The 51386-nt window shown below is 61.6% G+C and carries 54 protein-coding genes, 2 tRNA genes and 2 pseudogenes; 27 read left to right on the forward strand and 31 right to left on the reverse strand.

Features of this window, described 5'->3' with window-relative positions; all coding sequences use genetic code 11:
* Nucleotides 1-504: 504 nt before the first annotated feature.
* Nucleotides 505-948, forward strand: coding sequence for a hypothetical protein (locus IC232_RS23120; RefSeq protein ID WP_190847313.1), 444 nt, complete (start codon nucleotides 505-507; stop codon nucleotides 946-948).
* Between the two features lie 13 nt (nucleotides 949-961).
* On the opposite strand, the gene IC232_RS23125 is transcribed toward IC232_RS23120, so the two are convergent.
* Entirely contained in the window at nucleotides 962-1156 is a 195-nt protein-coding gene (locus IC232_RS23125) for a hypothetical protein (RefSeq protein WP_190847314.1), read from the reverse strand.
* A 310-nt stretch (nucleotides 1157-1466) separates the two neighbouring features.
* Here IC232_RS23125 and IC232_RS23130 point away from each other — a divergent pair, with 310 nt between their 5' ends.
* Complete coding sequence (locus tag IC232_RS23130; RefSeq protein WP_190847315.1) at nucleotides 1467-2105, forward strand: hypothetical protein; 639 nt, start codon at nucleotides 1467-1469, stop codon at nucleotides 2103-2105.
* A gap of 202 nt (nucleotides 2106-2307) precedes the next feature.
* Here the strand turns inward: IC232_RS23130 and IC232_RS23135 are convergent, their stop codons facing one another.
* The gene (locus IC232_RS23135; protein WP_190847316.1) at nucleotides 2308-3627 is read right to left on the reverse strand and encodes an MFS transporter; all 1320 of its coding nucleotides are present in this window, start codon (nucleotides 3625-3627) and stop codon (nucleotides 2308-2310) included.
* Nucleotides 3628-4202: 575 nt separating this feature from the next.
* On the opposite strand from IC232_RS23135, the gene IC232_RS23140 reads away from it, so the two are divergent.
* Complete coding sequence (locus tag IC232_RS23140; protein ID WP_190847317.1) at nucleotides 4203-5477, forward strand: porin; 1275 nt, start codon at nucleotides 4203-4205, stop codon at nucleotides 5475-5477.
* Nucleotides 5478-5928: 451 nt separating this feature from the next.
* Complete coding sequence (locus tag IC232_RS23145) at nucleotides 5929-6075, forward strand: hypothetical protein (protein ID WP_190847318.1); 147 nt, start codon at nucleotides 5929-5931, stop codon at nucleotides 6073-6075.
* Here IC232_RS23145 and IC232_RS23150 read toward each other — a convergent pair.
* The 5 genes from IC232_RS23150 to IC232_RS33125 form a co-directional block, all read right to left on the reverse strand.
* Complete coding sequence (locus tag IC232_RS23150) at nucleotides 6072-7064, reverse strand: IS481 family transposase (RefSeq protein ID WP_190847319.1); 993 nt, start codon at nucleotides 7062-7064, stop codon at nucleotides 6072-6074. The two genes, IC232_RS23145 and IC232_RS23150, sit on opposite strands and share 4 nt — an antisense overlap.
* Before the next feature lie 54 nt (nucleotides 7065-7118).
* Entirely contained in the window at nucleotides 7119-7472 is a 354-nt protein-coding gene (locus IC232_RS23155; protein ID WP_190847320.1) for a hypothetical protein, read from the reverse strand.
* A gap of 45 nt (nucleotides 7473-7517) precedes the next feature.
* Complete coding sequence (locus IC232_RS23160; protein ID WP_190847321.1) at nucleotides 7518-7976, reverse strand: hypothetical protein; 459 nt, start codon at nucleotides 7974-7976, stop codon at nucleotides 7518-7520.
* A 63-nt stretch (nucleotides 7977-8039) separates the two neighbouring features.
* Entirely contained in the window at nucleotides 8040-8480 is a 441-nt protein-coding gene (locus IC232_RS23165) for a hypothetical protein (protein ID WP_190847322.1), read from the reverse strand.
* 248 nt (nucleotides 8481-8728) lie between these two features.
* Entirely contained in the window at nucleotides 8729-8893 is a 165-nt protein-coding gene (locus IC232_RS33125; RefSeq protein WP_312895225.1) for a hypothetical protein, read from the reverse strand.
* A 699-nt stretch (nucleotides 8894-9592) separates the two neighbouring features.
* Between IC232_RS33125 and IC232_RS23175 the strand changes: the two genes are divergently transcribed.
* Both IC232_RS23175 and IC232_RS23180 read left to right on the forward strand, forming a co-directional pair.
* A complete protein-coding gene (locus IC232_RS23175; protein WP_246812357.1) occupies nucleotides 9593-9883 on the forward strand; it encodes a hypothetical protein in 291 nt (96 codons plus the stop codon).
* 10 nt (nucleotides 9884-9893) lie between these two features.
* Nucleotides 9894-10328: a potassium channel family protein gene (locus tag IC232_RS23180; protein ID WP_190847324.1), complete on the forward strand. Its 435-nt coding sequence runs from the start codon at nucleotides 9894-9896 to the stop codon at nucleotides 10326-10328.
* Between the two features lie 261 nt (nucleotides 10329-10589).
* On the opposite strand, the gene IC232_RS23185 is transcribed toward IC232_RS23180, so the two are convergent.
* Entirely contained in the window at nucleotides 10590-11582 is a 993-nt protein-coding gene (locus IC232_RS23185; protein WP_190847319.1) for an IS481 family transposase, read from the reverse strand.
* A gap of 748 nt (nucleotides 11583-12330) precedes the next feature.
* Here IC232_RS23185 and IC232_RS23190 point away from each other — a divergent pair.
* The gene (locus IC232_RS23190; protein WP_190847325.1) at nucleotides 12331-12621 is read left to right on the forward strand and encodes a hypothetical protein; all 291 of its coding nucleotides are present in this window, start codon (nucleotides 12331-12333) and stop codon (nucleotides 12619-12621) included.
* Between the two features lie 106 nt (nucleotides 12622-12727).
* Here IC232_RS23190 and IC232_RS23195 read toward each other — a convergent pair whose 3' ends face one another.
* Entirely contained in the window at nucleotides 12728-13549 is an 822-nt protein-coding gene (locus IC232_RS23195; protein ID WP_190847356.1) for a lytic murein transglycosylase, read from the reverse strand.
* A gap of 73 nt (nucleotides 13550-13622) precedes the next feature.
* On the opposite strand from IC232_RS23195, the gene IC232_RS33130 reads away from it, so the two are divergent.
* Together IC232_RS33130 and IC232_RS23205 are read left to right on the forward strand one after the other, a co-directional pair.
* Nucleotides 13623-14099 carry an AraC family transcriptional regulator gene (locus IC232_RS33130; protein ID WP_312895226.1) on the forward strand — a complete coding sequence of 159 codons (477 nt, stop codon included), beginning with the start codon at nucleotides 13623-13625 and terminating at the stop codon, nucleotides 14097-14099.
* Between the two features lie 404 nt (nucleotides 14100-14503).
* Nucleotides 14504-15607, forward strand: coding sequence for an alpha/beta hydrolase (locus IC232_RS23205; protein ID WP_190847327.1), 1104 nt, complete (start codon nucleotides 14504-14506; stop codon nucleotides 15605-15607).
* Nucleotides 15608-15715: 108 nt separating this feature from the next.
* Here IC232_RS23205 and ccoS read toward each other — a convergent pair whose 3' ends face one another.
* From ccoS to ccoN, 8 genes are read right to left on the reverse strand one after another with little or no spacing between them, the layout of a single operon-like run.
* Complete coding sequence (ccoS, locus tag IC232_RS23210; protein ID WP_190847328.1) at nucleotides 15716-15871, reverse strand: cbb3-type cytochrome oxidase assembly protein CcoS; 156 nt, start codon at nucleotides 15869-15871, stop codon at nucleotides 15716-15718.
* A 25-nt stretch (nucleotides 15872-15896) separates the two neighbouring features.
* Nucleotides 15897-18125, reverse strand: a complete 2229-nt coding sequence (locus tag IC232_RS23215) for a heavy metal translocating P-type ATPase (protein ID WP_190847329.1) — start codon at nucleotides 18123-18125, stop codon at nucleotides 15897-15899.
* A gap of 31 nt (nucleotides 18126-18156) precedes the next feature.
* On the reverse strand, nucleotides 18157-18963 hold the full coding sequence (locus IC232_RS23220; protein WP_190847330.1) for a DUF2189 domain-containing protein: 807 nt from the start codon (nucleotides 18961-18963) through the stop codon (nucleotides 18157-18159).
* Between the two features lie 36 nt (nucleotides 18964-18999).
* Entirely contained in the window at nucleotides 19000-19200 is a 201-nt protein-coding gene (locus tag IC232_RS23225; protein WP_190847331.1) for a hypothetical protein, read from the reverse strand.
* Complete coding sequence (ccoP, locus tag IC232_RS23230) at nucleotides 19197-20078, reverse strand: cytochrome-c oxidase, cbb3-type subunit III (protein WP_190847332.1); 882 nt, start codon at nucleotides 20076-20078, stop codon at nucleotides 19197-19199. Before ccoP ends, IC232_RS23225 begins: the two co-directional genes overlap by 4 nt.
* On the reverse strand, nucleotides 20069-20239 hold the full coding sequence (locus tag IC232_RS23235; RefSeq protein ID WP_190847333.1) for a cbb3-type cytochrome c oxidase subunit 3: 171 nt from the start codon (nucleotides 20237-20239) through the stop codon (nucleotides 20069-20071). Before IC232_RS23235 ends, ccoP begins: the two co-directional genes overlap by 10 nt.
* A 25-nt stretch (nucleotides 20240-20264) precedes the next feature.
* Nucleotides 20265-21017: a cytochrome-c oxidase, cbb3-type subunit II gene (ccoO, locus tag IC232_RS23240; RefSeq protein ID WP_190847334.1), complete on the reverse strand. Its 753-nt coding sequence runs from the start codon at nucleotides 21015-21017 to the stop codon at nucleotides 20265-20267.
* A 6-nt stretch (nucleotides 21018-21023) separates the two neighbouring features.
* Nucleotides 21024-22679, reverse strand: coding sequence for a cytochrome-c oxidase, cbb3-type subunit I (gene ccoN, locus IC232_RS23245; RefSeq protein WP_190847335.1), 1656 nt, complete (start codon nucleotides 22677-22679; stop codon nucleotides 21024-21026).
* Between the two features lie 620 nt (nucleotides 22680-23299).
* Here ccoN and IC232_RS23250 point away from each other — a divergent pair.
* From IC232_RS23250 to IC232_RS23260, 3 genes are all read left to right on the forward strand, one after another.
* Nucleotides 23300-23590 (forward strand): hypothetical protein, encoded by a 291-nt coding sequence (locus IC232_RS23250; protein WP_190847336.1) that lies wholly within the window; start codon nucleotides 23300-23302, stop codon nucleotides 23588-23590.
* Nucleotides 23591-23793: 203 nt separating this feature from the next.
* On the forward strand, nucleotides 23794-24093 hold the full coding sequence (locus tag IC232_RS23255) for a GlsB/YeaQ/YmgE family stress response membrane protein (protein WP_190847337.1): 300 nt from the start codon (nucleotides 23794-23796) through the stop codon (nucleotides 24091-24093).
* 17 nt (nucleotides 24094-24110) lie between these two features.
* Nucleotides 24111-26072, forward strand: a complete 1962-nt coding sequence (locus tag IC232_RS23260; protein ID WP_246812358.1) for an adenylate/guanylate cyclase domain-containing protein — start codon at nucleotides 24111-24113, stop codon at nucleotides 26070-26072.
* A gap of 285 nt (nucleotides 26073-26357) precedes the next feature.
* On the opposite strand, the gene IC232_RS23265 is transcribed toward IC232_RS23260, so the two are convergent.
* Both IC232_RS23265 and hemA read right to left on the reverse strand, forming a co-directional pair.
* Nucleotides 26358-26432 (reverse strand) — tRNA-Thr (locus tag IC232_RS23265).
* A gap of 64 nt (nucleotides 26433-26496) precedes the next feature.
* Nucleotides 26497-27723, reverse strand: coding sequence for a 5-aminolevulinate synthase (gene hemA, locus IC232_RS23270; RefSeq protein WP_190847358.1), 1227 nt, complete (start codon nucleotides 27721-27723; stop codon nucleotides 26497-26499).
* Nucleotides 27724-27876: 153 nt separating this feature from the next.
* Between hemA and IC232_RS23275 the strand changes: the two genes are divergently transcribed.
* The 6 genes from IC232_RS23275 (at nucleotide 27877) to IC232_RS23300 (ending at nucleotide 32263) form a co-directional block, all read left to right on the forward strand.
* Complete coding sequence (locus tag IC232_RS23275) at nucleotides 27877-28044, forward strand: hypothetical protein (RefSeq protein ID WP_190847338.1); 168 nt, start codon at nucleotides 27877-27879, stop codon at nucleotides 28042-28044.
* 61 nt (nucleotides 28045-28105) lie between these two features.
* Complete coding sequence (gene murA / locus IC232_RS23280) at nucleotides 28106-29395, forward strand: UDP-N-acetylglucosamine 1-carboxyvinyltransferase (RefSeq protein ID WP_190847339.1); 1290 nt, start codon at nucleotides 28106-28108, stop codon at nucleotides 29393-29395.
* Between the two features lie 131 nt (nucleotides 29396-29526).
* Nucleotides 29527-29967 (forward strand): DUF2948 family protein, encoded by a 441-nt coding sequence (locus IC232_RS23285; protein ID WP_190847340.1) that lies wholly within the window; start codon nucleotides 29527-29529, stop codon nucleotides 29965-29967.
* A 1-nt stretch (nucleotide 29968) separates the two neighbouring features.
* Nucleotides 29969-31261 carry a histidinol dehydrogenase gene (hisD, locus tag IC232_RS23290; RefSeq protein WP_190847341.1) on the forward strand — a complete coding sequence of 431 codons (1293 nt, stop codon included), beginning with the start codon at nucleotides 29969-29971 and terminating at the stop codon, nucleotides 31259-31261.
* Between the two features lie 18 nt (nucleotides 31262-31279).
* A complete protein-coding gene (locus IC232_RS23295) occupies nucleotides 31280-31765 on the forward strand; it encodes a UPF0262 family protein (protein ID WP_190847342.1) in 486 nt (161 codons plus the stop codon).
* Between the two features lie 3 nt (nucleotides 31766-31768).
* The gene (locus IC232_RS23300) at nucleotides 31769-32263 is read left to right on the forward strand and encodes a low molecular weight phosphatase family protein (RefSeq protein ID WP_281413419.1); all 495 of its coding nucleotides are present in this window, start codon (nucleotides 31769-31771) and stop codon (nucleotides 32261-32263) included.
* On the opposite strand, the gene IC232_RS23305 is transcribed toward IC232_RS23300, so the two are convergent.
* The 3 genes from IC232_RS23305 to IC232_RS23315 are packed head-to-tail and all read right to left on the reverse strand — an operon-like array spanning nucleotide 32228 to nucleotide 33988.
* Nucleotides 32228-32551, reverse strand: a complete 324-nt coding sequence (locus tag IC232_RS23305; protein ID WP_190847343.1) for an AzlD family protein — start codon at nucleotides 32549-32551, stop codon at nucleotides 32228-32230. The genes IC232_RS23300 and IC232_RS23305 overlap by 36 nt on opposite strands.
* The gene (locus IC232_RS23310; RefSeq protein WP_246812359.1) at nucleotides 32548-33258 is read right to left on the reverse strand and encodes an AzlC family ABC transporter permease; all 711 of its coding nucleotides are present in this window, start codon (nucleotides 33256-33258) and stop codon (nucleotides 32548-32550) included. Before IC232_RS23310 ends, IC232_RS23305 begins: the two co-directional genes overlap by 4 nt.
* A gap of 58 nt (nucleotides 33259-33316) precedes the next feature.
* Nucleotides 33317-33988: a TerC family protein gene (locus IC232_RS23315; protein WP_190847344.1), complete on the reverse strand. Its 672-nt coding sequence runs from the start codon at nucleotides 33986-33988 to the stop codon at nucleotides 33317-33319.
* 433 nt (nucleotides 33989-34421) lie between these two features.
* Between IC232_RS23315 and IC232_RS23320 the strand changes: the two genes are divergently transcribed.
* The 5 genes from IC232_RS23320 (at nucleotide 34422) to IC232_RS23340 (ending at nucleotide 38527) form a co-directional block, all read left to right on the forward strand.
* Nucleotides 34422-35090, forward strand: coding sequence for a tripartite tricarboxylate transporter TctB family protein (locus tag IC232_RS23320; RefSeq protein ID WP_190847345.1), 669 nt, complete (start codon nucleotides 34422-34424; stop codon nucleotides 35088-35090).
* Nucleotides 35090-36592, forward strand: a complete 1503-nt coding sequence (locus IC232_RS23325) for a tripartite tricarboxylate transporter permease (protein ID WP_190847346.1) — start codon at nucleotides 35090-35092, stop codon at nucleotides 36590-36592. Before IC232_RS23320 ends, IC232_RS23325 begins: the two co-directional genes overlap by 1 nt.
* A gap of 62 nt (nucleotides 36593-36654) precedes the next feature.
* Nucleotides 36655-37629: a tripartite tricarboxylate transporter substrate-binding protein gene (locus IC232_RS23330; protein ID WP_190847347.1), complete on the forward strand. Its 975-nt coding sequence runs from the start codon at nucleotides 36655-36657 to the stop codon at nucleotides 37627-37629.
* Nucleotides 37630-37751: 122 nt separating this feature from the next.
* A tRNA-His gene (locus IC232_RS23335) sits at nucleotides 37752-37828 on the forward strand.
* 303 nt (nucleotides 37829-38131) lie between these two features.
* Nucleotides 38132-38527: a hypothetical protein gene (locus IC232_RS23340; protein ID WP_246812360.1), complete on the forward strand. Its 396-nt coding sequence runs from the start codon at nucleotides 38132-38134 to the stop codon at nucleotides 38525-38527.
* A gap of 163 nt (nucleotides 38528-38690) precedes the next feature.
* On the opposite strand, the gene IC232_RS23345 is transcribed toward IC232_RS23340, so the two are convergent.
* Together IC232_RS23345 and IC232_RS32115 are read right to left on the reverse strand one after the other, a co-directional pair.
* Nucleotides 38691-39383: a thermonuclease family protein gene (locus IC232_RS23345; protein WP_190847348.1), complete on the reverse strand. Its 693-nt coding sequence runs from the start codon at nucleotides 39381-39383 to the stop codon at nucleotides 38691-38693.
* Between the two features lie 14 nt (nucleotides 39384-39397).
* Entirely contained in the window at nucleotides 39398-39727 is a 330-nt protein-coding gene (locus tag IC232_RS32115) for an excalibur calcium-binding domain-containing protein (protein WP_210335470.1), read from the reverse strand.
* A 206-nt stretch (nucleotides 39728-39933) separates the two neighbouring features.
* Between IC232_RS32115 and IC232_RS23355 the strand changes: the two genes are divergently transcribed.
* A complete protein-coding gene (locus tag IC232_RS23355) occupies nucleotides 39934-40194 on the forward strand; it encodes a DUF1294 domain-containing protein (RefSeq protein WP_190847363.1) in 261 nt (86 codons plus the stop codon).
* A gap of 146 nt (nucleotides 40195-40340) precedes the next feature.
* Here IC232_RS23355 and IC232_RS23360 read toward each other — a convergent pair whose 3' ends face one another.
* The 5 genes and pseudogenes from IC232_RS23360 to IC232_RS23380 form a co-directional block, all read right to left on the reverse strand.
* The gene (locus tag IC232_RS23360) at nucleotides 40341-40724 is read right to left on the reverse strand and encodes a hypothetical protein (RefSeq protein WP_190847349.1); all 384 of its coding nucleotides are present in this window, start codon (nucleotides 40722-40724) and stop codon (nucleotides 40341-40343) included.
* Between the two features lie 195 nt (nucleotides 40725-40919).
* A pseudogene (locus tag IC232_RS33355) lies at nucleotides 40920-41030 on the reverse strand (HNH endonuclease); the annotation flags it as partial.
* Between the two features lie 48 nt (nucleotides 41031-41078).
* Entirely contained in the window at nucleotides 41079-41732 is a 654-nt protein-coding gene (locus IC232_RS23370) for a hypothetical protein (RefSeq protein ID WP_190847350.1), read from the reverse strand.
* A gap of 19 nt (nucleotides 41733-41751) precedes the next feature.
* Nucleotides 41752-43647 carry a hypothetical protein gene (locus IC232_RS23375; RefSeq protein ID WP_190847351.1) on the reverse strand — a complete coding sequence of 632 codons (1896 nt, stop codon included), beginning with the start codon at nucleotides 43645-43647 and terminating at the stop codon, nucleotides 41752-41754.
* Nucleotides 43648-44133: 486 nt separating this feature from the next.
* Nucleotides 44134-44715, reverse strand: a complete 582-nt coding sequence (locus IC232_RS23380) for a hypothetical protein (protein WP_190847352.1) — start codon at nucleotides 44713-44715, stop codon at nucleotides 44134-44136.
* A gap of 1452 nt (nucleotides 44716-46167) precedes the next feature.
* On the opposite strand from IC232_RS23380, the gene IC232_RS23385 reads away from it, so the two are divergent.
* The 3 genes from IC232_RS23385 (at nucleotide 46168) to IC232_RS23395 (ending at nucleotide 49745) form a co-directional block, all read left to right on the forward strand.
* Complete coding sequence (locus tag IC232_RS23385; RefSeq protein WP_190847353.1) at nucleotides 46168-46536, forward strand: hypothetical protein; 369 nt, start codon at nucleotides 46168-46170, stop codon at nucleotides 46534-46536.
* Between the two features lie 1042 nt (nucleotides 46537-47578).
* On the forward strand, nucleotides 47579-47797 hold the full coding sequence (locus tag IC232_RS23390; protein WP_246812361.1) for a hypothetical protein: 219 nt from the start codon (nucleotides 47579-47581) through the stop codon (nucleotides 47795-47797).
* Nucleotides 47798-48863: 1066 nt separating this feature from the next.
* On the forward strand, nucleotides 48864-49745 hold the full coding sequence (locus tag IC232_RS23395; RefSeq protein ID WP_190847354.1) for a hypothetical protein: 882 nt from the start codon (nucleotides 48864-48866) through the stop codon (nucleotides 49743-49745).
* Between the two features lie 109 nt (nucleotides 49746-49854).
* On the opposite strand, the gene IC232_RS23400 is transcribed toward IC232_RS23395, so the two are convergent.
* Both IC232_RS23400 and IC232_RS33360 read right to left on the reverse strand, forming a co-directional pair.
* Nucleotides 49855-50433 (reverse strand): hypothetical protein, encoded by a 579-nt coding sequence (locus IC232_RS23400; protein ID WP_190847355.1) that lies wholly within the window; start codon nucleotides 50431-50433, stop codon nucleotides 49855-49857.
* A 771-nt stretch (nucleotides 50434-51204) separates the two neighbouring features.
* A pseudogene (locus IC232_RS33360) lies at nucleotides 51205-51279 on the reverse strand (hypothetical protein); the annotation flags it as partial.
* Between the last annotated feature and the right edge of the window lie 107 nt (nucleotides 51280-51386).

The following is a 51386-nucleotide window of genomic DNA, read 5'->3' on the forward strand; positions in this document are numbered from 1 at the left end:
ATTTGTTTGAGCCGCGAGAATGTTGGAACTTCCTCAGGGCAGCCGGATATGCGTCCGTTTAACCGTCCGATGCTCTAATTCCGTGGACGGAGGGAGCCGAACCAGAGGGTGACGGTCTCCTGTTGGGACGCTTGTCCCAGGACTATCAGTCACCATTGAGGCTGTCGCATCCCGGGTTTGCGGCGGCTCAGGCGTTCTGGCTGTGTCTGAGGCCGTCGTCGGAATGCGAAACCGGATCGCACGAGGTCATCCGGGACGGAGCAGTGCTGCACTCCGGCGGTCCAAGCGGCACGACCCATGGGTCCGCATGGCTCCTCCGTCCCGGAATGCCAAGCCAATGTCCTCAAGTGTCAAGCGCCCTGAGGATCCTCGGCCTAAGGTTTGCGGGATTCGGGAGGCTCGCCCGGCCGCGTATCTAAGGACGGGCCTTCCACCGTAGGCCGGGCGCTCGACGGGTTCCGGGTTCGCCTCTGCGCTTGAGAACGTGAGACGAGGGAGGGATATATGTTCACAGTCCATGATGCTCTTCGTTCCGGCCTGGTTGCCCTCGTGGTGATGTTCGCGCCGGGGCTGGCGGCACCAGGGTGGGCCGCCACCGGAACGGTCTACGTCGAGATCGCCAAGGCGGGGTTCATCGTTGGCGTCGGCGGCGGCAGGGGCACGCTCGTTTTTCAGGGACGGCGGTATCCGTTGAGTGTTGGCGGCTTGAGCTTCGGCGCGACGATCGGGGTATCGAAGGCTGACTTGGTCGGGCGCGCCTACAACCTGCGCCGGGCCAACGACATTGCCGGCACCTACACGGCCGTTGGCATGGGAGCCGCCGCCGGCGGGGGCGTTTCGAGCATTCGTCTGCAGAATGCGAGAGGTGTGGTTCTCGAGCTGCGCGGCCGCACCATTGGGCTGGAGCTGAATGCCAATGTGAGCGGCATCGAGGTCGGTCTGCGGTGAGCCGCGGGCTGCCTCAGCGGCCTGATACCGCCTCCCTGACGTGGACCAGCCTGTTGAGTTTCTGTTGGTCTACACCGAGCTCTCCCGCCCATTCGCTCAGGGCGGAGTTGTAGAGCCGGGCGAGGAAGCGCGTCGGGTCGTCCGCGCCGCCCTTCAGTCTCACGAGTTCGCTCAGGGCCTGCCTCAGCATCGTACGGTCTACAGCCATGGCCTCACCTGTTCCCCCGGTTTCCGGAGCAAGCAAATCTGCGGTTTGGAGCCCATGCCGTCAAACGTTCAAAAGGCTTACAAGATGCCTCCGATCCACGCCTGGCTGGAGCAACCTGAAGCGCGACACCCTGGTGCCCATGGCGAAGGCTCCGCTACCGGTGAGGGGCCCCGCATGGCCTTTGGTCTCAAAATGCCAAGTGCTTGTCCCGGACGATCAAGCGCGCCTTCCGGAACGGATCACAATGTGGCTCAGTCCGGACAGCATGCCTCGATCCACCTGTGCACCTGTCGGAAAGCGGAGGATCATCATGAACAAGCTTCTCTTGGCTCTGAGCGCCCTCGCAGCGGGCGCTATTCTGATCCCAGATATTGCCGAAGCCCAACGCGGCGGGCGCGGCGGCGGCGCCCGCATTGGTGGGGGTGGCGGCTTCGGCGGCGGCGGCTTCCGGGGTGGGGGAGGTTTTCGCGGCGGTGATTTCGGGGGCGGCTCCCGGATGTACGTACCGCGCACCGGCATGGGCGGCTCCCGGGTCGGGATGGGCAGTAGCTTCCGTGGAAGTGCCGTTGCTGTCCGGCCGGGGCGAGGCGATCTTCGTCAGGCGGCGATAAACAACCCTGGCCGCTTCGACAACCGTAGGGATTGGCGCGGCCGATATCCGAACTATGGCGGGCGATATCCCTATTACGGACGCTACCCATACTACGGGAATTACTATGGCGGCTGGGGCTGGGGCGCCGCCGGCCTGGCAACGGGAGCGGTGATCGGAGCGGCGGCCACGTACCCGTATTATAATTATCCGTACTCTACGTACCAGACGCCAGTGGCATCGGCCGGTGGCTACTGCGTGACCTCGGTCCGAACCTGCGCTCTGACCAACTCGGCGCCCGTTGGGGTCGGATGCTCCTGTCGCGCCCAAGGCGGACGAGCCCGTGGCACCGTGCAGTGATTGACCCACGTCGATGGCTAGCAGCCGGGCCGGGTGATCCTTCGATTCGTCGGAGGCCGTCGATCACAACGTTTTCCTGGTGCCGGGATCCTCCGACGCCAGCCCCCATACGTAGTGTTCTAGGATAGCCACCTTGCCAGTTTGAGAACGATGGTCGTCCGAAGCGCTCAGAGCGGATCGAACCCACGTTGAGGTGCGGGCCTCAGGTAAGCCGTTCCGCTGATTCGGCTTGAACCGCGGGAATTTGCGAATTGCTGGCCTGGTCCGCTTCCGGATCGATTAGAGCAAATCCTGCAAGCGCCCCCAGAATGACCAAGCCTCCCGCAATCAGGAGGGCTGTACGCACTCCGTCCGCCGGGTGGGTGCCGACGTCAAGCAACAGCCCTGTGACCACCGGGGCAAGGGGGCCGGCCAGCGTTGTGATTGCGGTAGTGATGCCGAGGGCGGCCCCGCGTTGCTCGACCGGCGTGACCTCGGCGACCAGCACGGGCCCAAGCACGGATATGACACTGCAGAGGGAGAAGGCGACCACGGTGCACACGATGATCGCCAGGGATCCCTCGGATCGCGCCAACAGGATGACGATCAGACCTGCGGCGAGGGTGCTGGCGCACGCCACCGCCCCGCACGCCAGCCGGCTCGGGACGCCGCGCCGCTTCAGACCGTCCGAAAGAATCGAGACGCCGGGCAGGATCACGATCTGCCCGAGGGACACCAGCATCATGATCCAACCGACCTGAGCTGGCGTGTAGCCGAAGGCCTGGGTCAGGAACGCGGGCAGCCAGACGACCGCCAGCGTCAGCAGCCAGTAGGCGCAGAAGCCGACAACCTGGACGCCGACAACCGTCCGGCACCTGAACAGCCGGCGGTAGGACAGGCGCGCCATGGTCTCGCCGGAGCTGACGTGATCCGGGGTGACGGGATCCCCGCGGGCCATCAATAACCATGCGGCGCACCAGACCAGGCCGATGAATCCGAGGAAACCGAAGGCGGCATGCCAGGACCACGTGGCAATAATGGCGACGATCAGGGGCGCCGCGATCCCGTTGCCTGCCAAAGCGCCGATGGCGATGAGGCTGGTCGGGACGGCGCGGCGATCGTTCGGGAACCACTTATAGGCGGCATGCAGGGCAACCGGATACGCAGGCCCTTCGCTGAAGCCGAGGGTGACCCGGTTCACGACCAGGGCGACCACCGAGACTGACAGCAGCATCGGCAGCTGGCACAGGGACCAGATCAGCGCCAGCGCGGCCAGCACCCACTTGCTGGCGACGCGGTTCACCAGGAACCCGCCGATGACGCCTCCTACCGAGAAGAGGGTAAAGAAGCTCGTCGCGATGAGGCCAAACTGACTGTGAGTCAGGCCGAGATCCTGCATGATCGGAATGGCCGCGAGGCCGAGCACCGCTCGGTCGGCGAAATTAATGAGCATGAACGAAAACAACAGGCCCACGACAATCCAGGCATGGGTCCGATCTGCTGCTCCAGCCGCGAGCGTGGTCTGCGGATGCGCCTGCTCCATAGCCCCGCTTCTTCCTTGTCGGAGAATGAGAATTTGCCACAACAGCGCCATTGACGCTATGGCCGAGGCTCAGTCCCGGCCAAGGTCTATTTCTGCGGTCAGGTACCAGTCAGGGCAGAATAACACACCTGCTGCTCGATTAAGGATCCATCCTTACACTCAGGTCCCGCTTCCTCCTGTTGCCTCAGCAGAATCATAGGAATCGAGCCGCCGGTCCAGAAGCGCCAGTGGGTGGGGCAACAAAGTAATATTATATTCCTATCAAAGCTGGCGAGTTGTTAAGGGAAATTTAACATCACGCTCCGCCCGTGCGGTCAGGTGTTGGAATTTGGCCACAGTATGTCAAAGATCCGACATGCCCGCGGATGAAAGCGCGTCTATTCGCTTGATCACGAACTCGTGCTGGATAATGTGGCTCCAGCGACGGGGGCACCCCAGTCGTGATCCTGGTGGGTTCGACCGAGAAGGCGAGCCGCCGGGTACTAGGGGAAAAGGGACGTGTTTAGGGCTTCGATGAAGTCACCGAGGCACAAAAACCCGGCCCCCCAGGGTCTCGAAACTTTGGAGGTTTAACCATGAAGCTCGCTAAGAGCCTCTTCCTCGGATCGGTCGCGGGTCTCGCGGCTGTTGCCGGAGCTCAAGCTGCCGACCTTCCCGTGAAGAAGGCTGCTGCTGTTGAATACGTCCGCGTCTGCTCCACCTACGGCGCAGGCTTCTTCTACATCCCCGGCACGGAAACCTGCCTTCGTGTTGCTGGCCGCGTCCGCGCTGAGTACCAGTACCTCGAGCCGCAGTTCCGCGAGGACAACGCGATCGGCTTCCGCGCTCGTGGCCGCGTTCAGCTCGACGCCCGCACCGCCACCGCTTACGGCCTGCTCCGCACCTTCATCCGTATGGAGATGGACCGCAACACCGGCGTGTACAACTCGCAGGTTGGCGCTGGCGCGTCCGGCATCTCGCCGAATATCGCTCAGGCCTACATCCAGTTCGGTGGCCTGACCGCTGGTCGTACGACCTCGTTCTTCGCCAACGGCGACCTGCCGAACGGCAACATCACCACGCTCCGCTTCTACGATTATCCGGACGTGAACCTGCTGGCCTACACCTTCTCCTTCGGCAACGGCTTCTCGGCCACCCTGTCGCTGGAAGAAGGCGCCTTCGCCGGCAACCGCCTGGGCGGCTTCAATCCGGTCACCGGTGCTCCTCTCACGTCCACGGCTGGCCAGCGTTGGCCCGACCTCGTCGGTAACGTGAAGTACGCCGGCACCTGGGGTTCGGTCCAGCTCTCCGGTGCTCTGCACGAGTCCCGCGCCTCCGCGTTCGACCCCATCGACGCTGACTTCATCGACAGCGAGCTCGGCTGGGCCGTCGGCCTTCAGGCTGGCCTCAACCTTCCGGCTCTCGGCGCTGGCGATGCTCTCTGGTTCGCCGCTGCCTATGCTGACGGCGCTCTTAACTACCTCGGCTTCGGCCCAACCGTAACGGGCGTCGGCGCTTCCGGCTCGCTCCGTGGCTTCGCTGTTCCGGATGCCTTCATCGGCGCCGATGGCGACGTCGAGACAGCCAGCGGTTGGCAGGTTGCCGGTGGTCTGCGTCACTACTGGGCTCCGACCCTGCGTTCGAACATCCACGGTTCGTATGCTAGCGTCGACTTCGACAGCGATGCAGTCGGCGCTGCTTTCCTCCCCGACTTCGACGAGTGGCGCGTTGGCGTCAACACCTTCTGGTCGCCGGTCTCCGGCCTGGACATCGGTGTTGAGGTGCTCTACGCCAACATCGACGTTGATAGCGTTGACCTTGAGAACGAAGACCGCTGGGAAGCTCGCTTCCGCGTTCAGCGCGACTTCTAATCGGCTCGTCTGATTGGATAGGAAAACCCCGGTGGCAACACCGGGGTTTTTCTTTTGGCTATCTCCCTCATTGAGGGGAGATGTTAAATATCGAAACCAGGATGCTGAGCCAGAGAGCATCGATGTCAGGCTCACCCCAGGAAAATTTCAACGACACCGATGCCCAACTGGCAGGATACGATGGTTAGGCTCAACAGGCCAAAGATGAGAAGCGTAAACCCCACCATGTGCTTTGACGGCTGGTCCGCGGATCCCGCGGGTTGGCTTGGACCATTGTCGTTGGCGGGGCGCTGCTTAGGGCGTGTGAGCTGCTGCACCGTCAGATTATGCATGGTGTGCGTCTTGATCGCGGCGTAGCATAGGCAAATCCCTCCGGCGGTTGACTCCACGGCCTTGGCTCGCAGCGATGCCACCCCCGCCAATCCACAGTTCACGAAAGCCGGAGCACGACATGGGTGGCGTCCGGCTGCCTTCGGGTCGTGATCCCAAGCCCGCTTGCCGCGAATACCTTCAGCATCGCAGTGTTCTCTGGCAGGACATCGGCAGCCAGCTCTTTGAGACCGGCCTGACGGGCAATCAGCGCCAGGTGGCGCATTAGATGTTCGGTCCCAAGGTGTGGTGTGTCGGATCGGCGATGAACCGATGCGGCTGCTCGGTCCAGGTTTTGCAGATGTACTCGTAGGGGGTGAGGCCCCGTAAGGTCTTGAGCCGCCTGGCATGGTTGTAGGCATCCAGGAACAGTTGCAGATGATGCCGGAGCTGGTCGTGGCTGTCGTAGTAGTAGCGCCTGACGGTGGCGTCCTTGATCGTGCGGTTCATCCTCTCGACCTGACCATTGGTCCAGGGATGGCGCGGTTTGGTCAGGCGATGATCGATGTCGTTCTGGGCACAGGCGTACTCAAAGGCATGAGCGCGGAAGATCTCGCCTCGTTCCATGGCTTCTTTGATCAGAGGGGCTGCCGAACTGGTGTTGCCAGGCGTGGTGAAGTGGGTGCCATTGTCAGTGAGCACGGTGCGCACCTTGTACGGCGCCGCCGCGATCAGCGCGCGCAGAAAGTCAGCAGCGACCTGTCTTGTGGCTTTCTCATGCAGTTGAGCGAAAGCGAACTTGCTGGTGCGATCAATGGCCACAAACAGGTGGAGCCGTCCTTCCTCCGTGTGCACCTCGGCGATGTCGATGTGGAAGTAGCCGATGGGATAAGCCTTGAACTTCTTCCTGGCCGGCTTGTCGCCGGTCACCTCGGGCAAGCGGCTGATACCATGGCGCTGCAGACAGCGATGCAGAGATGAACGGGTCAGGTGCGGGATGGTGGGCTGGAGCGCGTACAGGCAATCGTCCAGCGGCAGCAGGGTGTGACGGCGGAAGGCCACCACAACGGCTTCCTCCTCCAGCGTCAGTACGGTCGAACGAACCTGCTTCGGGCCCATGGGCGCATCTCTGAGGCTCGCGCGCTTACGCCATTTCTGCACCGTGGTGGGGCTGATGCCGTAGCGCCGAGCCAGAGCTCTTACGCTTTCTTGACCAACTTGGATTGCGCGACGAACTGCCTCTGTCGTGGTGGCGCTGCCGTGGAGAAGCTGTCCCATAAGCTGTCCCTCCAAGAGGAGATGATCGTACCACCACTTCGTGGGACTGAACATCTAGCGCAGCGCCGATGCCCTGACCCTGGTGGGCGTCGTCCACGGCGAAGGCAACCTCGGCCTGATCGGGCAGCCCCACATGTAGCGCGCCCCGCCGACGATTACCGTGTGCCCGTCTTCCTTCAGCACCGCGACGAGCGCGACGTGGCTCACGAAGTCGACATTCACGTAGAAGTCGACCTCCTGATCGGTGAAGCTGCGCTTGAAGGCGAAGAAGCGTCGATAAAGGGACCGATCGCTGGTCCGGCCGACAGTGGCGAGCATGTCAGCCCGATCCTCCGGCCGGAGGGCGCGGATCTCAACCCTGCGTCGGTCACGCAGGATCTCAATGGCCGAGTACGCCCGCGCCTGCATCACCGCCTCCTGGCCCCTCAACCCGCTCCGACGTGCGACTCGTCCTCACCGGTAGCGGCGGTAAGCCACGCGAGGTCCGCCGTAGCGCGGGCCGTAATAGCCTCGGTATGCGCCATAGGAGCGAGGTCCGCCGTAGCGCGGTCCATAGTAGACGCGTCGCGGGTAATAGCGTGGGCCATAATAGACCGGGCGCGGGTAGTAGCGTGGTCCATAGTAGACCGGCTGAGGATAATAGGCGGCGGAGTACCCCGGCCAAGGGCCATAGGCGGCATAGCCATATCCATACCCGTAGGCCGGATACCCGTACCCATAGGCGGGGGTAGTCGCGGCTGCGGTGATCAGGCCCCCGAGGATCGCTCCGCCAATGAGCCCTGCGGCGACGGTGCCGCCCCCGCCCCAGCCTCCATGACGATAGTACCCTCTGCGCCAGTGTTGCGCGTCTGCTGTTCCGGCACTGCCGCTCACGATGAGGGCGGCAGCGGCGAGAGTTGCGAGTTTCCTCATATTGGCCTCCACAGGCTTGTTACCCGCCCCCTTTTGTCTTTTCACTTGCGCTCAAAATCGAGACTACCGTCTCAGCCGTGACTTCTGCACCGTACCTCCATCGCCTCCGCTGTCACCAGGAGCGGTGTTGAGGCACAACCTAACTTGATTATCATCCGCGTCGCGCATGGTCAGGCAAACCTCCGCCTCTTCGAGACAATCCGCCGGATTGCCATAGCGGGCGCACAGCTCCTGGCTCTGCGCCCGGATGGTGTTGATGAGCCCATAGACGAAGTTGCCGCCTCCATCGGGCTTCCTCATCGGTTTGCGGGCGTCTGCTCTGGCGGAGCCGGACCGCTTTATCGAAGTCACGGCAGGCTTCGAGCCGACATCCTGCGTCTGCTGCGCCTGCCCGGACGAGGGGGAATCCGCCAAGACGGCAGTGGCCATGAGGGACAGGCCTAGCATATTCGCCGCCAGAATAGAGACGATCGGTTTTTTCCGAACTGCCCTCAAGTCGATCATCTTCGCTCTCCGCTACGGTGCCCGATGAAGGCTCGCGTGAGCGGCCCGCCAAGGAAACGGGGACAGGCCTGCAACCACGGTCGGTAGATGACTCCATATGCTAGGCGACACCTCCGCCGTCGCAATGCACCAGACTACATCAAACGGCTGGCGATGCTTGATCGCTTAAGACATGGTGTTGACACTTTAGGACGGACTGTCGGCCTCCGCCGCGGAGGCTGGAACGCTTGCCGAAGCTGCCGCTGCCTTCATTGCGAGCACCGCTGGTATAGGGTGCCGGTCGTATCCTGCTCATTGAAGTAGCGCTTGAGCGAACCGTCTGGCTGCGGTGCCATGAGAACCCTGACCTCGTCGCCGGCCACGGCGTTGGCGCAGTCGAGGGTGAGACGTTGACGCTCTCCGGCCGGACTCACCGATTTGATGCGACACGAGGCTTGAGGCGTCCTCAGCCGATTGCCGGAGATGGCAAAAGCAGGCGCAAAGATGTCGACCGGCTTTTTGAATGAAGCTCCTTTGCCCGCAGATGAGTAGACCTCCGCACAATCCGCACTGCCCGACAGCCAGGCGCCCTGGAACTTGGAAAGCCCTCGCTGCGCAACCGCGTCTGAGGGGACCAAGCCCAGGCATAGCCCGGCGGCAGCCAAGATCCCCGCAATTCTCATCGTGACCTCCGCACTGGCAGGACCCTTGGTCCCTGCTGTCCATCACGGAACCACTGTAGGCATGTCGCAGCACCATGCTTGACTGAAGGGGACAGTCACTTGCCAGTTTGGGCCATGGCGTGTGTCTGGTGCCGGGTGGCATGGCCTTCACCAGAGCTGCGCGGATCCGAGGACCTCGAGGAGATGCGAGATCGCCACAGCGGCAGGAGCGGCAGGATGCTCATCAGCTGAGGTTGCGGCGAACGCCGGGATCAGTGATGGCGTTCTCAGTTCCTACATCCCGTCTCGGTGATCTGTTCGCCAAGCGCCGGTGCCTTGGTGGCCTAAACTGTCAAGAGATTGTCCGCTCCAATCAAGCAGGGTGTTCCGCATGAGCTAGGCTTCTAGGGGAGGGCAGAGAGGTCATGAAGCCCCTTTCTGCGGCGCGGCCAGTCGGGGTCAGCCATCGCCATGGGTCGGGCCAACCGTCCCGCCCTCAGCATCGGGATCGCCTTGGGAAGCTGCGTGCAGATCGCCCTTTTCGTCGCTCCGGTCCTCGTTCTGGCCGCGCCAGCCATGGAACAGCCGCAGTTCCGGCTGGTGTTCTCACAGGCCGAGATGTGGATGCTGTTCGAGGCGGTGCTGCTCGGGGCGACCGTGACAACGACAGGCCAATCGAACTGGTTCAAGGGGGCGCAACTGCTCGCGCTCTACCTGATCATCACGGCCATCCTGTACCTGATCCCGGCAGCCGCGTCGTAGAAGGTGAGCCATGTTGCGACAGCTCCTAGTCGGCAGTGCCGTCAGCCTGGGCAACATCGCGATCCATGCAGTCGTGATGGCATGTGTTGTGAGCACCGCTCGCCGTGCCCTGAAATGGGATCGCGGACCGCGCCAAACCTGGCTTGCTTCTGTCATGGTTGCGATAGTCGGGGTGCTGCTGATCGCCCATGTTGCCGAGGTGCTCACATGGTCGCTCGCCTATGGAATGCTGGAGGTGATTCCTCCCGGAGCCGACGTGTTGTACTTCGCATTCGTCAACTACACGACATTAGGTTATGGCGACGTCGTGCCGGTGGAGCACTGGCGCTGGCTCGGGCCGATGGCAGCCATGAACGGCGTGTTGCTGTTCGGCTGGTCGACTGCGGTCATCTTCGAGGTGCTGCGTCAGGCCATGCGCAGCCGTGACCGAAGCGGCGATTCATGAGGATCGAACCCATCGCCACAGGACTGCGCCACTGCGATCATCGGCTGACGTCATCCTCCGCAGTGCAGAAAGGTTCGTATCTGGCTGCTCTGGACGGAAAGCAGCTAAAGCGTCGTCCTGATCCTTGACTTCAACCTGGATGTGGGTGCGCACCCAAAGTTCCACGCGGCTGCGCCTGCCGCGTCCGTCGCTCAGGAGAGTGCGCCGGCGAGGAAGCGGGCAACGCACATCTTTCAATCTGAGTCCTATAGCGCCCAATAGCTAGATGTTCGGTCCCAAGGTGTGGTGTGTCGGATCGGCGATGAACCGATGCGGCTGCTCGGTCCAGGTTTTGCAGATGTACTCGTAGGGGGTGAGGCCCCGTAAGGTCTTGAGCCGCCTGGCATGGTTGTAGGCATCCAGGAACAGTTGCAGATGATGCCGGAGCTGGTCGTGGCTGTCGTAGTAGTAGCGCCTGACGGTGGCGTCCTTGATCGTGCGGTTCATCCTCTCGACCTGACCATTGGTCCAGGGATGGCGCGGTTTGGTCAGGCGATGATCGATGTCGTTCTGGGCACAGGCGTACTCAAAGGCATGAGCGCGGAAGATCTCGCCTCGTTCCATGGCTTCTTTGATCAGAGGGGCTGCCGAACTGGTGTTGCCAGGCGTGGTGAAGTGGGTGCCATTGTCAGTGAGCACGGTGCGCACCTTGTACGGCGCCGCCGCGATCAGCGCGCGCAGAAAGTCAGCAGCGACCTGTCTTGTGGCTTTCTCATGCAGTTGAGCGAAAGCGAACTTGCTGGTGCGATCAATGGCCACAAACAGGTGGAGCCGTCCTTCCTCCGTGTGCACCTCGGCGATGTCGATGTGGAAGTAGCCGATGGGATAAGCCTTGAACTTCTTCCTGGCCGGCTTGTCGCCGGTCACCTCGGGCAAGCGGCTGATACCATGGCGCTGCAGACAGCGATGCAGAGATGAACGGGTCAGGTGCGGGATGGTGGGCTGGAGCGCGTACAGGCAATCGTCCAGCGGCAGCAGGGTGTGACGGCGGAAGGCCACCACAACGGCTTCCTCCTCCAGCGTCAGTACGGTCGAACGAACCTGCTTCGGGCCCATGGGCGCATCTCTGAGGCTCGCGCGCTTACGCCATTTCTGCACCGTGGTGGGGCTGATGCCGTAGCGCCGAGCCAGAGCTCTTACGCTTTCTTGACCAACTTGGATTGCGCGACGAACTGCCTCTGTCGTGGTGGCGCTGCCGTGGAGAAGCTGTCCCATAAGCTGTCCCTCCAAGAGGAGATGATCGTACCACCACTTCGTGGGACTGAACATCTAGTAAGCCAAGCCGCGCATAGGCATTGCGCTTCCCCCAAAGCTGTCATTGCGAATCCCGGGTGACTGGGTGGTTTGGGACGCGACGTAGTTCGGTGTCCGCGATTCCGATCCGGAACCTGACATGCATCCTGTCAGCAAGGCGTTTGCCGCGAGTACGGCGATGATCATTTTCATGGAACCTCCTTATTATGCCGTGCTGAGGATCTGCTTCGGCACGGTCTGCAGAACCGTCAGCCTCGATCTGGGTGATTGCCACCACGGACAAGCCGACGGCGATACCGAGCGGCATGCACATTATGATCAGCCCAAGCATGATCCTCTCCGTGAAAGAACCCCGTCTAGATTCACTAAACGGGGTGCCGTCAGCGAAAGTCTCCGTGCGGGAGCAGAGGGAGACCTTCGGAGGAGGACCATGTCTCACCCCAGAGCGGGCTGCTTGACACATCGAGACAGTGACTAAACCCTTTAGGACACGCAGCCTTCCGGGACAGAGTTCTCTTTGTTTCTGACGAAATTGAGTGACGCTCTGATGCCCGCTTTGCCACTGTGTTCGGGATCATCCATCGGCAGCTTGCGCCAAGCCAAGTGACGACGTGCGGAGCCGCGCAACGAAGTCCCACCGGCACGGCCACCATACGAAGACCAATAATCAGGATTAAAGCTGTTGCTTTCTGCAGCTCTGGAGTTCGCTATGTACGTCGTCATCCGCAAGTTCAACCGCATGAGTTCGGTCGCTGAAGCTGCCCGTCGCGCGGAGAGCGGTCTTGGCCAGATGCTCAAGCAAACGCCTGGGTTTCAGGGCTACTGTGTGTTCGATGCCGGTGATGGGGTAGGTGGTTCGATCAGCTTGTTTGAGAACCGCGAGGCTGCACTTGCAGCCAACGAGAAGGCATTGGTCTGGATCCGGGCGAGCCTGACGGATGTCATTGATGGCGAGCCTGAGATCACCATGGGTGAGGTGCTGGCCACCGTGACACCTTGAACAGGGCTGTTTCTGTTCTCCGGCCGGGATTGCAGAGGGATCAACATAAAGCTCCGATACTCAGAAATCGAGATCTGCCGAAGGCTTGTTCCCGCTCGTCGTGCTGTTAGCGCCTCACTGACGCGCTCTCTCGCCCGTCAATCTGTTGGCCAATCAGCGCAATGGCGCGCTGGTAGACGGAAGCGGCGTTCCAGGCCTGGATCGCACTGAAGTTGGCTTCGCCCGGTTGGTAACCTGCACCGGCGCGCCAGCCATGGGCCTTGAGGAAGTTGGCCGTCGAGGCGAGAGCATTGGCTGCGATGTTGAGATCGCCGCCGGTGCCATAGTTCAGGATGCTCTTGGGCAGGAACTGGGTCTGGCCGATCTCGCCGTGCATGGAGCCACGTGTGCCCGCAGAGAGAACGCCACGATCGATCAGGGTCAGAGTGGCGTAGAGCTGTTCGGTGAAGAATGCTGAACGACGGCAGTCGTAGGCGAGCGTTGCGACAGCCGAGAGCGTGTTCTGGTTTCCACGCTGCCGCCCAAAGGCCGTCTCCATGCCCCAGATCGCCAGGAGCGGCCCTGGCGGGACGCCATAGCGTTGCTCAAGGGATGTGAAGAGCGCCGCCTGAGACTGCTTGAGCGAGCGCCCCCTCGCGACGATCGTTGGAGCGCCCCGCTTGGCGAGAAACTGCTCGAGCGACAATCGAAAACTTCTCTGGCTACGGTCAGCCGTGATCGTGGCACTCGCGTAGTCAGCATTCATGAGAGCTGCAAGTGCAGAGGAGCTGACACCCTGTGTCCGGGCTTCGTCGGCAAACTGACGCTTCCAGACCTCGAAGCCGCCCGCCGTGCTACCGCACTGAGCTGCGATTGCGGTGTTGCCCATCCCCAAGAGCGACACCAAGACCGCTCCGGCCAACATTGTGAGCACTCTGCCGATGATCATCATATATCCTCTCACGTCCGCTATGTGGGATGGAATACTGCCGCGCTATCATGACCGAGATGAGGCGCCACCAGTGGCTTCCGCGCTCCTCAAGGCCGATCCGATGGTGCGAGCGCTCCTGGAGGAGCGGATCAGCCACCAGACGGCCCGTCCGGGATGCGAGTTCTCCGACGATGTTCGACGACTGCTACGCACGCAGCTGACGAGCAAGCATTGCTCGGCCGATCACACCGCTGAACTGCTGGCGATGCACCGGCGCACCCTGAGCCGCCGTCTGCAAAGAGGCGGCATGGGCTACAGAGCCACTGCTAACGAGATCCGGTTCGAGATTGCCCGTCAGTTGCTGGGGGATACCGAGCTGCCGCTCAGTCAGATCGCGGCGGCGCTGGGCTATTCCGAGGCGATCGCCTTCACCCGCGCCTTCCGGCGCTGGTCGGGCCGGACGCCCAACGCATGGCGGGCTGTTGGTCAGCAGTCAATGACATGCCAGCGTCTCAAACTGTCAAGGGATTGTCCTCAGCGGTCAAGCATGGGGTTCCGGCCGCGTTAGAGTGACCGTCAAAGGCATGCGAACCCAGGCCCGCCAAAAACGAGCCGCCGATCACCCCACCCGCAAAGCGTGCTCCGGACAAGGCACCCTCGACTGGCCGAACACCGTCCCCTGACCCGGATTAAAGATATTTGATGAGGCACAAATGCGAGGATTGCGCGCAACCTGCACGAGAGTCGGCCAAGCTATTCTGATCGTGGGGCGATGACGATGGCGTTCCAGGTGGTTGTGCAAACATCATCCCAGCCGCGGCCCGCCGGGGCTAATGCCGTCCGAATCCAGCTCCGCTGATCTGATGCCCAACCGACGCATTCTTCTGGTCTTCGCCCTCGCCACGACGCTCGGTGCCTGCGCCAGTGCCCGGGGCGTGCACCGCAACGGCTCCAGGGGCGAGCAAGATCGACATGCTGGTCGCCACCACGCGCAAGCAAACGGATCCGGCGGAGCTGTTCTCGGGCGACCGCGGACCGACAGCGGCCTTCGCCAACATCACGGTCTCTATCCCGCCGCCAAGCGCCCGGCAGATCGGCGAGGTGCAGTGGCCGCGACAGGTACCAGGTAATCCGGCCACCGACTTCGTGACCCTCAAGGCCGACGTGATCAATCGAGATCAGGCGCTTGCCTGGTTCCGCCGCACCCTTCGAACTGTTCCCAAGCGGCAGGTGCTCGTCTTCATCCACGGCTTCAACAACCGCTTCGACGATGCGGTCTTCCGCTTCGCTCAAATCGTACACGACGCAAACGCACCCGTGGTGCCGATCCTGTTCACCTGGCCCTCGCGCGGCAGCGTGCTGGCCTATGGCTACGACCGGGAGAGCACGGCCTATTCCCGCAACGCGCTCGAGGCCATGCTGAAGGCGATCTCGCGCGATCCGGCCGTGGGCGAGATCTCGATCCTGGCGCATTCCATGGGCAACTCGCTCGCGCTCGAGACCCTGCGCCAGATGGCCATCCGCGACGGCCGGGTGACGCCGAAGATCCGCAACGTCCTGCTCGCTGCTCCGGATGTGGACGTTGATCTCGCCCGGGAAGCCATCGTCGACATGGGTCCGAGGGCGAACCGACCCGCCTTCACCCTGTTCGTCTCGCAGGACGACAGGGCACTGGCCGTCTCCCGACGCGTGTGGGGCAGCGAGGCTCGCCTGGGTGCGATCAATCCCGATCAGGAGCCTTTCCGGACGCAACTCGAACAGGCGAACGTGACGGTGCTCGACCTCACGAAGCTCAAGGCGGGCGACGCCCTCAATCACGGCAAGTTCGCGGAGAGCCCTGAAGTCGTGCAGCTCATCGGCAAGCGCTTGGCCGAGGGCCAGACGGTGACGGATTCCCGAGTCGGGTTGGGTGACCGCATCATTCAGGTCACGGCGGGAGCGGCCACGGCCGTCGGAACCGCCGCCGGAATGGTCGTGTCTGCTCCAGCGGCCATCGTCGATCCTCAATCACGCCAGAGCCTCGGTGGCCATATCGAGGAGTTGGGGCGATCCGCTTCCAGCATCGTCGCGCCCTAGACGTCGGCCGTCCTCAACCCTGGAACGGTCGGCTGCGCATCGGCATCGCGGCTCCCCTGAAGGAGTCGTTAAAGCTCCTGGCCAGCTGAGGGACTCGACCGACCACGTTCAGGGCCGATCAGCCGGATCCTCCTCAAGGAGGATCCGCTCCGCCGCTCCGTCCAAATCCTCGTACTGTCTATGCCGCAAGGACCACAGGAAGGCGGCCAGTCCTGCCAGCCCCATTCCCAGGGCGATGAGGATCAACCACCACATGGAACCCATTCGATCCTCCCATGACTTACACGACTCATCTGGCCTTGCGGACGGGCGCGAGCCTCATGGCGTTGGCGACCACAATGATCGAGGACAGCGACATTGCAATGGCCGCGACCAAGGGCGTCACGTAGCCTAACACGGCCACGGGCACCGCCAGCCCGTTGTAGCCAACCGCGAGGGCGAAGTTCTGGAGGATCAATCGTCTGGACCGGCGCGCGATCCCAAGCGCGTCGCCAACGGCGGACAGGCTTTCGTTCAGGAACACGAAGTCGGCTGCGTTCCGGCCGATGTCGGCCGCCGTGGCGGGAGCCATGGACACGTAGGCGACCGATAGGGCGGGCGCGTCGTTCAGGCCGTCTCCGACCATCAGAATCTTCCGGCCTGCTTCACCTTGCGCCACAAGATGGGACACCTTTTCGCCGGGAAGAAGACCTGCAGAGAAGTCGCGGATGCCAAGCCTCGACGCCAGGCTTCTGACCGCGGCCTCGCGGTCGCCGGAGAGGACTTCCACCTTAATTCCTTGCCGGTTCAGGTCATTCACTGCCTCCCGCGCATCGGGACGGACCTTGTCCTCCAGGATGAAGGTCGCAAGCGATTCACCGTTCCGCGCCAGGACGGACACGGACGTCGTCAGGCAGCTGACCTGGGCTCCTCGTTCGAGCGCCCATTCCGACCTGCCGAGTCGGTACCTGTCACCGTCCAGGACGGCTTCGAGCCCAAGGCCGGGTAACTCCTCGACGCGGTTGAACGCCATGATCTGGTTCGTGCGTCGGGCGGCGGCCTCCGCAATCGCCCCCGCTGCCGGATGGCGGGAGCCAACGGTCATCCCCCGCGCGACCGGCATTGCCGACCGCGGGATCTCATCCCCATTCGTGAGGGAGGGCTGGCCCAGAGTCAGGGTACCGGTCTTGTCGAAGGCCACGCCGTCGATCTCAGCCAGACGCTCCAGGGCAGAGCCATCCTTGACCATGATGCCGCTCTCAAACAAACGGCGCGCGGCGACGACCTGCACGATAGGAACCGCCAGGCCCAAGGCGCATGGACAGGTGATGATCAGGACGGCGATGGCGATGGTAACCGAAGCATGCCAGTCGCCAGTGGTCAGCAGCCAACCAAGGAAGGACAGCAGGGCCATGGTGTGGACGACAGGCGAATAGAGCGCCGCAGCGCGATCCGCCAGTCGCCGGTGGCGGGCCCGTCCGCCCTCGGCCGCCTCCATCATCCGGATCATCTCCGCCAGGAACGAGTTCTCCGCCCGCGCGGTAGCCCGGACAATCAACCGCCCCGTCAGGTTCATCACTCCTGCCGGGATTGCGTCGCCTGGACCGGCGCTGCGTGGCGCGGCCTCTCCCGAGACCAGCGCGCAGTCGAGTTCGGAGGATCCTTGTTCGATCACGCCGTCGACGGGGATCCGGTCACCGGCGGCAATCATCACCGCCATACCCGACTCGATCTCCGACACTGGGACGTAGAGCGGCTGCCCATCCCGGATCACCGTGGCGCCCGAGGGAGCGAGCCTGGCCAATCCCACGACGGCGGAGCGCGCCCGCTCGCGCATCATATGGTCGAGCGTGCGGCCGATGAGCAGGAAGAACAGCAGGGACGTCGCCGCGTCGAAGTAGGCGTGCGGGGCGTTGTGGAGCGTGTCGTAGAGGCTGAGGGCGAAAGCGAGCGTCACGCCGACGGAGATCGGCACATCCATGTTGGTGCGGCCATGACGCAGTGCCGACCAGGCTGAGGCATAGAAGACCCGGCCGGAATAGTGCAGGGCCGGGAGGGCGAGGAGGGCCGAGATGAGGTGGAAGGCCTGCCGGGAGGTGGCGTCGGCCCCAGACCAGACGGACACAGACATGAGCATGATGTTCATCGCGCAGAAGCCCGCCACCGCGAGCGCCTTGATGAGGCGCGCCAACTCCGGATCCCTGGCGTCCTGCTCCGTCGCGAACAGGTGCGCCTCGTAGCCGATGCGGCGCAACGTGCCGATCAGGTCGGGCGGCGTTCCGTCGCTCGTGCGCCACGCGACCGCAACGCGCTTGGTGGACAGATTGACTCGGGCCGTCTCGACGCCGGGCAGCCTTCCCAGTGTCCGTTCGACCGCTGCGATGCAGGCGGCGCACCTGACGCCGGGTACCGAGAGATCGGTCTGGCGCGTTCCGCCTCCGAGGTCGCGGCTGGCCAGCCGGATCTCGTCCGGCGTGACGCTGGGTTGCCCGGGCGCCTGGAGCACGGCTTGGACATCGACAGGCGCGCAGCAGGTCATTGCCGTTCCCCATCCGGTTCGGCGCGCCGCATCAGCGCATGGCCCGGTAGGCGTGCCAGGTCGCATGACCCAGCAGCGGGAAGATGAGGATGAAGCCGAGGAAGCCTGTCACGGCGCTGGCCACGAACAGGGCGAGCACGATGGCGCCCCAGGCGAACATCGGCGTGAGGTTGTTCCACACCATGGCCATGCTCGTGGCCATCGCCGTCAAGGCGTCCGTGCGCCGGTCGAGCAGCATGGGGATCGAGAATATGCTGACCGCAAAGGCGAAGGCCGCGAACAGCCCGCCAACAAGCGTCCCGACGATGAGCATGGCCCAACCCATCGGTGTCGTGAACAGCATTCCGACGATGCCATCGAGGCCCGGGAACGGCTTGACGCCGAAGAACAAGGCGTAGAGCAGGACCGCGGCCCGCATCCAGACCAGCATGAGAAGGCAGAGCAGAAGCCCGGTGAAGAAGACCTGCGCCCCGGCCCTTGGCCGCACCACCAACATGGTGCTCAGCGTCGGATGCCCGCCAGCCTCCAGGGCACGGCTCTTCTCGTAGAGGCCGATGGCCAGAACCGGCGCAACGATCATGTATCCGGCGATGGCGGGAAACAGGATGTAGTCCCGTCCCGAGGCGACCAGCATCCACAGGAGGAGGGCCGTGATCGCGAAGACCGCGCCTCCGTAGACCACGCTGAGGCCCGGCTGAACCAGCATGTCGCGCCAGCCTGCCTTCAGCCAATTGAGTGCGGCCTGCGCCGGAAGGTGGCGCTGCCGGGCCGGGTTACGCGTTTCCGCGAAACTGGAGGTCTCGGTCAGCAAACCGTAAGTCTTGTCCGCTTCGCTCATCTGTCTTCCCTGCCATCATGCATCGGTCGGCCTTTTTCAGCAGGCGGGCTTCGCCGCCCGGAACGCACCTGCCTTGGAGCCCGCCTCCTTCAGGTGGGTGACGCAGTCGGGCTGGGAGGCCACCGCGACATAGACGAGGTGGGCATTGGCGGCAGCCACGGTGATCAGCACAGCCACCGCCAGCAGCCATGCGATCAGAGGCCACTTGATCCGCCTTGTCACGGGAGCGTCGGTCATGGCTTCTCGACTCCGAGGGAGTTCACGTACAGGGCCAAAATCTTGATCTCAGCCGGCGCTAGGCGCTCGTCCCAGGTCGGCATGTGCCCCTGCCGCCCGCCATGGATCGAGTTGATCAGGGTCTGGAGGTCGCCGCCGTAGATCCAGAATGGATCGGTCAGGTTCGGTGCCCCGACCTCCCGTTTGCCCTTCCCGTCCTCGCCGTGGCAGGCCGCGCAGGTCGTGAGGAAGACCTCCCGCCCGGCCTGGATCTGCGCGACATTCTGCGGTGTGGACGCCGCTGGGTTGGACAGAGAATGCACGTAAGTCGCGACGTTGGCGATCTGCGTGCGGTCCAGCATGGCGTCGCGTCCGAAGGCCGGCATCTGCGCAACCCGGGTATTCCGATGGCGAGAGTTGATGCCGAGTTGCATGGTCTCGGCGATCTTCTCCGGTCCGCCGCCCCAGAGCCAGTCGTCGTCCGTCAGGTCGGGATAGTTGGCGCGGCCCCGTCCGTCGGCGCCGTGGCAGGCGGCGCAGTTGTCGCCGAAGAGCTGGTGCCCGGTCGTCCGAACGACCTTCATCAGGTTCTCGTTCTCCTGGATCTCCTCGAAACTTCCCGTCTCGATGGCCTTCATCCAGGTTGCGCGCCGGGCTTGGGCGGTCATCAAGTCCTGTTCCACGATCTTGTGCTGGTCGGTATTCAGAATTCCCTTGGTGTAGGTCGTGATCAGCGGCCAGGTCGGCATCAGGATCCACCAGACGAACGCCCAAAGATGCGTGACGACGATGAAGATCAGCACGCCCGTCGGAACGGCCGTGTCGAGTTCCTTGATGCCATTCCATTCATGCCCGGTGGTCTTGCGACCGCTAACAGGATCGCGTTCCTCTACCGCCATGGTCGGTCGTCCTCATCGAGAATGGTCCGCTTGGCATCGTCGAAGCGTTTCCGGTTCGACGGCCAGAAGGTGTAGATGACAACGCCGATGAACAGCGCGATCAAGTAGAACAGGCCCCAGCTCTTGGCGAAGCCGACAAGGGTGTTGTGGTCGATGTCCATCAGCCGTCCTCCTGTCCGCCCGTCGTCAGTTGGTCGGATCGGGCGCCTGTTCCGGCGCGGCCGTGTTCGAATAGGCAGCATCCGTGAGCCGCCCGAGCACCTGAAGATAGGCGACCAGCGCATCCATTTCGGTGAGGTGCGAAACCACACCGTCGAAAGCGCTGATCTGAGTCTTCTCGCCGTAACGCTCTGCCACGCCCGTGGCGAACGGGCTGTCGGGCGCGGCCTGCCCGAAGGCGTCGGCAGCGGCGTTGGCGATCATCGCGTCGGTATACGGCACGCCGAGCGCTCGTTGCGCCTGAAGGTGCTGCCCGAGATCGTTCGTCTCCAATGCCGTCCGGGCGAGCCAGCGGTAAGCAGGCATATTGGATTCCGGCACCACGTCGCGCGGATTGATGAGATGCGCGACATGCCAGAAGTCGGAGTACTTGCCGCCGACGCGGGCAAGGTCTGGCCCGGTACGCTTCGAGCCCCACAGCATCGGGCGGTCGTACTTGGATTCCACGGCGAGCGAATAGGGACCGTAGCGCTCGACCTCGTCGCGCAGGGTGCGGATCATCTGGCTATGGCAGGCGTAGCAGCCCTCGCGGATGTAGATGTTGCGTCCCGCCTGCTCCAGCGGCGTGTAGAGGCGCATGTCCGGCACATCCTCGACCGTCTCGTGGATGGTGAACAGCGGCGCGATTTCGACGATGCCGCCCACGCTGGCGGCGGCGATGATCGCGATCACGAAACCGATGGCGGTGCGTTCAAGCTTGTGGTGGAACAGTTCGGCCATGATGTGTCACTCCGCCGGAGTCGCGGCGGCGCCGGGGGCGAGCCCGGTATCCGGCACATCTGCCTGCCTCACAGCGGCAACGGGCACCGCGCGCACTGTCATCCAGACGTTGAAGGCAGCGACAATGGCGCCGAGCAGGAAGAGCAGGCCGCCGAAGGCGCGCCCGATGTAGTACGGATACATGGCGACGAGCGAGTCGAGGAAGGAATAGGCGAGCGTGCCCTCCTCGGTATACGTGCGCCACATCAGGCCCTGGATGATGCCGGAGTTCCACATCGCGAACACGTAGATGAGCGTCCCCGTGACGGCGAGCCAGAAGTGAACCTCCACCAAAGCCGAAGAGTACATCCGCTCGCGCTTCCAGAGCGAGGGAACCAGGGTGTAGATCGATCCGAATGTGATGAATGCGACCCAGCCGAGCGCTCCCGCATGGACGTGGCCCACGGTCCAGTCGGTGTAGTGCGACAGTGCGTTGACGGGCCTGATCGCCATGAACGACCCCTCGAAGGTCGACAACCCGTAGAAGACCACAGCCACCATGATGAAGCGCAGAGTCGCGTCATCCCTGACCTTATGCCAGGCGCCGTTGAGAGTGAGCAGCGCGTTGCCGGCCGAGGCCCAGGAGGGGACGAGCAACATCACCGAGAACGTCATGCCGAGGTTCTGCACCCAGTGCGGCAGCGCCGTGTAGTGAAGGTGGTGGGAACCTGCCCACATGTAGAAGAATGTGATGCCCCAGAAGCTGAGGATCGACAGCCGATAGGAGAAGATGGGGCGCTGCGCCCGGACCGGCAGGTAGTAGTACAGCATGCCCAGGAAACCGGCGGTGAGGAAGAAAGCCACCGCGTTGTGGCCGTACCACCACTGTACCATCGCGTCCTGCACGCCGGCCCAGATCGTATAGCTCTTGGCCTGGGTGAAGGAGACTGGGATCGCCAGGTTGTTGACGATGTGGAGGATGGCCACCACCACAATAAAGGCCATGAAATACCAGTTGGCGACGTAGATGTGAGGCTCCTTGCGCCGGGCGAGCGTGCGCAGGTAGAGCACGAAGAAGGTGACCCACACCACGACGAGCCACAGGTCGGCGTACCATTCCGGCTCCGCGTATTCCTTCGACTGTGTCACACCCATGAAGTAGCCGGTGACGGCGAGGATGCAGAACAGGTTGTAGCCGAGCAGCACGAACCACGGGCTGACCTGACCCGCCAGGCGAGCGCGCGAGGTCCGCTGAACGACGTGGAAGGAGGTGGCGATCAAGGCATTGCCGCCGAAGCCGAAGATCACCCCGGTGGTGTGAGTTGGCCTCAGCCGCCCGAAGCTCGACCAGCCGGCGTCGAAGGCGAGGTCTGGCCAGGCCAGTTGCGCCGCGGTCCACACCCCCATGAACATGCCGAAAACGCCCCAGGCCAGCGTCAGGGCGATGCCGACCTTGATCGGATCGTCATAGTACTGCGAGAGCCGCTGCGGGTCCGGTTCGGGCTCGTAGAAGGAGCGGCTGACGAGGGCGCCGAGGCCGGCGCTGAAGAGCAGGATGATGACCCCATGCATGCCGAGCGGATCGGAACCGCCGAGCGCCGCCATGATCACGCCGGCAACAAAGACGCAGAGAAGAATCACCAGGGCGTTCTGGCGTTCGCCGGAGGTTAGCTGCTGAACCATGCCGATCTCCCCGACAGATGGGCTAGGGACGCGCCAACGATGAACATGGCCGCCATGGTGCCGATCATTCCCTCCCGCATCGCGCACTCCTGCTGCACTCAACGAATACCAGACTAGGGATTTGGGCTCAGCCTGCTTGACGCCTTGGGACTCCGTCTTGCCAATTTGGGACATTGCGCGGGTGCGGGACGGCCTCGGGTGGGTCCGTCCCTTCACCGCTGCTTCTCCATCTCTGTTTGCCTGTGTCTCAGCGGCTATCACGTCAATCCGTGATGAGCGGTGAAGCCCTTGCGCAAGCGCCAAGCCCCGAGATGCACATCATTTGTCCCAAGCGGACAAGCACGCGCCGGGATGCAACTAATATGCAGCCTCGGACGACACGAGGTGGAGAGGGAGGATGCCTCGGTTCTTCTATGTCACGCACATGCGTTAAGAACTGAGCCGAGACGAGGTGAACCTTGAGTTCCCCGACACGGTCACCGTGTGCCTCGAGATAGTTGCGCCATCCTGAATAACGTACTGGCCGGACGCGCCGGCGGCTCAAACTGTCAAGGGATTGTCCCTTCCGATCAAGCGCAGAGGACAGGCCGGGCTAGGATGCGGTCGAAAGGCAGGTGGTCATGAGACTGATCTTTATGTCCGTCGCCATTGCAGGCTACGCCACAGGGGCCCTCGCACAATCAGGCCCTACGACCCTTGCCATGAGCTGTGCCCAGGCCAGAGGGATCGTGGCCGCGCAGGGTGCGGCCGTGCTGCGCACCGGACCAATGACCTACGACCGCTATGTGCGGGGCTCAGGCTTCTGCGCGCTCCAGGAGACGGCACAGCCCGCCTGGGTGAGAACGGCCGACGTGGTGCAATGCCCGGTCGGAGCGGTTTGCCGCTCCGTCGAAAAGGACAATGGGCGATGAACCAAAGCGGCCACGCTCGCATCCCGAAAAGGAGGCGCGATGTTTATCCTGGGGCCGAAGGCAACAAGCCTCCCCGTGTCTCACCTCAGTTCCCGCGGGCATATAACGGTCACTGGTCAAGTGCTGCGGTTCCAGTGTGTGACCAGAAGAATGAGTGGGTCAGAGATCGTGAATGCGGGTGGTAAACCAGCCGGGAGCCTGTGATGCCATCGCTTGCCCAAGTCATCGTGTGGTTGATCGTCGGCCTGATCGGCGGGAGCCTCGCCGGCCGCATCATCACGTGGAAACGCAGGGGCTTCGGCATCGTGCAGAACCTCGCTATGGGCCTGATCGGAGCGTTGATCGGCGGACTGCTGTTTCGCCTGTTCGGGCTCTTTCCCAGTCTCGATGCGATCGCGATCTCACTGCGCGATGTCGTGGCCGCCTGCGCCGGATCGTTGCTTATTCTCTTGGTGCTCTGGATTTGGGAACCGTCTTCGAGGCCGGGCGCAGGGCCTTCGTAAAGGGAGAACGATCAGCGTTGTACTTCTGGCGGGGAACCATACGCGTCCGGTTCGGATATCAGCTTTCCATCACGGTGCTGTTCATGGCTGTGGTGCTGGCGGTTGGCCTCGGCTTGGTCGTGTTGAGCTTCGATCGGGCACGCTCCATTACCCGCGCCGCTGCCGTCACATTCATTGGTCGCGTGGCAGACCACACGGAGGACCGGGTGGACGGGCAGTTCAAAGCCGTTCGCAGCGCACTGGAGGTGCTGAAGCAGCTCCCGCCTGTTGGGGCCGGGTCAATCTCCGACAATCCCGCTCTCTACCAAATTCTGGCGGCCCTCCTTCGCGAGCACGGGCAGCTGTACAATCTGTATGTCGGCTACGACGATGGCGCCTTTATCGAACTGGATGCCCTGGATAGGGCAGGGCCTGCTGCGCGGGCGCAATTCGGTGCCCCGGCTGCCGCAGCATTCCGGTTGATCGTGATCGACAGAAAGCCAAGCGCATCATCGCGGATTCGGACCACGTATTATCTGTCGCCGAGCCTCGAGACGATTTCCGAGTCGCAGCGCGAGGCCGATTACGATCCGCGGGATCGGCCCTGGTATCGTGGCGCCTTCGAGCCTGGGGCTGCTACTGTCATTGAGCCCTATCGGTTCAAAGCCGCCGCCCTGATCGGCTACACGGTCCGGGCATCGTTTGTGCAAGGTCGTCGTGGTATTGTCGCGGGCGACATCCTGCTGACTGACGCCGACACATTCATTCGGGCGCAGAAGCTTGGCAAGTCAGGCGCCGTCTTCCTCTTCGACGACGCAGGGCGAGTCATCGGCCATTCCCGCATGTCCGAATTCCTCAAGGCGCGATCCCAGGATGCCACCGCCGACCTGCCGCGCCTGGACGAGATCGGCATCGTCGACATCGCGCGACCCTTGGCGGCTTGGAGGCACGGCGGGGATGCGCAGCAGGTGTTCGAGGCGAAAGATGGCCGGACCTACGTTGTGGCGTTCCGATCGATCGGAACGGCCGGCTCGGCCAATCTGCGCCTTGCTGTGATGGCTCCCCTGGACGAATTCTTCTCAGAGGTCGAGGCGGCACGGCGCTGGCTGCTGCTGCTGACATCGGCCTTCGTGCTCGCAGCCATCCCCGTGATCTGGTGGATCAGCTCGATGCTGTCCCGATCCATGAAGGCGCTGGCGGCTGAAACCGACAGTGTCCAGCGGTTCGAGATGCCGGAGAATCCCAGTCGTGTGCACTCCACCATCCGGGAGATCGATGACCTCGGTCGCTCGGTATCGACCATGCGCGCTGTTGTGCGGACCTTCTCCAGCTTCGTGCCCAAGCGCCTGGTCCAGCAACTCGTCGAAACCGGAGCGGAATTACGCCTGGGAGGCTCCCGAAGGAAGGTCACCGTTCTGTTCACCGATATCGAAGGCTTCACCAACATCACCGAGAATGCCGATCCGGAGCAGGTCATGCTCCAGACCTCGCGCTACTTTGCCGTGATGACCGAAGTGATCGTGGCGCACGGCGGCACGGTCGATAAGTTCGTCGGCGATGGCATCATGGCGATCTGGAATGCGCCGACAGAGAATGCCGATCACGTGGCCCATGCCTCCGCCGCCGTCCTGGCCTGCCGGGACGCCAACCAGGCACTCAACGAAGCTTATATGCGAGAGGGTTGGCCCGACTACCGGACCCGGTTTGGGCTGCATACGGGCGAAGCCGTCGTCGGCATCATCGGATCGTCCGATCGGATGAGCTATACGGCTCTTGGTGCAACTGTGAACCTGGCCGCGCGGCTGGAGCCACTGAACAAGGAGTACGGCACCACGATCCTGGTCAGCGAGGCTGTGCAGCAGCGGGTCGCAGAGCAGTTTGTGTTCCAAGCCGTCGACACGATCAAGCCGCGTGGTTTCGAGGCCGCAGTCCAAGTCTTCGAACTCCGCGGCATGGCTACGCATCTGTCACGTCCAACATTGAGCCTTCTGGACGAGTAGCTTGGCCACAGTAGCACAATAACGGCAGAGCGAGCGCGAAGGCTTAACATCAGCCTGCCTTAACAGGGTTTCGCTGATGATCTTGTCGGTGAAGACACAGGTATCTTGTGCGTAGCGCCGGTTCATCCTGCCCTCCCGCTGCTGGAAGGGGCGAGAACAAGCCATGACTCAGCGTGTCAGAAACGTGCCGTTATAGGCGCGCGTTCTTGCAGTGTTCTGTACGACTTGAAGACGTTCGCGGTTCGGCTATCGAACCTGTAAGCCTTGCATTGCAAGGATGCCGGCTGGTGCTGCCAGAGAGGATCGAACTCTCGACCTCTCCCTTACCAAGGGAGTGCTCTACCACTGAGCTACGGCAGCGCGCCAACGGGGAGGGCCGCTTACTGCCACAGGGCAGCCCTCCATGCAAGCTTGAAAATGATCTTTACTCGGCCGCCTGCACTTTCGGCTCCAGGGGGAGCCTGAGCGCGGTCCAGACCTCGACCAGGGCCGCAGCCAAGGCGTCGATATGGGCGTTCGAGTGGAACGGGCCCGGGGTGATGCGCAGGCGCTCGGTGCCGCGGGGCACCGTGGGGTAGTTGATCGGCTGGATATAGATGCCGTGCTTCTCCAGCAGCCGGTCGCAGGCTGCCTTGCAGGCTTCCGCATCGCCCACCATCACCGGCACGATATGCGTGGGCGTGTCGAGGACCGGCAGGCCGACGCTGCTTAAGATCGCCTTGGTGCGGGCGGCCTGGCGCTGCTGCTGCTGGCGCTCGGTGGAGGAAGCCTTGAGATGCCGGATCGACGCCATGGCGGCGGCGGCGACCGCCGGGGGCAGGGCGGTGCTGAAGATGAAGCCCGGGGCAAAGCTGCGGATGGCGTCCATCACCGCCTTGGTGCCGGTGAGATATCCGCCCATGACGCCGAATGCCTTGGCCATGGTGCCCTCGATCACGTCGATCCGGTGCATGGCACCGTCGCGCTCGGCGATGCCGCCGCCGCGGGGGCCGTACATGCCCACCGCATGGACTTCGTCGATATAGGTCATGGCGCCGTAGCGCTCGGCCAGATCGCAGATGGCGTGGATCGGGGCCACGTCGCCGTCCATGGAATAGACGCTCTCGAACACGATCAGCTTGGGCCGGTCGCCGGCGGCCTGGAGCAACTCCTCCAAGTGTTCGAGGTCATTGTGGCGGAAGATCGCCTTGTCGCAGCCGGACTGGCGCACGCCTTCGATCATGGAGTTATGGTTGAGCGCATCCGACAGGATAAGGCAGTTCGGAATCAGCTTGGCCAGGGTGGAGATGCCGGTCTGGTTCGAGACGTAACCCGAGGTGAAGACCAGGGCCACCTCCTTGCCGTGCAGGTCCGCAAGCTCGGCCTCCAGCTCGACGATGGGATGGCTGTTGCCCGAGATGTTGCGCGTGCCGCCGGCCCCGGTGCCGAGGCGCCAGGCCGTCTCCACCATGGCGCGGGTCACGTCCCGGTTCTGGCCCATGCCGAGATAATCGTTGGAGCACCAGACCGTGATGGGGCGTGGACCGTCCGGGGAGTGCCAGATCGCCTGGGGATAACGTCCGGCCAGGCGCTCGATATCGGCAAAGACGCGATAGCGCCGCTCCGCCTGGAGGCGATCGAGGGCTGACGTGAAGAAGTTCTGATAATCCATCATCTCACCGGGTGGGCAACGGGATGCCCCGGATACTGAACCTATTATGCCAGATCACATTGATCCGGGTCAAAGTTCTGAAGCGTCATATTGCGGTTGAGGGCCGCGTGCGAAGCCTCTATTGGGTAAAGGCGACGATGGGTCGCGTGAACCATGACTGACGTGAAATCGCAACAGAAAGCCGACCGGCTCAAGGCGGCCCTGAAGGAAAACCTCAAGCGGCGCAAGGCGCAGGCGCGGGGGCGGCAGGCCGTCAAGGTGTCCGGAAACGAAAGTGGCAGCTTGAGCGTTTCGGCAGAGCGCGACAAGCCGTCCGACTAGCTTAAGAAGCTCAGGGCGCGCATAGCGCATGGCTGACTGACCATTTTACAAGGGGATATCGATGGATCGCATTCGCATCCGGGGCGGCGCGCCCCTCAACGGCCTGATTCCGATCTCAGGCGCCAAGAATGCGGCCTTGCCCCTCATGATCGCGAGCCTGCTCACGGCGGATACGCTCGAGCTCGGCAACGTGCCGCGGCTTGCCGATATCTCCTCCCTGCTGCGGATCATGAGCAATTTCGGCGTCGATCACTCGATTGCCGGCCGCCGTCCCGGCCAATCCTCGGAAACGGGCCAGACCATCCGCCTGTCGGCTAAGAACGTCATCGACACCACGGCTCCCTACGAGCTGGTTTCGACCATGCGGGCGAGCTTCTGGGTCATCGCTCCGCTCGTGGCCCGCTTCGGCCGTGCCAAGGTGTCCATGCCCGGTGGTTGCGCCATCGGAACCCGTCCGGTGGACCTGCTCATCATGGCCTTGGCCAAGCTGGGCGCGGCCATCGAAATCGAGAGCGGCTACGTGGTGGCCACGGCTCCCAAGGGGCTTCGCGGCGCCGAAATCGACTTCTCGAAGGTGACCGTGGGCGGCACCCATGTGGCCCTGATGGCCGCGACCCTGGCCCAGGGCACCACCGTGATCCGCAACGCCGCCCGCGAGCCGGAGGTGGTGGATCTCGCCGAATGCCTCATCAAGATGGGGGCCAAGATCCAAGGCGCCGGCACGTCCGAGATCGTGATCGAAGGCGTAACCGGCCTGCATGGCGCCTCCCATGACGTAATGCCGGACCGCATCGAGACCGGCACCTACGCCATGGCGGTGGCCATGACCGGGGGCGACCTCGTGCTCGACAACACCCGGCCGGACTATCTCCAGGCTGCCCTCGACGTGCTGGGCCAGGCCGGGGCCGAGGTGACCTCGACCCACGGGGGCATCCGCATCCGCCGCAACGGCAATGGACTTCAGCCGGTCGACGTGACCACCGACCCGTTCCCGGGCTTCCCCACGGACCTCCAGGCCCAGTTCATGGCCCTCATGACCCGGGCGAACGGCACGTCGCGCATCCGCGAGACGATCTTCGAGAACCGGTTCATGCACGTGCAGGAGCTGGCCCGCCTCGGCGCCCAGATCCGCCTCGACGGCGACAGCGCCTATGTGGACGGCGTTCCGGGCCTCAAGGGGGCTCCGGTCATGGCCACCGACCTGCGCGCCTCCGTGTCCCTGGTGATTGCCGGCCTCGTGGCGGACGGCGAGACCACGATCAACCGGGTCTATCACCTGGATCGCGGCTTCGAGTCGCTGGAAGCCAAGCTCGCCCGATGCGGCGCTCAGATCGAGCGCGTCAGGGGCTAAAAGGCAAAGGGCCGGCATCATCGCCGGCCTTTTTCTTTGGAAGGCCCGGAAGGCGAATCCGGGCGAAAGGTTGCGCCGGGGCAGGGGGCTCTCTACCTAAAGATCAAAGTTCAACAACAGGTTGGTGGGCCATGGACCTCCTGAGACTCGTCGCGTTCGACCCTGAAGACCTTTCCGTCATTTCCGCTCACCTGCAGGATTCGCTGCTGCAGGTCGGGGATATTGCCTATCTGCCCAAGGAGCGGCGCTTCGCCATCCAGGTCCGCCGCTACGACTGGGAGGCGGCAACGCCCCAGCGGCGGCTGACCTGCATGCATTTCGAGAATGTCACGGGCGTGCGGGTCCGCGGCATCGACCGGAGCAACCCGGACGCCGTTCTTAACCTTCTCGCCATTGCATTCGAGGAGAAGGATGCCCCGTCAGGCACCGCCACCTTGATCTTTGCCGATGGTGGCGCCATCCAGGTGGACCTGGAGTGCATCGAAATGCAGATGAAAGATACCGGCCCGGTCTGGGCCGCGGAAAGCCGTCCCTCCCACGAGGACCAGCTTCAAACGGCGGAGCGCCCTTAAAATGGCGCAGAGGCTCGATGCGCGGGATCCTTCCTTCCCGCGGGCGTTTGCTGCCCTGCTCTCCGCCAAGCGCGAGGTCTCGGAGGATGTGGACCAGGCGGTACGTGCCATCATCGAAGACGTGGTGGTGCGCGGCGACGAGGCGCTGATCGATTTCACCTATCGTTTCGACGGATTGGCGCTTCAGCCCGAGACCCTGCGGGTGTCCGATGCTGAGATCGACGCGGCCGAGGACCAGTGCTCCAAGGAAGCCTTGGAGGCCCTGGCGCTCGCAAAGGAGCGCATCGAGACCTATCATCGGGAGCAGCGCCCGAAGGACTTCAAGACCACGGATCCCATCGGGGTGACCCTGGGCTGGCGCTGGACGGCGATTGAATCCGTCGGCCTCTATGTTCCCGGCGGCCTTGCGAGCTATCCGTCCTCCGTTCTGATGAACGCCGTGCCGGCAAAGGTGGCGGGTGTTCCGCGCATCGTCATGGTGGTGCCGACCCCGCGCGGCGAGACGAACCCTCTCGTGCTGGCGGCGGCGCGCCTCGCTGGCGTCGACCAGGTGTTCCGCATCGGTGGTGCCCAGGCTGTGGCGGCGCTCGCCTATGGCACGGAGAGCATCAAGCCTGTCGCCAAGATCGTCGGCCCCGGCAATGCCTATGTGGCCGCTGCCAAGCGCCGCGTCTTCGGCCAAGTCGGCATCGACATGATCGCGGGCCCGTCCGAAGTGCTCATCCTGGCCGACGCCGATGGCAATCCGGACTGGATCGCCGCTGATCTGTTGGCTCAGGCCGAGCACGATACGGCCGCGCAATCGATCCTGATCACCGACAGCCCGGCGCTGGCCGATGCGGTGGAAAAGGCCGTGCAGCGCCAGCTCAAGACCTTGCCGAAGGCGGAGATCGCCGGCGCGAGCTGGCGCGATTACGGGGCGATCATCCTGATCGACCGACTGGAAAACGCCATTCCTCTCGTGGATCGGCTCGCCCCCGAGCATCTCGAAATCGAGACGGAGAACGCCGAAGAGATTGCAGCCAAAGTCCGCAATGCCGGCTCGATCTTCCTCGGCAGCCACACGCCGGAAGCCATCGGCGATTATGTGGGCGGCCCAAACCATGTCCTGCCCACTGCCCGGTCGGCCCGTTTCTCGTCGGGACTCGGCGTGCTTGACTTCATGAAGCGAACCTCGATCCTGAAATGCGATGCGAACGCCCTGCGGGCGCTTGGCCCGGCGGCAATTGCTCTCGGGCGTTCGGAGGGTCTGGAGGGGCATGCGCGGTCGGTTGCGATCCGCCTGAACCTTTAACAGGTAGCCGGAGGCGGGATGGCGAGCGAAGCGAAGGAGCGGACCCGGCTGGTCGCCGTCACCCTCGACGAGGCCTCCATCGGCCGCGGCAACCCGGATCAGGAGCATGAGCGGGCCATCGCCATCTACGACATTCTCGAGGAGAACACCTTTTCGCTGCCGAACTACGATGGCGGTCCCTATGCCCTTCGCATCTCGCTGATCGATAAGAAGCTCTGCTTCGAGGTGACCACGCAGGACGGCACGCACCTCATCTCGCACCACCTGTCGCTGACGCCGTTCCGCAAGGCTATCCGCGATTACGAGATGATCTGCGACAGCTATTATCAGGCGATCCGCTCCGCCTCGCCGGCGCAGATCGAGGCCATCGACATGGGACGGCGCGGTCTGCACAACGAGGCGGCCGAACTGCTGATGAAGCGGTTGGAGGGCAAGCTCGTCCTCGATTTCGGCACGGCGCGGCGCATCTTCACGCTCATCTTCGCGCTTCACTGGAGGGGCTGACGCTTGGAGGAGCGCCCCGACGAGCCGCGCCACAAACGGATCCATTCTGTTCTGTTCGTCTGTGCGATGAATGCGGTCCGCTCTCCCATGGCGGAAGCCCTCGCGCGGCATTATTTCGGCAAGTCGATCTACGTGCAGTCCGCCGGCGTGCGCAAAGGCGATCCGGACGGCTTTGTTTCATCGATCCTGTCCGAGATCGGCATCGACGCCTCCAAGCACAAGCCGCGCACCCTCGACGAGCTCGAGGAGTGGGAAGGGCTCAACTTCGACCTCATCATTTCGCTTTCGCCGGAGGCGCATCACGCGGCCCTCGAACTCACGCGCACCATCGCGGCGGATGTGGAGTACTGGCCGACGCCGGATCCCACGATCACCCAGGGTTCGCGCGATCAGGTGCTCGATGCCTATCGCAACATCCGCGACGGTTTGATGTACCGCATCCGCCTGCGGCTCAAGCAGACCTCACCCAAAAGCCCGAATGACGGCCAGGGTGCCTAGGCCGGCCATGAGACCGACGATGTCGATCCGCGTGGCTGCCATGGCCATGATGGCGACCGCGAGCGCGACCATGGCAGGCCAGCCGTTGTCGATCACCACTGGCAAAATCGTCGCCAGGATGATGGAGCCGGGCAGCGCGCGCAGGCCCCGCTCGATGCGCGGCGTGATGCGCACGCGGCTCATGACGACAACGCCCGCGATGCGGCACAGGAACGTCACCAGCGTCATGCCCGTAATGGCGAGAACCGAACCCCACGGGCTCGCGATGAAGCTGCCGAACCCGTTCATTCGATCAGCATCCCTGCGATGACGCCTGCGAGCGCCCCGGCGATGATAAAGAGATAGCCCGGCACCAGGGCGTGGACGATGAGCGAGACGAGTCCTGCCACGAGCCAGGGCAGGGCGGGCTTGGCGCCTTTCCACAGGGGCACGAGCATGACGCCGAAAAAGATCGGCATCACGAGATCGAGGCCGAAGCGCTTCGGCTCGGGCAGGAGAGCGCCCGCAAAGAAGCCCACAAAGGTTGTTGCCAGCCAGACCAGCCAGAGGATAAGCGCGCAGCCTAAGAGCACGCCCACATCCCGTCCGCCCTCATTGTGATACCGGGTGCCGATGAGCCAACCGGCCTCCGTGAGGAGAAAGAGGTTCAGGGCCGTGCGAGGGAGAGGCTCGTGCTTGAGCCATGGCTGGAGGGTTGCTCCCAGCATGATCATGCGCGCGTTCACAACAGCCGTGACGGTCATGATCGTGAGGATCGTCGCGGGCGTCCAGACCTGCTGCCAGATCTCGAGCCCCACCATCTGCGAGGCGCCGGCATAGACGAATGCGGAGAGGCCCATTGTCTCGCCCAGCGACAGCCCCTTCTGGGCCGCTGCCGTGCCGAAGGCCAGGGCGAACATGATGAAGCCCGGGAAAGCCGGCAGGGCGGCGCGCGCGCCATGGCGTAGGCCTGAATAAGAAAAATGAGGGCGGAGAGCGGGGGGCATGAGCGTCATGCTCTGTGCCCTCCCGCATCTCCGCCGTCAATTGGAGATATTGAATTGATGGTCCGGCTTAGCCGACGGCACCATTCACGAAGGGCGCCACCTCAACCCAGCCCTCGTAGATCATCTTGATCGCCACGTAGAGGATGATCGCCAGGCCCACATAGGCGATCCAGCGGTAGCGCTGGAGCAGGCGGGCGATGTAGGAGGCTGCGAGACCCATGAGAGCGATCGACAGCAGAAGTCCAAAGGCGAGGATGTAGGGATGCTCCCGTGCAGCGCCCGCCACGGCGAGCACGTTGTCGAGGGACATGGAGACGTCGGCGATGACGATCTGCCAGGCCGCCTGAGAGAAGGTTTTGCGCGGGACGCCGCCGGCGATGGTGCCGTCCTGGTTGATGTCCCGGCCCTCCAGGGCTTCCTCCGCCGCGTGCTGCTCTGCCTCATGGCCTGTGCGCAACTCGCGCCACATCTTCCAGCACACCCAGAGAAGGAGGACGCCACCGGCGAGGAGAAGGCCCACGATCTGCAGAAGCTGGGTCGTCAGAAGAGCGAAGATGATGCGCAGGACCGTGGCGGCCAGGACGCCGAGCAGAATGGCCTTGTTGCGCTGCTCCTTCGGGAGACCGGCGGCGGCCAGGCCGATGACGATGGCATTGTCGCCGGCGAGCGCCAGATCGATGCCGATCACCATCAGGAAGGCGACGACCTCGGGTCCAAAATACTGCGAGAGATCAAACATGCAGTGCCTCATATGTCGGTTTGCGGGCAGCGCATGCGAAACGTTCAAAGAGACGCATCTGGCATTGCCCTGCCACGGAAATCTTCGAGGCAGGAGCCGAAATGCAGGCAAAACCGTCTGTTTGAACGAACCCAGGCCGTCCTGGTTTTCATCCAGTCCGACATCGCCGCTCCCGTGAGGAGCGACCAGAGGGGCCCGGCCTGGCTACGGGGTCCATCTAGACAACCCAGGCCCAGGGATCAAGTCACCTCCCATGCAAGGGGCCCCTTATCCTAAGGATGATAGGCGCTTTCTCTTCTGTCCCCTAGTTTCCAAGACCTATTGTTGAGAAGGCCTGCTTCAGAGAAACAGAAGCTTGATCCGGGTTGGTGCCTCGGGCCATATCGATTTGAAAGAACATTGGGCGCTTGAAGCGTCCGGCGGGAGGTCGTTCATGTCCACTCTTCACGAAGGCCCACGGCCGGCGGAGCCCGGCGGGCCGGTCCGCGCCCCCCAAAACGTAGCCGGCGGATTGGTCCTGGTGGCGCTGGCGGCCTTGGCGCTGTGGCTCACGCGGGATCTCGACCAGGGCACCCTCAACGCCATGGGACCGGCGATGCTGCCCCGGTGGCTCGCCATAGCGGTCGGCCTGTCGGGGCTTGCCCTCCTGGCCTTCGCCTTCATCAAGCACGGCGAGGCCTTGGAACGCTGGAACCTGCGGGGTCCGGTTTTCGTGATCGGCGGTATCCTGGCCTTCGCGCTGACCATCCGTCCCTTTGCCATGGGAGGCTTCACAACCCCAGGTCTGGGGATGCTGTTCGCCGGTCCGCTCGCCATCATCATCGGCGGCTATGCCACGCCCGAGGCGCGCCTGCGCGATCTCGTCATCCTCAGCTTGAGCCTCACGCCGTTCTGCATGGTGCTGTTCGGGGATCTCCTGAACCTGCCCATTCCGGTCTTCCCCCAGGCGCTCACGGGTCTGTTCCCGCCCGACTGGTCGCAAAAAGGCGTGTTGCGGGCGACAGCCGCCATCCTGGTCGTGGCGGCCGTGATCGTGTTCCTCGCGACCCGCCGTTGGCGTCGTGGTCCGATTGACGTGGCCGACCACAGCGGGAGGATCTGATGGGTGACTTCTTCTCCAATCTCAGCCTCGGCTTCGGGGTCGCCCTGACCCTGCAGAACCTTGGCCTTGCGTTTCTCGGCTGTCTCGTCGGAACCCTCATCGGCGTGCTGCCGGGAGTGGGGCCCATCGCCACCATCGCCATGCTGCTGCCCATCACCTTCGGGCTCGACCCGACCGGCGCACTCATCATGCTCGCCGGCATCTATTATGGCGCCCAGTACGGCGGCTCGACCACTGCCATCCTCGTCAACATCCCGGGCGAGGCCACCTCCGTGGTCACCGCGCTCGACGGTCACCAGATGGCCCGCCAGGGCCGCGCCGGCGTGGCGCTCGGCATCGCGGCCATCGGCTCCTTCTTTGCCGGCACGGTGGCGACCCTGGTCATCGCCGCCCTGGGAACTCCGCTCACCAAGCTGGCGCTGATCTTCGGACCCACCGAGTATTTCTCCCTGATGGTCATGGGCCTCGTCTTCGCAGTCGTGCTGGCGCGGGGCTCGATTCTCAAAGCCATCGCCATGATTCTCGTGGGCGTGCTGCTGTCCACCGTCGGCACCGATCTGGAGACCGGCGAGGAGCGCATGACCTTCGGCCTGCCGTTCCTGGCCGACGGCATCGACTTCGCCGTGCTGGCCATGGGGATCTTCGGCATTGCCGAGATCATGCGCAATCTCGACCATACCGAGACCCGCGACGTGGTGCGCCAGGCCATCGGGCGTCTGCTGCCGAACAGGGACGACTTCAGGCAGTCCTACAAGCCCGTCCTGCGCGGCACCCTGATCGGAGCCACGCTCGGCATTCTTCCCGGCAACGGGGCGGTGCTCGGGCCGTTCGCTGCCTATACGCTCGAGAAGAAACTCGCAAAGGACCCCAGCCGCTTCGGCCGCGGTGCCATCGAGGGCGTGGCGGGGCCTGAGAGCGCCAACAACGCCGGCGCGCAGACCTCGTTCATTCCGCTGCTGACGCTCGGCATTCCGCCGAATGCCGTTATGGCCCTCATGGTCGGCGCCATGACCATCCACGGCATCATTCCCGGCCCGCAGGTGATGACCAAGAACCCGACCCTGTTCTGGGGCATGATCGCCTCCATGTGGGTGGGCAACCTGATGCTGCTCATCATCAACCTGCCGCTGGTGGGCATGTGGGTGCGGCTGCTCAAGGTGCCGTACCGGCTGCTGTTCCCGGCGATCCTGATGTTCTGCTGCATCGGCATCTACTCGATCAACTCGCTGCCCACCGACGTGATGTTCATCGGGTTCTTCGGGCTGGTGGGCTACATGCTGATCAAGTTCGGCTTCGAGCCGGCCCCGATGCTGCTCGGCTTCGTGCTCGGCAGGCTGATGGAGGAGAACTTGAGGCGCGCGCTCATCATCTCGCGCGGCTCGCTGGAAACCTTTATCGAGCGTCCTGTCAGCGCCGGCCTGCTCGCGGTGGCCGTTATCCTACTTGTGATCGCCCTTCTGCCCTCCATCCGAAAGGGGAGGGACGAGGTCTTCACCGAGTAGCTTGCCTTCAACTCCATCTTGCCCACATGGTAGGCCATAACTTTTCCAAGGGAGGAAAATTGATGAAGAAGGTTGTACTGGCTCTGGCCGCAGTCGCCGGCTTGGCCGCAACGGGCGCCCAGGCCCAAGGCTATCCCACCCGCCCGATCACCATGATCGTGCCCTTCGCGGCCGGCGGCCCGACCGACGTGATCGCCCGCATCGTAACCGACAACATGAGCCGCACGCTGGGCCAGCAGATCGTGATCGAGAACGTGGCCGGCGCCGGCGGCACTACGGGCATCACCCGTGCCGCCCAGTCGCAGCCGGATGGCTACACCATCATGATGGGCCACATGGGCACGCACGGCGCCGCTCCGGCCCTGTACCCGAACCTGAAATACGACCCGACCAAGGACTTCGCCCCTATCGGTCTGGCGGCCGGCACCCCGATCGTCATCGTGGCCAAGAAGGACTTCCCGGCCAACGATCTCAAGGGCTTCCTCGACTATCTGTCGAAGAACGCCGACAAGGTGAACATGGCCCATGCGGGCGTGGGCTCGGTGTCCCATTCCACGGGCATCTTCTTCAACTCCGTGGTCAAGGCGAAGCCCACCATGGTGGCCTATCGCGGCACGGGTCCTGCCCTCAACGACCTGATGGCCAACACGGTCGACTTCATGACCGACCAGATCGTCAACGTGGCCCCGCAGATCCAGGGCGGCAACATCAAGGCCTATGCCATCGCCACGCCGCAGCGCTCCCCCGTGCTGCCGAACGTGCCGACCACGAAGGAAGCCGGGCTCGAAGGCTATGAGGTCAGCGCCTGGAACGCCGTCTTCGCGCCCAAGGGCACCCCGGCTGACGTGGTCAAGAAGCTCAGCGATGCTCTCATGAAGTCCCTTGACGACGAGAACACCAAGAAGCGCCTGCTCGAACTCGGCGGCGTGATCCCGAGCAACACGGAGCGGACCCCGGAAGCCCTGCAGAAGCTCGTCGAGAGCGAGGTCGCCCGCTGGACCCCGGTCCTCAAGGCTGCCGGCGCGACGGCAGAATAACCGTTCACAAGCTTAAGCACGTGATGCGGCGGGCCTTGAGCCCGCCGCACTCATTTCCAGGCCGACGGGCCGCAATCAGGTCTTGAAATTGCTCGTCCGGGCGATTACACCCTGCCTCACGTGCAGCCGTAGCTCAGTTGGTTAGAGCACCAGATTGTGGATCTGGGGGTCCCCCGTTCGAGCCGGGGCGGCTGTACCATTCAAATCAAGCACTTAGCTCCCGCAGGTTCGAAGCTTGCTTCCCAGAAAATGCAATTGGGAAGCATATGGGAAGCTTGAGAGACAAATTTCTCCTCGCCTGCCGTCAGAATTTTTGCCCTTTTCCGAAGGTGAATGCACCTGCTCCCAGAGACTGACTCGACTCACAGCCCATAATGGCTACGGTTATAGAGTCTATAGTCCTGGGGGATTATCCTTGAAACGTCTAATTCTTGTGCTCCCATTGATGGGAGCTTTGGCTGCTTGCGCAGGTGCTCAAGCAACCCGCACTTCGGCAAACACGATGGTCATCGATGCCGGAGCGGCTCCCGCCTGCGGCTCTCAGGGTGCTGCGAAGGTGGCTGCGAAGAGCGCCGCCGTTGAAACCATCCGCGCGGGCTATGACCGGTACGTCATCACCGGGGCAGCCTCGCAGAACAATGTCTCGACCACTCAGATGCCCGGACAGTTCAATACGGTGGGCACCAGCACCTACTATGGCGGCGGCTACAGAACCTACAACGCCACGACCACCTATACTCCCGGCCCAACCATTGTTAGTGGACGCCATGACAGGCAACTCGGTGTCGTGATGTTCCGAAATGGCGAGCCTGGATCTGAGAACGCCATTGATGCCCGGCAGACGCTTGGAGCCGAATGGGCCGACCTCGTTAAATCTGGCATTCATACTTGCTTGTAACCAAGCTTGATGGCGGGCAGGGGGAAACTCTGCCCGTTCTCAATCCTTCACCTGCCTACGGAGGTTAGCAGCCTTGCAGGCTGCCAATTGACCCTCGATTTTGAATCGAAATCTCTTGGCTACAGCCGCTTTTCCCGCTGTGTCATAACCTACTCTGCGCCTCTTATCCCCGCGGAGCGCGCCATCCCGCTGCCTTAGCCTCGTCCTCAGAGCAGAACCAGCGCTCCCCACTAGCCTCATTGATCTGGGTGTCACCGTAATGGCGGCTTCCCGGAACATGATAAATTCGATTTGAGCCTGAGATATTGCCCTTGATGGCACAGCTCCGCTCGGTGGTTCTGTCAGTTCCACCGACCAATTCCGATGGCAATCGCTCGCCGCGTCGCCACTCCCACGGTTTCACGAAGATTCCGGCCCAAAGCCCCCGTTTGGCCTGTCGGGCTTCTGTCTCTTCGTCTGAATAGCGCCCGTCCGAGTACTGGCTGTATTCGACCGCCCAGCCCTGCCGGATCAAGTCGCCATTGATGTCTTGGCCATTGGCATAGCAGACAGCGACTACCCGCCCGTACCGGTCTCGGTCCTCTTCCTGGCAACTCACCCGCCCATTCCGGCCGATTAGCGCAGCCAGAGCATCCGCTGATCGGGAGCCACAGAGATAGCGTTTGCCTTCCGCATCACTGCAAGTCTGCTTTCCCTCCGGCGCATCCACGCCGTAGAGCCGAATGCGGGTCTGTTCGCCCCGAATGGCAAGTGTGTCGCCATCAACCACATCGGCTATGCCAGACAGATTTTGAGCTGTGGCAGGCAACGCCGTCAGGCAGAGCGCCAAGCTCAAGGGAAGGAAGAACGCTTTCATATACAATGCCCCTTTTACCAGCGAGGATACGGCTCGCAGGCAATGCCATCGTTGTCCCGGTCGAGGTGCGCCGCATAGCCCGGCTGCCCTCTGTATAGAGGAGCCGCTCCTGCCGCTCGGGCGGCGGCACAGTTCCTGTAAGAGGCCAGGCTGGAGCCGCTCCAGACCCCAACCTCTCGCTTGAAACTGAGACTTATAGGCTCCCAGTGAGCCCAGCCCCAAACAAGTCCGAAGCCGACAAATGTCGCCAACACCGGTAAGCCGACCTGACGGAGCACGCGGCGACGCTTCTGGTTCCGCTGATAGCGGCCAAAGTGAATGTGCCAGTCCTCGTGTGATACCATTCTGAAGCCCCCGCAGGAGGACTATAAGCATGACTATTTGGTTAGGATAGCGGGGCTGTACATTCCTGAGCACCCATCTATCGTCAGGGTAAGAAGCTGAGTGTGAAGCTCCAGAAAGGGGCTCTAAAAGGGAAGTCAGAGTGGTATCTATCCAATCCGCGCTCTACCTTTCGGCGCTATATCTCTGTCTCATCAATCTAGCGACCATGGGAGCCTTTGCTTGGGACAAGCACTGCGCCCGTAACGGTATGTGGCGAGTTCCTGAACGCACACTGCTTGGCATGGCATTCATTGGTGGAACGATTGGAGCAGTCGCCGCCCAGCACGGCCTACGACACAAGACGAGAAAAGAGCCGTTCCGGACTCAGCTTTACCTAATTGCTGGATTGCAAGTTGTCTCTCTTGGTGCAGTCGCCTTTCCAACGGTTCAGGATGTAATGCTCTCAATTGTGCGAAGCATTGGCTGATCTAGCGCCTGCGGACGGACCAGAACGAAGTGTCTCAGTCGAGTGGGGCAACCCTGCACGTACAGCCGTCGAAAACGTGAAGTGTTGAAATTGAAGCAGCTCAGCGGAAGAATTGCCCGCATAAAATTTCAAGTCACAAATAACTGTTAGAGTACGTCAGTAGCAGCATTGTCGCTCTCGCCAATGGCAAGGCGGTATATATGCGTTCCGTGATCCCTCACGATCCTGATGACACGGCCTTGGTCTACGAGGCTGACTAGCATGCATTGGTGCGGCCTGTACCCAGCCCTTTGCATTGCAAGTTTAACATCGGCCCAGATTGAGTCAGGCTTCTCCGCAAGGTACCTCATTATAAACCGTGTCCCCCCGGGCTTGCGTCGTGGCAGTCTATCGAGGTCGTCGAAGTCGTCACGCTCAGGAGGGGCAACTACAATCCGCTTCACCGCAGTCATGATCTCCGAGGCTAACTCGAAGTCCACCTCTGCCGTGACCGTTAGCTTCGCGCCGTCGTAATTGAACGTCACTGGCATTAATTGGCCTCATAGTGGGCTTCCTACTTTACGAAGATTCCAGCAAAAGGACCCTTACTCTTGAGTGTCTCTTTGCGCTTCTTCCGCGGTAGCAATTCCTCAGTAGGTTTGATGTCTCGGACGCCGCTTGGCCGTGGGCCAGGCCCCATATTGCTGTATCCCGGCGTACCATCCCAATAGTAACCCGCACGTCCATCAAGGATCGCACCCGAGCTGAGCACCCTTCAGTCGGTTACATGGGCCGCAGATAGACGCTCTGTTCCAATCTCCATTAGCGCCGCCTCTTGCCTTCGGTACGATATGATCGGACTCAAGACGAAAATCGACGGGCCCTTTTCCGTTTTCAAGCTTTGCTCACCAATCTTGCGTGCTTCGGCGGATTTCGCTCTTCGGGCGCGTATCATTGAGTGGAATCGTGGGGGCCTGCGACTTTTGTGGCGCTTGGGTGGCAGGGCGGCGACCGGACATCATGTCACCCACCTTCTCCGCCGCTGCTTGAGTTTTCTCGCTGGTCCCAATCGTCACCCACGCCTCTTCATTTTTCTCATCGTATCCTTTTTCAAGGACGATCAGGCCGCGCAACTCACCAGACGCGTAGGATTGGATGGTAGTCTTCAACTCGTTCACAACCGTACGCTCATTCAGCTTTTGTGTGCTGTCCGCCCCATTGCCACGGGATCGCGTTGATTTGTTAATGTTGGTCTCCATATCGGTGTAGGTTTCATCCGACGTATTCATCCGCTTAACGAACCGGATAATGGCGGCTTCCGCTTGTAGCTCGGCAACCTTCTGCGCTTTCAAAATTCCACGTCGATCAGGAAATTCAACAGCGGTGACTTGCTTGACCGATAGCCGCTTGACTGTGTTGTCGGGATTGTATTCCACCTTTACGCCGTCCACATCATCGTTCCATACGGGCGCTCCGTCCTGCTGGACCGTGAACTCGCCTGCCGACGCCATAGGCGCGAACAGTAGAAACGACAAACCAAAAAGCATTGTCTTTTTCATCGCTGATTCCACTTTAAGTTTAATTCTGGTCTTGGTACTTCACTTCGACCTTGCCCGCTTTGCTCAGGGTCTCAGGGTCCAGTTCCGCTACAAGATAGAAATCACTGCGGGAGGTGATAATATAGCAGGGGCCATCGCTAATGCTTGAACTGATAAGTTGCCACGGGCTGTTGATGGTAGAGTTCGTGCGGTCCTTCTGCTGCGACCTGTACCAGAAATTCTTCTGACCACTTCCGCTTCCGAAGGTGAACTCTTGCAGAACTTCACCGGCCTTATCGAAAATCGTCATCCGCAAATTCGGACTCCGCATCCTCTCGCCCCTCCGGTGGCGAACATTGTCGAACCCGTACACTGAAACGAATTCTGGTTCATCGCTGCGACGATTGTCGTACAGGGCCACAGCGAACGAATCCGCAATGTAATTCCCGTCGGGTCCCCTGCGGTAATAGCATCCTGAAGTGAAATGCGAGGCTATTATGCCCTGCCATTGCGCGCTGACATTGTGTGCAGCTGTAGATTTCAAGGTCTTGAGTAGGTTCTGTTGGTATTCCGGCTTGAGCGCTACCCTGACCGGGAACACCACTGTGGCGGCGGGGTTCATCGTCCGATTGTTCCCCATAATCCCTAACGGTAGGCCGGACTTTGCTATTGGTTGAGCTTGCCCAAGCATGATGTCCTGAACCTCTCCCAACAGAACGGCTTTGCCGACCTTCTCAAAGAGGAAGTCTTCCAGAACCTTTTGTTTATCGAGTTCAACCTCGATAGTGGGTGTCAATGCGTCGCCGAGTTGCGTTTGGCCAACAGCAACCTTGCGCATATAGGCTTTGAAATCTTCAACGCGGACGCCAACCTTTGCTCGGACGCGCGACAGGCCACCTTCATTTGACGCCGAAATTACCTCAAAGGATTGGATCGAACCCTGCGAGTACTCGCGGATGTTCTCCTGCAAATTGCTGGCCTCAACGCGAATGCCGTTTCTGATCTCGGAACTGAGCTTAACCTGTGTCTCAGCATCAATGAAGGTTCCGACAACCTGATTCAGCGCTTGCTCGGCAGCATTCTTACGCGCACTTTCGACATTGGAGCCGATGCCCTCCGCGATTACAGTCTGAACGATGCGGCCATTGCTTGTGGCCGGTTGAGGCGACTGTGTCTGTTGCAGACTTGAAAATGGATTGTCGCTCTGCTGTGCGGGTTGGGAGGCCGTGTTTTGGGCACTCTGCGGCGGCTTCAGGTCAGCAAATGGATCATTGCCTCGTGCGGATTGCGGCTGCCCCAATGATTTGTTGAGCAATGGGGCATCGTCACCATCATCTTCTGCGGGTGGTTCCTGTGCATATGCTGAGCGTCCTCTGCCAGGGGGAAGCTGATCCGGCTGGCGCATTTCGCGCGGATAGAAGGGGGGCTGCCGGGGTTGACCGGGGATGATGCTTCCCATCACCTCACCAAAGGGACCAAGATTCCGCAGTTGGTCACGAACCTCATTCGGGACCGGTGACATGTGGTTCGGCGTGACGGAATTGCGTCCCGCCACCATGGGATTATCCGACGGGTAAAGGCCAGTATCCGTAGCGGTTAGGCGCAGATTCCCGCCATTCTCGAAATTGACCGCCATAACAGCGCCATGGCCATTGATCTTGAAAACGGAGAGACCCTGTTCAGCTGACTTTCTGAAGTCGCCCATGAAGTCGATGAGAAAGCCCTGATGCCCAGATGGCCTTCCAGCCGCAACCGCTTGCATACTCGGGCCATCCAGCCTTTCGAGACGGAGCCCGCCCCATACGAATATCGCCGCATTGCCTTGGCGCATGGAGCGCGGCGACTGGCCGAACACCTTGTTCAGACGCTGGACCTCTGCATCCATTTTCTCAGGACCGAATGGTGATGGTGTAATGAAGCGAGAGATGTAAGCCATTCGGCCATCCGGGGCATGAAGCACCGAGGCTGCGATATTCATACCTTGCTTTGGCTCATCAATTCTGCCGCTGCACCATTGAAACGGCGGAAACTGGCTGCTTGGGCCGCAGCGCAACCGATCCGCAAATGGAGCGCCGAAAAAGCTCTCACCAAGATGAACGCCGTTTACTCGGTAGGACTGTGCAATTGTGGGACTGGACGCATTGAACAATACTGCGAAGCTGGCAGTCCAATATACAAGGAATCGACGACAGACCATCCTGTAACCCTAAATGCCTACGGAGTAATCTGCTCTGAGAGTTAAGTAGATCTGGCAAAAAGACAAGGCGTAGGGGGGGCGATGTTCCGGAGGTATAATCTCTATATACGAACGCATATTCGAGTTTGCCCTCTAACTACATAAGATACTCTCCGATAACTATTAAGAGTTAGAGCGCACTTTAGGCTGTCTGCAGCAAGGTGGCTGCGATTACTAAAAATACGTTCATCGGAGTTGCTTCATCAGCCGCTCGGCTGCTATGACGAGCTGAGCATCCAGCATCTCCTCTGCAGCATCGTACTCGGCAACCCAGCGCTCGTAGGTCGCCCACCTCATACCTCTCGGCTTCGGCGGCACATCCCATTTATCGGGGTCTGCATCCCCGAGCAGCGCCGCCTTCACCTTAGCCTTGGTGCGCCACGCCCGCCCGATAGGGTCTAGGAACTGCGAAGCATAGGCGGCCCTGCGGCCCCAAGCATGACGACTGGCAAAGTACATGGCCCCAAGAGGTCGATAGAGCACACGTACACGCCGCCCTGTTCTTGGGCAGGCGACGTACCATTGCAGGCCGCCAAAGTGCCTCGGCTCTGACACGAGAGAGAATGACTGCTGGCGTCCCTGAAAGGTCAATTTCAGCAAGCCACGGTAGTCTGAGAGCTTCAGAATGGCAGTGATGGTCTCACCCGAGCCATAGGTCAGCATGCATTGAATATGCCTGCCGGGTTTGCCCGCGCCGCTCGGGATGAGCTTGGCGAGGTCCAGCTTAGGCCCGCTTTCCAGAGTGAGCCGCTGACGTTCACGAGGCATGGCGATGTCCTCTCGGTCGTAGGTTCACCACGACTCCTGACGGTTCTTCCGCTCCTTTCACCCCAGACCCCATCTGGTAGATTATATGTGTCCCTGTAGTCGGACCGCTGGAGGGCTGAACAGAGGGGTCACGGTCCCTCTCATCGGACCGTAGGCGGTAATTTTCTTTCGTGGAGTCCTGAACTGTCCCTGAGGTCGGACCGGCTGTCCTTCCCATCGGACCGGCTACAGATTTCGACTCGTCCGCTTGCCAGCGCATGAAGGCTTTTGACGCCTTCTCGCCAGTGCTGTCACACGAGTACAGCGTCAGACGGCTGCGTGTGGAGGTCTGCGGCTTTTCTCCAGGCATCAATGGCTTCGTGGATGGGCTCGGGCAAGTCCACTGGCAGCCTCATGGATGAAGAGCCATCGGCGGCTATCTCAGCCAACATGGTGCGGTAGTATTCCACCCCGTGCGATTTGTTTGCCTCTCGCCCAGCAGCAACCAGCGGGGCCGAATGACACAAGGGTGAGCACAATAGGCTGAGGAACGCACGCATGTTCATGTTCCGACTTTTAGACGACTTAGCGTGCAACATGCCTGTTCTTAAGCTTGGCGAATGTGCGTCGACGCACCCTCCAACAACATGGGTTTGAACCAGCAAAGAAAGAGCGCCCAATCAGTTGGCGCTCCAGTTGGGCCGCTGTGCGACCATTCAGGGAGAACGACCGTGCCAAGAGGCACAGGGACGAGGCTGCGCTCGTAAGGTTACGGAACTGTTAACGGGGCTATGGTGAGCATCGCCTAGGGAGAATTGGAGAGAGCGCTAGGTGAGGACCGCCACAAAAGCTGACTGCCCCCCTAAACTGCAAAGCACCTATCACTCGTGCACGCTGTTTAGATTAGGCTCCTGAGGCGTCCTACCTCGCCTGAGTTGTTGCTGCGATGAGGGGCACTGGTACGCTCCTATTGTGCTTGGAAGGAACGATCCGGATGGAGTGCTTCGAGGTGAAGCAGGAGCAGGAGGACCTCTGGTCTGTATCCTGCCAGGGACGTACGCTCTCCCTTTACTCGTCCGAGGAACAGGCTCGTTGGGCAGCTCTTATGTTGGCGTCAACTAAGTCCCAGTCCGGCACCCAGGCGATGGTTGTTATCACCCCGCCTGAGGTGAGCGAGTTATCCCAAGACACTCAAAAAACGCGGCGGTTCACAGGCATGTAGCCCTCCTGATGAAGGGAGGCATGGTAGTTGCACCTGCCGGCCAGGCCCAGAACCCGTGGGGGCTGGACTAAGTGTGCTCGGGTTTGTCCCTATCAGTGGGGTCTTCAGGCGGCGGCTTGGTTCTGGGTCGCTCTCATGGCCTACCTCAGCCATTCTTTTGGGATTAGCCCCAGAACATTAGGATAGTGGTCCTGTCGCACGATAAAGCGAAGGCTACACTAGTAGCCCACGGCTTTTTGATGAGAGTGCGAGTGCCAGACGAGGATCTCTTTCCAATCGAGCTTCTGGAGTTCCGTGTTCAAGCCAGCATCTTGGAGCACTTTGGTGGCCGCCACCCTTCTATATCTGAAATGGCAAACATCTCTGATGATGACCTGCTGAAGCTCCCAGGGGTTGGACCATCCACCATTCGGAAGATCCGCCTTCTCACCCAAGACGGGCTCAAATCCTTGTCAGCGCTGACAGGGTTGAGCGATGCCGAATTGCTCCAAGAGCACGAACGTCAATCGGCCAAACTCAGCGAGCTGCATGATGAGTTCAAACAGCGGGAACGTGAGCTTAAACGGCTGCTGCGTGCTATCCGCCTTGAACTTCGCGTGAGGGGTCTTTCTCCGAAATGAGAGCCTCACTGACCAAAGAGCATCCTGAAAGCTAAACACGTCCTTACGATGAAGAGCCGCAGGAACGCTTATCCGGCGGCTCCCGCACTTCGAGCATCGCAGCCGCAAGGCCATATCCGGCACCGGCAGGTCAGCAGGCCAGCCCTTCAGCGGCACCTCAGCACCATGGCCGCAGTTATGAGCTTCGCAGTAGGCCATCATAGTCCTGTATCCCTCGGCAAGACTCTGCCCGACCGTAACCGGCGGGATCTCGTTGCCGTCCGCATCATAGGCGCGGCGGGGATTGCGGGCTGTGCTCACCTCAGCCTCTTCGGCGGCATAGGTAGGTACTTGAAGGTCAACCCCTCGGCAGCACTGCGCACGGCCTCCCTGCTTACCCCAAACTCACGGGCCAGCTTGCTGTATGCCCGCTCGCCAGAGGCGTAGCGCAGCCGTGCCTCCAGCACCTACTCCACTGTCAGTTTGGTTCTACCCATCCTCGTGCCATGCCTGAATAGAACATAAGTGAACATCTACCCAGATAAGCAGAGCTGTCGAGACAGGTTCCTCCCCTGCAACTAAGCCTGTGAAGAGCGTTGACAAAGCCTCCCGGAGTGGCGGCGGATAGTAAAGCCCAGCTGCTCGGACAGGTTCTCGTGGACTATTTTTGAATCGAAATCTCTTGGCTAAAGCCGCTCTATCAGCCCTATCGCTGCCATTGGCTGCACGCCCCTAGAGCCTCATCGGGCACTCTCGAAACTCATCTCAGTTTCGTGAAGGAATAGACCAGCCGCTACTCCCGTTTACTGACCATTCATCGTCAATTCAGATGCAAGGTCATTTTATGAGCGCTACCTGACGTTTGGCCGCGGTCCAGGACATCGATTCAGGTCCTAAGCACCTCACCAACCCTGGCCCGTCAATTCTTTGTGCGTTGCTTATCTGTGTTGCCGCTGTCACTCCCCTTATCGGAGCAGCCCTCCTGCTGGCTAGCATCTGAGAAGGTAGCGCACCTGAGCATTCCCTTGAGCCAGGACAATGCCTGCTCATACTACCGGAGGTCATGATGCAGAACAAAGTCGAGTTGGTTGCTCGGGCCATTCACAAAGCCGAGCACCAAGAACTCACATGGGACGGCGAGCCTTTGGCCCACAAGGAGCGCTTTCGGGAGTATGCCCGCAACGCTATCAATCTGCTGGGCGAAGACATTGGGGTGCTACTTCTCGCATTGGAGACGGCTACAGCAGGAAAGCGGATTGGGCATACAAGAGCAGCTGCTTAAACCAATGAAAGTCACGAACTCTCAAGTTCCCTGCCCTGGATTGCTGCGGTGGCCTGAAGCTTCCCCCTCACGAAACTCCTGACTCGGGAGGGCAGTTTGATTTTGCGCCGCGTGGTCGCGCCACTGCCGATTCCGTTTGCGCCTTAGGTCTTTGGGCATTCGCGCCTTCAGTTGACCCTCCAGCCAGCGCAGGTCCTCCTGAAGCCCCTCAAGACGCCTCAGCAACTCGGCATCCGATAAGCTATGTGAGGTGGCCTGACTGGCCTCCTGCCGTCGCCCGGCATTGGTGATGCTGCGGACCATCTCCAAGGAGGCTGGCCCCATACCCGGCATCGTCAACCAGTGCTTATCCGGGATTTGGTCGACTTCTCGGAGGCTGGGACAGCGCCCTTTGAACTCAAGCAACAGTGCATATCTCACTTGCCAGGGTACGGCTTCGAGAGGGAAAGGCTCATCTAAGCGCATGTGCCATCCTGCAAACTCAACCACGTGATTTGCTATTGCGACGGGCAGAACAGGGCTAATCCAAGGCAGTTCATGAGCGGTTTCATGTTACCGCCAAGTATAACCCCGTGGAGTACCTATAATCTTCGGAAATTGACTGCGCCTTCCACCCCAGTACCAGGGCAGGTTGTTTGCCTCCGAAACGGGTTGGAGGATCCGCGAGACAGTGGCTGGGCGTTTCACGTCGCACCGTAAGCGGCAGAGATGCCTATACATCGCTCTGGTGTGTCCAAGCACAAGGATAGAAAGTGGAACTGTTTTGCGGCCTCAGCCGTTCATGTAACGGAGGCGCTCACCTACCGCCTCCAAGCCAAAACTTCAAAGCCCCTGATGGTCAGTTCATAGTCCTCAGGGGCTAATTTGTTGTTTAGTACTGATTATTGATGCTTACTCCCAAGTTTATTTTCAATCTTGTTCATTCCAATAGCGATATAGCCCCATACTAATACCTTAGGGTTATGTCTTTTTTAGGTAGGAACGCCTTCTACTTTCGAACGTCTTCAGGTCATCACGACTGTCGTTGTGCAGTCACCCTGTAAATGTAGATTAGTGTAGGTGAACCATGAAGCGTTCTTATGCTCTTGCGTTGTCTGGCTTAGCTCTATTCTTGGCTTCTTCTGTCTCAACTTCCGCACAAGTCATTCGAACAGGCCAGCAGTGCGTTCCTGCAGTCGCCAATCCATCCATGTATCACAACTGCCAGCTCCGCATCGTGCAGGGGCAGGAAGTCTGCAGCTGCGCCATCAGGCCTCAGGCTTTGCGCCAGCGAATGGATCGGTTGAACGACCGCAACGACCTGAACACCGGATCTCTCAATGGTCGCGGCACGAACGGCCCTGCAATTGGAGTCGGCGGATCTTCCGGACCCGTTCGGAATGGCAACAACATCGGGACCGGCGGTAATGTTGGTGCCGGCGGAAATGTTGGCGTTGGTGGCAACGTTGGGACAGGCGGTGTGATTGGCGCTGGTGGAACGGTGGGCACTGGAAGCACGGTCGGCACTGGCGGCTCAGCAGGTGGTGTCGGCACTGTAGGCTCTGGTGGAACCAGCGGCACCGGCGGGACCACGGGTAATGGCGGTACTGTTGCCGACAATAACGGAAATACCGGTGGAAGCGGCAGCACGGGCGGCGGCAAGGGCAATGGCGGCTCTGGTGCCAACAACGGTGGTGGCAACGTTGGTGGTCCCAACAATCCCGGCAACGACAAGGGTGTCGGTAATGCGGGTGAAAGCCCAAATGGCCGTGACTTTGGCGGCAGCGGTGAGAAAGGCCGCAGCGACGCCGATGACAAAGGCAGCAATGCAGGTGGCAACGGTGGTAAAGGCGGCAATGCTGGTGGAAATGGAGGAAGTGGCAACAACGGTGGTGACAAGGGCAATAACGGCTTCGGAAACGGAGGCAACGATGGCAGCCCGAACGGCAAGAGTGACAAGGACCGCTAAGCCTGTAATCTAAAGAGCTGGCTTCACCCCTGGATGCGAGCACGTCCGGGGGTGATGCGCATTCAGTGCAGATGCTCTAAGCCCTGGCTAACGTATATCAGCTCATAAACTATAGCCGCTTCATCAGCCGCGCTGCTGCCATGGCGAGCTGCGCATCGAGCATCTCCTCAGCAGCATCGTACTTAGCCACCCAACGCTCGTAGGTCGCCCAACGCATACCCTTCGGCTTGGGCGGCACATCCCATTCATCCGGGTCCGCATCCCCAAGGAGAGTCGCTTTGACTTTAGCCTTCGTGCGCCACGCCCGCCCGATAGGGTCCAGAAACTGAGAGGCATAGGCAGCTCTGCGGCCCCAAGTATGTCGGCTGGCAAAGAACGTGGCTCCCAGTGGCCGGTAGAGTACCCGCACCCGCTGCCCCGTTTTTGGGCAGGCGACGTACCATTGCAGGCCGCCAAAGTGCCTTGGCTCTGACACTAGGGAGAATGACTGCTTGTGTCCTTGGAAGGTCAATTCCAGCAAACCACCATAGTCCGAGAGCTTCAGAATGGCAGTAATGGTTTCCCCTGAGCCATAGGTGAGCACGCATTGGATGTGCCTTCCGGGTTTTCCAGCGCCGCTCGGGATGAGCCTCGCCAGATCCAGCTTGGGTCCGCTCTCAAGAGTAAGACGCTGACGGTCACGAGGCATGGCGACGTCCTCGTGGGGGCAGGTTGACCACGACTCCTGAGCGCTCTCCCGTATCCTCCACCCCAGACCCCATCTGGTAGATTATATGTGTCCCTGTAGTCGGACCGCTGGAGGGCTCCGATGGAGGGTCACGGTCCCTCTCATCGGACCGTAGGCGGTAATTATCTTTCGTGAGAGCCGTAACTGTCCCTGAGGTCGGACCGGCTGTCCCTCTCATTGGACCGGCTACAGATTTTGCTTCATCCGGGTGCCAGCGCATAAAAGCCTTCGAGGCTTTCTCGCTCGTGCGGTCGCACGCGTACAGCGTTAGGCGGTACTCACTCGCATGCGGGCTCTTGCGGTCGAAGTGGCCGCGTGAGCAGCAGACAATGAAACCCTTTTCGGTTAGCTCAAAGAAAGCCCGTGCCGCCGTGTCCTTCGAGCAGCGGACGTGTTTAGCAGCATCGCGGGTAGAGAGTGCGATGAACCCATTGTTGCCGCCGTTATAGATGGCAGCCAATTCAAGAAAGATGCAGCGAGCCACTGCTGAGAGGGACCGCCAAGCAGGCGAACGGAGCATATGATGGGGGAGGGAGACGAAGCGCTCTGTTGTGCTTCGGCCCTTGTGGTTGTGACGTCTCGGCATGGGGTGCCTCACAGCGGCCTTGAGAAGCCTAAGGGCGCTCTTTATGGAGATCGATGAGAAAAGGTGCAGCCGAGGCACAACCCCGGCTGCCGGCGTCTAAAAGTCAGGGAATGCAGCCCTGCGCTCGAGTTCTGTTGCTGGCGCAATCAGGCCGCTTTCCGCTTCTCCCCGTGTCGAGCCGTTTTCAGCACGTTGATGTGGCTATGAAGGACATAGCGGGCATGAGTACCGGCGTATGGGCCACCATGCTTTGTCGCATTGCCTCAAGCAAAATGTTACCGAGCGCGTTCGTTGCCTCACCTAAAATGCTACCCGTGAAGGCGCATTC

This window comes from Microvirga sp. (genome assembly GCF_014699075.1).
Lineage (GTDB): Bacteria > Pseudomonadota > Alphaproteobacteria > Rhizobiales > Beijerinckiaceae > Microvirga.

Coding starts and splice junctions, on each gene's coding strand:
- IC232_RS23120 (WP_190847313.1), top strand. CDS start 505: ATGTTCACAGTCCATGATGCTCTTCGTTCCGGCCTGGTTGCCCTCGTG.
- IC232_RS23125 (WP_190847314.1), bottom strand. CDS start 1,156: ATGGCTGTAGACCGTACGATGCTGAGGCAGGCCCTGAGCGAACTCGTG.
- IC232_RS23130 (WP_190847315.1), top strand. CDS start 1,467: ATGAACAAGCTTCTCTTGGCTCTGAGCGCCCTCGCAGCGGGCGCTATT.
- IC232_RS23135 (WP_190847316.1), bottom strand. CDS start 3,627: ATGGAGCAGGCGCATCCGCAGACCACGCTCGCGGCTGGAGCAGCAGAT.
- IC232_RS23140 (WP_190847317.1), top strand. CDS start 4,203: ATGAAGCTCGCTAAGAGCCTCTTCCTCGGATCGGTCGCGGGTCTCGCG.
- IC232_RS23145 (WP_190847318.1), top strand. CDS start 5,929: ATGGGTGGCGTCCGGCTGCCTTCGGGTCGTGATCCCAAGCCCGCTTGC.
- IC232_RS23150 (WP_190847319.1), bottom strand. CDS start 7,064: ATGGGACAGCTTCTCCACGGCAGCGCCACCACGACAGAGGCAGTTCGT.
- IC232_RS23155 (WP_190847320.1), bottom strand. CDS start 7,472: ATGCAGGCGCGGGCGTACTCGGCCATTGAGATCCTGCGTGACCGACGC.
- IC232_RS23160 (WP_190847321.1), bottom strand. CDS start 7,976: ATGAGGAAACTCGCAACTCTCGCCGCTGCCGCCCTCATCGTGAGCGGC.
- IC232_RS23165 (WP_190847322.1), bottom strand. CDS start 8,480: ATGATCGACTTGAGGGCAGTTCGGAAAAAACCGATCGTCTCTATTCTG.
- IC232_RS23175 (WP_246812357.1), top strand. CDS start 9,593: ATGGGTCGGGCCAACCGTCCCGCCCTCAGCATCGGGATCGCCTTGGGA.
- IC232_RS23180 (WP_190847324.1), top strand. CDS start 9,894: ATGTTGCGACAGCTCCTAGTCGGCAGTGCCGTCAGCCTGGGCAACATC.
- IC232_RS23185 (WP_190847319.1), bottom strand. CDS start 11,582: ATGGGACAGCTTCTCCACGGCAGCGCCACCACGACAGAGGCAGTTCGT.
- IC232_RS23190 (WP_190847325.1), top strand. CDS start 12,331: ATGTACGTCGTCATCCGCAAGTTCAACCGCATGAGTTCGGTCGCTGAA.
- IC232_RS23195 (WP_190847356.1), bottom strand. CDS start 13,549: ATGATCATCGGCAGAGTGCTCACAATGTTGGCCGGAGCGGTCTTGGTG.
- IC232_RS23205 (WP_190847327.1), top strand. CDS start 14,504: ATGCTGGTCGCCACCACGCGCAAGCAAACGGATCCGGCGGAGCTGTTC.
- ccoS (WP_190847328.1), bottom strand. CDS start 15,871: ATGGGTTCCATGTGGTGGTTGATCCTCATCGCCCTGGGAATGGGGCTG.
- IC232_RS23215 (WP_190847329.1), bottom strand. CDS start 18,125: ATGACCTGCTGCGCGCCTGTCGATGTCCAAGCCGTGCTCCAGGCGCCC.
- IC232_RS23220 (WP_190847330.1), bottom strand. CDS start 18,963: ATGAGCGAAGCGGACAAGACTTACGGTTTGCTGACCGAGACCTCCAGT.
- IC232_RS23225 (WP_190847331.1), bottom strand. CDS start 19,200: ATGACCGACGCTCCCGTGACAAGGCGGATCAAGTGGCCTCTGATCGCA.
- ccoP (WP_190847332.1), bottom strand. CDS start 20,078: ATGGCGGTAGAGGAACGCGATCCTGTTAGCGGTCGCAAGACCACCGGG.
- IC232_RS23235 (WP_190847333.1), bottom strand. CDS start 20,239: ATGGACATCGACCACAACACCCTTGTCGGCTTCGCCAAGAGCTGGGGC.
- ccoO (WP_190847334.1), bottom strand. CDS start 21,017: ATGGCCGAACTGTTCCACCACAAGCTTGAACGCACCGCCATCGGTTTC.
- ccoN (WP_190847335.1), bottom strand. CDS start 22,679: ATGGTTCAGCAGCTAACCTCCGGCGAACGCCAGAACGCCCTGGTGATT.
- IC232_RS23250 (WP_190847336.1), top strand. CDS start 23,300: ATGAGACTGATCTTTATGTCCGTCGCCATTGCAGGCTACGCCACAGGG.
- IC232_RS23255 (WP_190847337.1), top strand. CDS start 23,794: ATGCCATCGCTTGCCCAAGTCATCGTGTGGTTGATCGTCGGCCTGATC.
- hemA (WP_190847358.1), bottom strand. CDS start 27,723: ATGGATTATCAGAACTTCTTCACGTCAGCCCTCGATCGCCTCCAGGCG.
- IC232_RS23275 (WP_190847338.1), top strand. CDS start 27,877: ATGACTGACGTGAAATCGCAACAGAAAGCCGACCGGCTCAAGGCGGCC.
- murA (WP_190847339.1), top strand. CDS start 28,106: ATGGATCGCATTCGCATCCGGGGCGGCGCGCCCCTCAACGGCCTGATT.
- IC232_RS23285 (WP_190847340.1), top strand. CDS start 29,527: ATGGACCTCCTGAGACTCGTCGCGTTCGACCCTGAAGACCTTTCCGTC.
- hisD (WP_190847341.1), top strand. CDS start 29,969: ATGGCGCAGAGGCTCGATGCGCGGGATCCTTCCTTCCCGCGGGCGTTT.
- IC232_RS23295 (WP_190847342.1), top strand. CDS start 31,280: ATGGCGAGCGAAGCGAAGGAGCGGACCCGGCTGGTCGCCGTCACCCTC.
- IC232_RS23305 (WP_190847343.1), bottom strand. CDS start 32,551: ATGAACGGGTTCGGCAGCTTCATCGCGAGCCCGTGGGGTTCGGTTCTC.
- IC232_RS23310 (WP_246812359.1), bottom strand. CDS start 33,258: ATGACGCTCATGCCCCCCGCTCTCCGCCCTCATTTTTCTTATTCAGGC.
- IC232_RS23315 (WP_190847344.1), bottom strand. CDS start 33,988: ATGTTTGATCTCTCGCAGTATTTTGGACCCGAGGTCGTCGCCTTCCTG.
- IC232_RS23320 (WP_190847345.1), top strand. CDS start 34,422: ATGTCCACTCTTCACGAAGGCCCACGGCCGGCGGAGCCCGGCGGGCCG.
- IC232_RS23325 (WP_190847346.1), top strand. CDS start 35,090: ATGGGTGACTTCTTCTCCAATCTCAGCCTCGGCTTCGGGGTCGCCCTG.
- IC232_RS23330 (WP_190847347.1), top strand. CDS start 36,655: ATGAAGAAGGTTGTACTGGCTCTGGCCGCAGTCGCCGGCTTGGCCGCA.
- IC232_RS23340 (WP_246812360.1), top strand. CDS start 38,132: ATGGTCATCGATGCCGGAGCGGCTCCCGCCTGCGGCTCTCAGGGTGCT.
- IC232_RS23345 (WP_190847348.1), bottom strand. CDS start 39,383: ATGAAAGCGTTCTTCCTTCCCTTGAGCTTGGCGCTCTGCCTGACGGCG.
- IC232_RS32115 (WP_210335470.1), bottom strand. CDS start 39,727: ATGGTATCACACGAGGACTGGCACATTCACTTTGGCCGCTATCAGCGG.
- IC232_RS23355 (WP_190847363.1), top strand. CDS start 39,934: ATGGGAGCCTTTGCTTGGGACAAGCACTGCGCCCGTAACGGTATGTGG.
- IC232_RS23360 (WP_190847349.1), bottom strand. CDS start 40,724: ATGCCAGTGACGTTCAATTACGACGGCGCGAAGCTAACGGTCACGGCA.
- IC232_RS23370 (WP_190847350.1), bottom strand. CDS start 41,732: ATGAAAAAGACAATGCTTTTTGGTTTGTCGTTTCTACTGTTCGCGCCT.
- IC232_RS23375 (WP_190847351.1), bottom strand. CDS start 43,647: ATGGCTTACATCTCTCGCTTCATTACACCATCACCATTCGGTCCTGAG.
- IC232_RS23380 (WP_190847352.1), bottom strand. CDS start 44,715: ATGCCTCGTGAACGTCAGCGGCTCACTCTGGAAAGCGGGCCTAAGCTG.
- IC232_RS23390 (WP_246812361.1), top strand. CDS start 47,579: ATGATGCAGAACAAAGTCGAGTTGGTTGCTCGGGCCATTCACAAAGCC.
- IC232_RS23395 (WP_190847354.1), top strand. CDS start 48,864: ATGAAGCGTTCTTATGCTCTTGCGTTGTCTGGCTTAGCTCTATTCTTG.
- IC232_RS23400 (WP_190847355.1), bottom strand. CDS start 50,433: ATGCCTCGTGACCGTCAGCGTCTTACTCTTGAGAGCGGACCCAAGCTG.